Annotated in this window: 48 protein-coding genes (1 of these 48 only partly in view); 35 read left to right on the forward strand and 13 right to left on the reverse strand. The window is 48.0% G+C overall.

Annotation, left to right across the window (positions count from 1 at the left end):
* The 9 genes from BT105_RS15045 to BT105_RS09685 all read left to right on the forward strand — a co-directional run.
* On the forward strand, positions 1-2,718 hold a 2,718-nt coding region (locus BT105_RS15045; RefSeq protein ID WP_177243957.1), incomplete at its 5' end, for a prealbumin-like fold domain-containing protein.
* Between the two features lie 267 nt (positions 2,719-2,985).
* A complete protein-coding gene (locus BT105_RS09650; RefSeq protein WP_072300678.1) occupies positions 2,986-3,912 on the forward strand; it encodes a magnesium transporter CorA family protein in 927 nt (308 codons plus the stop codon).
* Positions 3,913-4,260: 348 nt separating this feature from the next.
* Positions 4,261-5,718 carry an L-aspartate oxidase gene (locus BT105_RS09655; RefSeq protein WP_028516013.1) on the forward strand — a complete coding sequence of 486 codons (1,458 nt, stop codon included), beginning with the start codon at positions 4,261-4,263 and terminating at the stop codon, positions 5,716-5,718.
* Between the two features lie 36 nt (positions 5,719-5,754).
* Positions 5,755-7,092, forward strand: coding sequence for a D-alanyl-D-alanine carboxypeptidase family protein (locus BT105_RS15050; protein ID WP_072300531.1), 1,338 nt, complete (start codon positions 5,755-5,757; stop codon positions 7,090-7,092).
* Positions 7,093-7,598: 506 nt separating this feature from the next.
* On the forward strand, positions 7,599-8,438 hold the full coding sequence (nadC, locus tag BT105_RS09665) for a carboxylating nicotinate-nucleotide diphosphorylase (RefSeq protein ID WP_072300533.1): 840 nt from the start codon (positions 7,599-7,601) through the stop codon (positions 8,436-8,438).
* Between the two features lie 61 nt (positions 8,439-8,499).
* Positions 8,500-8,967 (forward strand): immunoglobulin-like domain-containing protein, encoded by a 468-nt coding sequence (locus BT105_RS09670; RefSeq protein ID WP_072300536.1) that lies wholly within the window; start codon positions 8,500-8,502, stop codon positions 8,965-8,967.
* Between the two features lie 22 nt (positions 8,968-8,989).
* Entirely contained in the window at positions 8,990-9,313 is a 324-nt protein-coding gene (locus BT105_RS09675) for a hypothetical protein (RefSeq protein ID WP_072300537.1), read from the forward strand.
* Positions 9,314-9,542: 229 nt separating this feature from the next.
* On the forward strand, positions 9,543-10,985 hold the full coding sequence (locus tag BT105_RS09680; protein WP_072300539.1) for a spore germination protein: 1,443 nt from the start codon (positions 9,543-9,545) through the stop codon (positions 10,983-10,985).
* On the forward strand, positions 10,978-11,961 hold the full coding sequence (locus tag BT105_RS09685) for a hypothetical protein (protein ID WP_072300548.1): 984 nt from the start codon (positions 10,978-10,980) through the stop codon (positions 11,959-11,961). Before BT105_RS09680 ends, BT105_RS09685 begins: the two co-directional genes overlap by 8 nt.
* Positions 11,962-11,970: 9 nt before the next feature.
* Here BT105_RS09685 and BT105_RS09690 read toward each other — a convergent pair whose 3' ends face one another.
* Both BT105_RS09690 and BT105_RS09695 read right to left on the reverse strand, forming a co-directional pair.
* Positions 11,971-12,432: a nucleoside deaminase gene (locus BT105_RS09690; protein ID WP_072300549.1), complete on the reverse strand. Its 462-nt coding sequence runs from the start codon at positions 12,430-12,432 to the stop codon at positions 11,971-11,973.
* A 16-nt stretch (positions 12,433-12,448) separates the two neighbouring features.
* Positions 12,449-13,612, reverse strand: a complete 1,164-nt coding sequence (locus BT105_RS09695; protein ID WP_072300551.1) for a CPBP family intramembrane glutamic endopeptidase — start codon at positions 13,610-13,612, stop codon at positions 12,449-12,451.
* 122 nt (positions 13,613-13,734) lie between these two features.
* Between BT105_RS09695 and BT105_RS09700 the strand changes: the two genes are divergently transcribed.
* The gene (locus BT105_RS09700) at positions 13,735-14,262 is read left to right on the forward strand and encodes a Ger(x)C family spore germination protein (protein ID WP_072300553.1); all 528 of its coding nucleotides are present in this window, start codon (positions 13,735-13,737) and stop codon (positions 14,260-14,262) included.
* Here BT105_RS09700 and BT105_RS09705 read toward each other — a convergent pair.
* Complete coding sequence (locus BT105_RS09705) at positions 14,259-14,450, reverse strand: DUF6472 family protein (RefSeq protein ID WP_072300555.1); 192 nt, start codon at positions 14,448-14,450, stop codon at positions 14,259-14,261. The genes BT105_RS09700 and BT105_RS09705 overlap by 4 nt on opposite strands.
* A 576-nt stretch (positions 14,451-15,026) precedes the next feature.
* Here BT105_RS09705 and BT105_RS09710 point away from each other — a divergent pair.
* From BT105_RS09710 to BT105_RS09750, 9 genes are all read left to right on the forward strand, one after another.
* Positions 15,027-16,844: a phosphoenolpyruvate carboxykinase (GTP) gene (locus BT105_RS09710; protein WP_177243958.1), complete on the forward strand. Its 1,818-nt coding sequence runs from the start codon at positions 15,027-15,029 to the stop codon at positions 16,842-16,844.
* 545 nt (positions 16,845-17,389) lie between these two features.
* Positions 17,390-17,881 carry a GtrA family protein gene (locus BT105_RS09715; protein ID WP_072300557.1) on the forward strand — a complete coding sequence of 164 codons (492 nt, stop codon included), beginning with the start codon at positions 17,390-17,392 and terminating at the stop codon, positions 17,879-17,881.
* On the forward strand, positions 17,874-18,875 hold the full coding sequence (gene dusB, locus BT105_RS09720) for a tRNA dihydrouridine synthase DusB (protein WP_072300559.1): 1,002 nt from the start codon (positions 17,874-17,876) through the stop codon (positions 18,873-18,875). Before BT105_RS09715 ends, dusB begins: the two co-directional genes overlap by 8 nt.
* A 331-nt stretch (positions 18,876-19,206) precedes the next feature.
* Positions 19,207-20,466: a CapA family protein gene (locus BT105_RS09725; RefSeq protein ID WP_072300680.1), complete on the forward strand. Its 1,260-nt coding sequence runs from the start codon at positions 19,207-19,209 to the stop codon at positions 20,464-20,466.
* 532 nt (positions 20,467-20,998) lie between these two features.
* Positions 20,999-21,865: a cohesin domain-containing protein gene (locus tag BT105_RS09730; RefSeq protein ID WP_072300561.1), complete on the forward strand. Its 867-nt coding sequence runs from the start codon at positions 20,999-21,001 to the stop codon at positions 21,863-21,865.
* Positions 21,866-21,963: 98 nt separating this feature from the next.
* Positions 21,964-24,204, forward strand: coding sequence for a hypothetical protein (locus BT105_RS09735; RefSeq protein WP_072300562.1), 2,241 nt, complete (start codon positions 21,964-21,966; stop codon positions 24,202-24,204).
* A 52-nt stretch (positions 24,205-24,256) separates the two neighbouring features.
* Positions 24,257-28,450, forward strand: a complete 4,194-nt coding sequence (locus BT105_RS09740) for a cohesin domain-containing protein (protein WP_072300565.1) — start codon at positions 24,257-24,259, stop codon at positions 28,448-28,450.
* A 406-nt stretch (positions 28,451-28,856) separates the two neighbouring features.
* Complete coding sequence (locus BT105_RS09745; protein WP_072300567.1) at positions 28,857-30,995, forward strand: cellulose-binding protein CttA-related protein; 2,139 nt, start codon at positions 28,857-28,859, stop codon at positions 30,993-30,995.
* Between the two features lie 123 nt (positions 30,996-31,118).
* A complete protein-coding gene (locus BT105_RS09750) occupies positions 31,119-31,970 on the forward strand; it encodes an NPXTG-anchored protein (RefSeq protein ID WP_072300570.1) in 852 nt (283 codons plus the stop codon).
* A 57-nt stretch (positions 31,971-32,027) separates the two neighbouring features.
* On the opposite strand, the gene BT105_RS09755 is transcribed toward BT105_RS09750, so the two are convergent.
* The gene (locus tag BT105_RS09755; RefSeq protein ID WP_072300572.1) at positions 32,028-32,774 is read right to left on the reverse strand and encodes a tRNA 2-thiocytidine biosynthesis TtcA family protein; all 747 of its coding nucleotides are present in this window, start codon (positions 32,772-32,774) and stop codon (positions 32,028-32,030) included.
* Positions 32,775-33,283: 509 nt separating this feature from the next.
* On the opposite strand from BT105_RS09755, the gene BT105_RS09760 reads away from it, so the two are divergent.
* The 6 genes from BT105_RS09760 to BT105_RS09785 all read left to right on the forward strand — a co-directional run bounded on the left by BT105_RS09760 (position 33,284) and on the right by BT105_RS09785 (position 38,787).
* A complete protein-coding gene (locus tag BT105_RS09760) occupies positions 33,284-33,784 on the forward strand; it encodes a DUF2500 family protein (protein ID WP_072300574.1) in 501 nt (166 codons plus the stop codon).
* Between the two features lie 57 nt (positions 33,785-33,841).
* Entirely contained in the window at positions 33,842-34,513 is a 672-nt protein-coding gene (locus BT105_RS09765) for a uracil-DNA glycosylase (RefSeq protein WP_072300576.1), read from the forward strand.
* Positions 34,514-34,524: 11 nt separating this feature from the next.
* Positions 34,525-35,385, forward strand: coding sequence for a methylenetetrahydrofolate reductase [NAD(P)H] (gene metF, locus BT105_RS09770; protein ID WP_072300579.1), 861 nt, complete (start codon positions 34,525-34,527; stop codon positions 35,383-35,385).
* Between the two features lie 41 nt (positions 35,386-35,426).
* On the forward strand, positions 35,427-36,050 hold the full coding sequence (locus tag BT105_RS09775) for a vitamin B12 dependent-methionine synthase activation domain-containing protein (protein ID WP_242940115.1): 624 nt from the start codon (positions 35,427-35,429) through the stop codon (positions 36,048-36,050).
* 248 nt (positions 36,051-36,298) lie between these two features.
* Positions 36,299-37,690 carry an ABC transporter substrate-binding protein gene (locus BT105_RS09780; RefSeq protein ID WP_072300584.1) on the forward strand — a complete coding sequence of 464 codons (1,392 nt, stop codon included), beginning with the start codon at positions 36,299-36,301 and terminating at the stop codon, positions 37,688-37,690.
* A 137-nt stretch (positions 37,691-37,827) separates the two neighbouring features.
* On the forward strand, positions 37,828-38,787 hold the full coding sequence (locus BT105_RS09785) for an NAD-dependent epimerase/dehydratase family protein (protein ID WP_072300585.1): 960 nt from the start codon (positions 37,828-37,830) through the stop codon (positions 38,785-38,787).
* A gap of 153 nt (positions 38,788-38,940) precedes the next feature.
* Here the strand turns inward: BT105_RS09785 and BT105_RS09790 are convergent, their stop codons facing one another.
* The 6 genes from BT105_RS09790 to BT105_RS09815 form a co-directional block, all read right to left on the reverse strand.
* The gene (locus BT105_RS09790) at positions 38,941-39,183 is read right to left on the reverse strand and encodes an RNA-binding S4 domain-containing protein (RefSeq protein ID WP_028516039.1); all 243 of its coding nucleotides are present in this window, start codon (positions 39,181-39,183) and stop codon (positions 38,941-38,943) included.
* A gap of 67 nt (positions 39,184-39,250) precedes the next feature.
* Positions 39,251-39,526: an HU family DNA-binding protein gene (locus tag BT105_RS09795; protein WP_028516040.1), complete on the reverse strand. Its 276-nt coding sequence runs from the start codon at positions 39,524-39,526 to the stop codon at positions 39,251-39,253.
* Entirely contained in the window at positions 39,519-40,343 is an 825-nt protein-coding gene (gene mazG / locus BT105_RS09800; RefSeq protein ID WP_072300586.1) for a nucleoside triphosphate pyrophosphohydrolase, read from the reverse strand. The genes BT105_RS09795 and mazG overlap by 8 nt, the downstream gene beginning before the upstream one ends.
* Positions 40,344-40,531: 188 nt before the next feature.
* Entirely contained in the window at positions 40,532-41,527 is a 996-nt protein-coding gene (trpS, locus tag BT105_RS09805; RefSeq protein ID WP_072300587.1) for a tryptophan--tRNA ligase, read from the reverse strand.
* A gap of 12 nt (positions 41,528-41,539) precedes the next feature.
* Complete coding sequence (locus BT105_RS09810) at positions 41,540-42,070, reverse strand: hypothetical protein (RefSeq protein ID WP_072300588.1); 531 nt, start codon at positions 42,068-42,070, stop codon at positions 41,540-41,542.
* Positions 42,071-42,102: 32 nt separating this feature from the next.
* Positions 42,103-43,296, reverse strand: coding sequence for an aminotransferase-like domain-containing protein (locus tag BT105_RS09815; RefSeq protein ID WP_072300589.1), 1,194 nt, complete (start codon positions 43,294-43,296; stop codon positions 42,103-42,105).
* Between the two features lie 244 nt (positions 43,297-43,540).
* On the opposite strand from BT105_RS09815, the gene BT105_RS09820 reads away from it, so the two are divergent.
* Entirely contained in the window at positions 43,541-45,160 is a 1,620-nt protein-coding gene (locus BT105_RS09820) for an MATE family efflux transporter (RefSeq protein ID WP_072300590.1), read from the forward strand.
* 184 nt (positions 45,161-45,344) lie between these two features.
* Here the strand turns inward: BT105_RS09820 and BT105_RS09825 are convergent, their stop codons facing one another.
* Entirely contained in the window at positions 45,345-45,776 is a 432-nt protein-coding gene (locus BT105_RS09825) for an RrF2 family transcriptional regulator (protein ID WP_072300591.1), read from the reverse strand.
* A gap of 338 nt (positions 45,777-46,114) precedes the next feature.
* On the opposite strand from BT105_RS09825, the gene BT105_RS09830 reads away from it, so the two are divergent.
* The gene (locus tag BT105_RS09830) at positions 46,115-46,732 is read left to right on the forward strand and encodes a DUF4352 domain-containing protein (protein ID WP_072300592.1); all 618 of its coding nucleotides are present in this window, start codon (positions 46,115-46,117) and stop codon (positions 46,730-46,732) included.
* A gap of 194 nt (positions 46,733-46,926) precedes the next feature.
* Here BT105_RS09830 and cysK read toward each other — a convergent pair whose 3' ends face one another.
* Together cysK and BT105_RS09840 are read right to left on the reverse strand one after the other, a co-directional pair.
* Positions 46,927-47,853 (reverse strand): cysteine synthase A, encoded by a 927-nt coding sequence (cysK, locus tag BT105_RS09835; protein WP_072300593.1) that lies wholly within the window; start codon positions 47,851-47,853, stop codon positions 46,927-46,929.
* Positions 47,854-48,205: 352 nt separating this feature from the next.
* Positions 48,206-49,090, reverse strand: coding sequence for a hypothetical protein (locus tag BT105_RS09840; RefSeq protein ID WP_072300594.1), 885 nt, complete (start codon positions 49,088-49,090; stop codon positions 48,206-48,208).
* A gap of 399 nt (positions 49,091-49,489) precedes the next feature.
* Between BT105_RS09840 and BT105_RS09845 the strand changes: the two genes are divergently transcribed.
* From BT105_RS09845 to BT105_RS09880, 8 genes are all read left to right on the forward strand, one after another.
* Positions 49,490-51,541: a cellulase family glycosylhydrolase gene (locus BT105_RS09845; protein WP_072300595.1), complete on the forward strand. Its 2,052-nt coding sequence runs from the start codon at positions 49,490-49,492 to the stop codon at positions 51,539-51,541.
* Positions 51,542-51,649: 108 nt separating this feature from the next.
* Positions 51,650-53,212 carry a GDSL-type esterase/lipase family protein gene (locus BT105_RS09850; RefSeq protein ID WP_072300596.1) on the forward strand — a complete coding sequence of 521 codons (1,563 nt, stop codon included), beginning with the start codon at positions 51,650-51,652 and terminating at the stop codon, positions 53,210-53,212.
* A 51-nt stretch (positions 53,213-53,263) separates the two neighbouring features.
* A complete protein-coding gene (locus BT105_RS09855) occupies positions 53,264-54,178 on the forward strand; it encodes a diacylglycerol/lipid kinase family protein (RefSeq protein WP_072300597.1) in 915 nt (304 codons plus the stop codon).
* Between the two features lie 5 nt (positions 54,179-54,183).
* A complete protein-coding gene (locus tag BT105_RS09860) occupies positions 54,184-55,167 on the forward strand; it encodes a DNA polymerase III subunit (RefSeq protein WP_028516051.1) in 984 nt (327 codons plus the stop codon).
* A 22-nt stretch (positions 55,168-55,189) separates the two neighbouring features.
* The gene (locus BT105_RS09865) at positions 55,190-56,056 is read left to right on the forward strand and encodes a PSP1 domain-containing protein (protein WP_072300598.1); all 867 of its coding nucleotides are present in this window, start codon (positions 55,190-55,192) and stop codon (positions 56,054-56,056) included.
* Positions 56,056-56,664 carry an epoxyqueuosine reductase QueH gene (locus BT105_RS09870; protein ID WP_072300599.1) on the forward strand — a complete coding sequence of 203 codons (609 nt, stop codon included), beginning with the start codon at positions 56,056-56,058 and terminating at the stop codon, positions 56,662-56,664. Before BT105_RS09865 ends, BT105_RS09870 begins: the two co-directional genes overlap by 1 nt.
* Positions 56,665-56,864: 200 nt before the next feature.
* Positions 56,865-57,344, forward strand: coding sequence for a Cys-tRNA(Pro) deacylase (ybaK, locus tag BT105_RS09875; protein WP_072300600.1), 480 nt, complete (start codon positions 56,865-56,867; stop codon positions 57,342-57,344).
* Positions 57,345-57,382: 38 nt separating this feature from the next.
* On the forward strand, positions 57,383-57,671 hold the 5' portion of the coding sequence (locus BT105_RS09880) for a GGDEF domain-containing protein (protein ID WP_072300601.1). The gene runs 1,496 nt beyond the window's last position; the window shows 289 of its 1,785 coding nt (coding positions 1-289); it begins with the start codon at positions 57,383-57,385; its stop codon lies off the right edge, out of view.

The following is a 57,671-nucleotide window of genomic DNA, read 5'->3' on the forward strand; positions in this document are numbered from 1 at the left end:
GAGTCCGCAGGCAAGGCAACATTCGTGCTCACAGCTGAGGACGAGGGCAAGACTCTCGAGGGAGTAACAGTAGGCGACAAGAAGCTTACAAAGGATGACAAGTCCACAACATTCACAGGCAACAGCACAAAGTTCACAGGTCTTAAGGACGGCAAGTACTCTCTCGAAGAGACAGCTGCTCCTAACGGCTATTCAGTAGTTTCCAAGTTCACATTCACTGTTGAGAACGGCGTTGTTACAAGCGTTGACGCTGTAACAAACGGCAAGACCTCATTTGCTGAGGGCGGCGATACTCTCATTATCGAGGACGCTAACTACGTAACTATCAGCAAGAAGGATATCACAGGCGAAAACGAGATAAAGGGAGCTACACTCGAAATAACCAATCCCGACGTTGACTGGACTTCAATTGTTGCAGCTAACAGCGGCGATAAGGACTTCGTTCAGGTTTACGACAGCAGCAAGAACGTTATCGGTATCCAATGGGTATCAGGCGATACTGCAAAGATAGTTCAGGCACTCAAGGACGGTAACTACAAGCTGAAGGAAACAGGCGAACAGTTCACAAGCGGCGGCAAGGTTTATGATGTAATCACTTCCGAGCTCCAGTTCACTATCAAGAACAGCAAGATAGTTGACGCTAAGGGCAAGGATATCAAGGCAGACCACGACAAGACATCGACTGACGGCTACTACTTTGTAGACAAGGCAGGAAATGCTATCGAGGTATGCGACGCTCAGGCAACCACCACAACAACAACTTCTACAACCACCACTACAACTACAACTACTACAACTACAACTTCTACAACCACCACTACTACAACTACAACAAGCACTACAACTACAACAAGCACTACAACTACAACAAGCACTACAACTACAACAAGCACTACAACAACAACTACTACAACAACAACTACCACAACTACTACAACCACAACAACTACACCTACTACAACTTCGACAACTACAACTACACTTGCTAAGGTCAACATCAATAAGGTGGACGACCTCGGCGGCAATGTAGTCAAGAACGCTAAGCTCACTCTCGTCGGCAGAGATACAGCAGGCAATCCTATCGAATTCAAGGACGGTCAGCTTAATGTAGGCAAGGGCGGCGAGGCTATCAACAGCGTCGGCGGAGCTCTTGTATGGCTCTCAGGCGATGAAAAGACTATCATATCTGTTACAGACGGTACTTATGTGCTCGATGAGCTTGCAGCTCCTAACGGATACGAGACTGCTACAAGAATAACCTTTGTGGTCAAGGACGGCAAGGTAGTAAGCGGCGGCAAGTCCGACAACACAGTTGAAATGGTAGATAAGAGAATAGTAACTACTACTACAACTACCACCACAACTACAACAACTACTACCACGACAACAAGCACGACCACAACGACTTCAACAACTACTACCAGTGTAACAACTACAGCGACCACAACAACTACACTTGCTAAGGTAAACATCAACAAGGTCGATGACCTGAACGGCAAGGAAGTCAAGGGCGCTAAGCTTACTCTCACAGGTAAGGGTACAGACGGTAAGGCTATTACCTTCAAGGACGGTCAGCTTACAGTAGGCAAGGGCGGCGAGGCTGTCAACAGCGTCGGCAGTGCTCTTGTATGGCTCTCAGGCGACGAAAAGACTATCGTTTCAGTTGCAGACGGAACATATACCCTCGAAGAGCTTGCAGCTCCTAAGGGTTATGAGAAGGCAACAACTGTTACATTCGAGGTCAAGGACGGCAAGGTAGTCAAGGGCGGCAAGTCTGCGGATACAGTTGAAATGGTAGACGAGATAATCGTTACTACTACAACAACTACAACAACGACCACCACCACGACAACAACAACTACTACGACGACTACAACTACCACAACTACGACCTCCACAACAACTCCTACAACAACGACTACTACTTCAACAACTACATCTACAACTACAACTACAACAACCACAACCACCACAACAACTGCTGCAACTACCACAACAGTAACAACTACTGTTACTGCTCTGGTTAAGATCGACAAGCAGGATATCTACGGAGCTGAAGTTCCAGGTGCTGAGCTTAGTATCTCAGGTAAGGACAAGAGCGGCAGGGAAGTAGTCTTTGAGGAAGGCGACATCGAGCTTGGCGATGGTGCAAAGTTCGTTAAGAAGACAGGCACGGCTGCTTCATGGATCTCAGGTACATCTGCTACAGAGATAAAGCTTGATGACGGTAACTATACTCTCCACGAGGTAGCTGCTCCTACAGGCTTTGTTGTGGCAACAGATATCATATTCGAGATCATCGACGGCAAGGTAGTTTCTGTTGACGGCAAGGCAACCTCCGAGCAGACTATCGTTATGATAGACGAGGCAGTTGTAACTACTACTACAACAAACGATACAGCAAACATGAACTTCTCAAGAACAACTACAACTACTGCAACAACTACAACAACGACATTCACCACTATGGACAGTGACGAAATGTCAAGAACCACTACTACAACAGCCGAGACTACTACAACTACAGATGAGACTACAACGACCACTGCAACAACTACTAAAGCAACTACATCAAAGGTAGCTACTACTACAAAGAAAAAGGCTACATCAAATTCTCCTCAGACAGGCGTAAAGGGAATCAGCGCAGCATTTGCGATACTCGCACTTGCAGCAGGCGGTGCTTTTGCAGCCCGTTCAAGAAAGAGAAATGACGACTGATATTGAATAATATCAATTATCCAAGGCTGTCGGACGAAAGTCCGGCAGCTTTTTTTTTGAAAAGTACTTGTAATTGAGAACGATATTTGCTATAATATTACTGTATCATGAATTTTTGGAGGTGCATTATGAGTTCTGACCCTTATGGGAATTTGAAAAATATTCCACGCTTCGGCAGACGATAATGCTCTCGTCCCTTTGCCGAAGTGAATTTCGGCGAAAGGAGCAGGGAAGGTCTGCAACGGTGCAGGCTGACCCGAAATGACAATGATAAACTTTTACAGCTATATTAACGGCTCGCTGACTCAGTGCGAGGCTCCGTCTGCCGGCTGCTGGATATCGGTTATTGATCCGACTCCCGTAGAGGTGAAGGAGCTTATCGAGGACTACGGTCTGGACAGCGGCTTCGTTAAGTCTGCTCTCGATGAGGAGGAGTCGTCCCGTATCGAGCGCGAGGACGATCAGACTCTCGTTATCATAGATACTCCTGTATCTGCTGTTGACGAGGACAAGACCAAAAACTTCTATACCCTGCCAATGGGTATAATCGTTACGGAGGAGTACGTTTTCACTATCTCTATCCGCGAAACTCAGATAATAAGCGAGGCTAAGAGAGGCGGCATACGCAATCTCCGCCCCGATTTCAAGACAAGATTCGTGCTTCAGCTGCTGCTGAGGATATCGGCTCTGTTTCTTACCTACCTGAAACAGATAGACAAGATATCATCGGCTGCCGAGCAGGAGCTCCACGACGCCATGAAGAACGAGCTTCTCATGCAGCTCCTTGCATTGGAGAAGTCTCTCGTATATTTCTCTACTTCACTGAAAGCCAATGAAGCCACTATCGAGAAGATCTTCCGCGGCAGAGTTATAAAACTCTACGACGAGGATCAGGATCTACTGGAAGATGTGCTCATTGAGATGAAGCAGGCTATTGAAATGGCGAGTATCTATTCGGGAATTTTGTCCAGTATGATGGACGGCTTCTCGTCCATAATCTCAAATAACCAGAGCATAGTAATGTGGCGTTTGACTATTGTCACCATTATTCTTGAGATACCCAATATCATGTTTGCGTTCTACGGTATCAATACCGAGGATATCCCGTTCAACCATACATGGGTGGCGCTGAGCCTTACGGCTCTGCTGACGGGCGTTACAGCCTTTGTGCTGCTGAAATGGAAGAAGAAATAGCTTGTAGGGGCGGATATTATCCGCCCTTTTGTTATGCCCTGTAGGGACGCGCATTGCGCATCCGCTTGGAAAACGAACATTATTTTTGTGGACGACCAATGGTTGTCCCTACATGGTTAATTGTTTGTAGGGGCTGATGCCCACATCAGCCCGTCAAAATAAAACGAAGGCAACGGGGCGATGTGGGCATCGCCCCCTACATATGGTCATTTTAGTTTTTTTGTAATTCGCGGAACGCCGAGGGTGACTCCCTACAGAGGAAGAAATCGCAAAATTTGGATTTACTTTTCACGATTAGTGTGTTATAATAATAGTGTATATATTTTTATGTAAAGGACGGTCCATATCATGTCCAAGAATTATGATGTTATTATAGCAGGCTGCGGAGCAGCAGGTCTCTACGCGGCTATCAATCTACCTAAGGAGCTAAATATCCTTATCCTCTGCAAGCGCGACCTGCCGCTGTGCAATTCCTCACTGGCGCAGGGCGGTATCGCAGGCGTGTACAACTCCCCAAGCGACAATATCCAGTACCACCAGAACGATACCCTCATCGCAGGAAGCTTCAAGAACAACGTTGAAGCCGTTCATACCCTCGTAAGCGAGGCTGCACAGGATATCGAGCATATCATCGAGCTGGGCGTTGAGTTCGACAAGAACCCCGACGGTACATACCACCGCACCCTCGAGGGCGGTCACAGCCACCACCGTATCTTCCACCACGCTGACGCTACAGGCAAGGAGATAACATCGACTCTCCTCGAAAACGTTCAGAAGCTCAGCAATGTGACTATCATGGAGAATACTATCATGTGCGGCGTTAAGCGCACAAAGACAGGCTACTCCGCATTTCTCAAGCTGCCCGACGACAGCTACGAGACTTGCAACTGTCACTTCATGATACTGGCTACAGGCGGTATCGGACGTGTTTACCAGTTCACCACAAACTCCGCTATCGCAACAGGCGACGGTATAACCTTTGCCTATGAAATGGGCGCTAAGATAAAGAACCTCAGCTATGTGCAGTTCCACCCGACAGCCTTCAACAACCGCGCTACCCGTGAGTGCTTCCTTATTTCAGAGGCTGTACGCGGCGAGGGAGCTTACCTCCTCAACTGCAAGAAGGAGCGCTTCATGCACAACTACGACGAGCGTCTGGAGCTCGCTCCGAGAGATGTGGTTTCTCACGCTATCGTCCTTGAATCACGCAAGCAGAATTCTACAGACTTCTATCTCGACATAAGCTATAAGGACAGCGAGTTCCTGAAAAAGCGCTTCCCCATGATATACAAGAACCTTTTGGAGCAGGGCTACGACCTTACCAAGGAGCCTGTACCTATATTCCCGTGCCAGCACTATCTCATGGGCGGTATCGACGTTGACAACAACTCCGAGACCAGCCTGCCTAATCTCTATGCCTGCGGCGAATGCTCCCACACGGGAGTCCACGGCAGCAACCGTCTCGCCAGCAATTCTCTCCTTGAAGCTCTTGTTTTCTCACGCCATGCGGCTAACGATATAGCTTCAAAAATGGCAGATGCCCCCAAGGATTTTGAGGAGGCTGAGTTCGACGCTCATATGGGAGCGCCCCGTATACCAAAGGGAGTTCGTACAGAGACAAGAAAGATACTTCAGAACTGCTACTTTGTTATACCCGATAAAAAGGCTGCGGCAGAGGGCTTCAAGCGCGTAAAGGAAATACGTGACGACCTTATAAACGGCGGCTACTTCGTTGACGCAGACTTTGTTCTTGCAAAGTCTATCGTTACTGTTGCTTACATTATCCTCGGTGAGGTAATGCAGTAATTTCTTCTTTTTGACTTTATTTGTGAGGTGATATCTGTGACAAGAATAGGACGTTTTACGGCTTCGGCAGCTGCTGCGGCAGTTATCGCAGGCTATGCGCAGCCCTTTGCGGCATTAGGTGCGGCTGTACTTGTAAAAGGCGATATAAGCCGCGATGACAGGGTATCCGTCGCAGATATCGTACTCCTGAAAAACTATCTGCTGGGACGCTACGGTCTCAACGAGAATCAGTCCATAGCCGCTGATATAAACTGCGACGGCAATATCGACACCTTTGACCTTGCGGAAATGCAGGACATTATCCTCAGGAGCAGGAATAAGCTCCCGAAAGGCACATGGATAGGCGATACCGCAGGCGGCAAGCGCTATTTCAGCTTCGGCGAAGGCAATGGTACTGTTATTGATCCCACTACAGGCGGCGTAAGCGATTTCGCCATTGAGTGCGACGAGGATATGGTGGTCCTGAAAATGAAAAGCGGCGATACTGTTACCGCTTTCATCACATGGAGCGATGAAAACTCCTTTACGCTGAAATGGGAGTACGGCAGGACTGAAACATTCCGTTATTTCTGTGATAACAGCATAAAATCATCGGAGCTCCTCACGGGGCGCTGGGTGAGTACAAACGGCAGCGTTTACGAAATAAACGGGCTCAGCGGAAAGCTCACCGACAAGAATAAGAATATAAGCCGTTTTGAGTACGCTCCCAACGGTGAGGATATAGTTTTTCACTTCGGCAGCACCGATAACAATACCGAGGGAAAGATAACCCGTACCGATTCCATGCATTTTACTATCGCATGGGACGTCGGCACAAAGGAGACCTTTACCAAGCAGGAAATAGAGGTCAGGAACGGTATAACCTATGTAAACGGCATACTTATCGCAAATAAGACCTACGCTCTGCCCTCGGACTACAACCCGGGGAAGATACTTCCCGACGCGCAGGCGGCTTTCAATATCATGCAGGCTGACGCAAAAAAGGCAGGACTGAACCTTAGTATATGCTCGGGCTTCCGCTCATACGATTATCAGAATCAGCTTTACAACGGTTACGTTGCCCGTGACGGAAAGAATGCGGCTGATACGTATTCTGCAAGGGCAGGACATTCCGAGCATCAGACGGGACTTGCAATGGATATAAACTATGCGAGCTCCGCATTTACGAATACTCCCGAGGCAAAGTGGCTTGCGGCGAATTGCTATAAGTATGGCTTTATACTCCGATACCCAAAGGGCAAGGAGAATATAACAGGCTATATGTACGAGTCGTGGCACGTCCGTTATCTGGGCAAGGAGCTTGCGAAAGAGGTATATGATTCTGGACTTACCCTTGAGGAGTTCCTGTGTATCGACTCGAAGTACAAATCGTGATAAGAACTAAGAGCTAAGATCCAAGAACTAAGTAGGGGACGGCGTCCTCGACGTCCCGAAAATGGGTGCTGTAGGGGGCGATGACCACATCGCCCCGTTAAGGGACGCCCTCACTTGCAGGGCGACACTAATCGTGTCCGGCACCCTCTGTCAGCTTTGCTGACATCTCCCTACACTGTAGGGAGTCACCCTCTTGAAAAACAGTCCACTGGACTGTTTTTTGATTCACCCCTTGCGGTTACTCCCTGTAGTACAGGGAGATGCCCATAGGGCAGAGGGTACTCGCTCCTGTTAGGAGCGCCTTCGTAACTGTGGGGTTACTCCCCACAGTGTGGGGAGATGTCGCACGGCGACAAAGGGGACGGGCTTGTTAAGCTTGCCCCACACCCCACAAGGGCTGTCAGCCCTTGACCTGACCAAAGGAACACAGTCCCTTTGGAATCCCGTTCATGGGTTCCGCAAGTTACTACGCTAAATTTTGATTTACAACAGAAAGGAAGATTATTATGAAGCTTTTACAATGCTATGTTGACAATATCATAACCACTGCCCTCATGGAGGACATAAACTACATCGACGCGGCTGCAGATAACCTTATCCCTGCCGAACACAGAAGCTCCGCTTATTACGTTGCCAAGGACACAGGCGTGGTCTGCGGTATAGAGGTCGCTAAGCGCGTTTTCGACCTCGCAGGCGGCGACGTTGACTTCAAAATACTTCTTCAGGACGGCACAAAGGTCCAGAAGGGCGACATTATCGCTGAGCTTGAAGGCAGCACTCTTACTCTCCTCAAAGGCGAGAGAACAGCTCTCAACCTCTTGCAGCATATGTCGGGTATAGCTACCGCAACAAACAAGTGCGTGGAGCTTGTCAAGGGCACTAAGGCTGCCGTTACCGACACAAGAAAGACTCTCCCCGGACTTCGCGCCCTGCAAAAGTACGCGGTAACTGTAGGCGGCGGAAAGAATCACCGTTTCAATCTCTCCGATGCGGCTATGCTCAAGGACAATCACATCGACGCATACGGCGGTATAACTGCGGCTGTCAATGCTCTCCGTGAGAAGATAGGTCATACTGTCAAGATAGAAGTTGAAGTCCGCACACTGGAGGAGCTCCACGAGGCTCTTGCTACAGGCGTTGAGATTATCATGCTGGACAATATGAGCTGTGACGAGATGAAGCAGGCTGTGGAGATAGCAGGCGGCAAGGCTCTCCTTGAAGCTTCGGGCAATGTTACCGCCGAGAATATCCGCTCCGTGGCTGAGACAGGCGTGGATATAATCTCTCTCGGTGCCCTTACTCATTCCGTTAAGTGCTTCGATATCTCTATGAAGATAAAGAAATAATGTAGGGGCGGATAATATCCGCCCTTTCTGATAGAAAAATCTGAGAAAAGGACGTACTGACATGAAAAGAATCATCGCAATAGCTTTACTATCAATATTTGTACTTGCACTTGTAAGCTGCGGCAGTAATACCGACAGCGGTCAGCCCTCTGATAACGATATGCAGTATGATTGGGGCATTACGCTGACGGCGGAAAATGTGACTCCAAGCGGTCTGACTCTCGTCTGCGAACAGTCTGGTGGAGAAAATATAGCGCAGCTGGAAACAGGAGAAGAATTTGTAGTTCAGAGAAAGAAAAATTCAAAATGGAAAGACGTTAAGTACATCACAAAAGAAGAGGTCGGCTGGCTTGCAATGGCGAGAATTATTCCAAAGGGTGAAAAATCGACCTTTGATGTGGATTGGGAATGGCTTTACGGAAAGCTGTCCGTAGGCGAATACCGCATAGGCAAGGAGTTTATGAATTTCAGAGGTACGGGTGATTTCGATGAACAGGTCATCTATGCTGAGTTTTCGATTAAAGAATAGTTTTTTCTTGGGAGGTGTAGGTATGGAAAGAGTTCTGTGGCTTATCATTATGATTCCCATTGGCATTTTGTTTACCTGTCTTGGTATCTGCGCATGGAGGCGGAAAAAGCCCATGTGGTTCTGGTCGGGGAAAGAGGTCAAAGAAAGTGAGATCTCGGATATCCCTGCCTACAACAGAGCAAACGGTATCATGTGGCTTTGTTTTTCTGCAATTTTCTGGCTGGCTGCTGTTCTGGGAGCTCTGAACTCAGAGGCGGCAGGGATAGTTGTCGCTGTGGGAACTATCGTCGGGATACCTGTACTGTTTCTTACTTATAAAAGGATATATTCAAAATATAAGCGCTGAATATCGCAGCCGTCTGTATTGATATACGGGCGGCTTTTATTATTAGGGACGCCTTCTCTTGCAAGGCGGCTTAAATGGGCTGTCGAGGACGCCAGCCCCTACAGATGATACTGTATATGTACGGTTTTACACGGGCGGCGGAACGCCGCCCCCTACAAGCTAAAGGAATATCCGCCACTACAGGTATAATAATGCAAAATCAGCGCATAATACCGCTGAGGTGAGATGTATGGAAAAAGGCGGACTGCTGCCCGTTCTCGACAGCAGCATTCAGAAGATACGCTCCGTTTCGGGGGGCTCGTCGGACGTGCTCATAAACCGCTTCGTGACAGGCGGTATACACTGCGCTCTGCTGTGCTGCGAGGGTATGGTCTCCGCATCGGTCATAACGGAGCTCATATTCGAGCCCATTACCGATATACCTCAGCAAAAGGACTCCCATGGGCTGTTCCACTATATAAACGAGGAGCTTCTGCTGTCCACTGACCGCCCCGAGGTCGGGGACTACGATACCCTTTTTCAGCTGATGAATTCGGGCTTTGCGGTGCTTCTTGCGGAGGGCATGACCACGGGGCTTGCTTTCGGAGTTCAGGGCTACAATACACGGGGAGTTCAGGAGCCGCTCGGCGAGGGCAATATCATGGGAGCACATGAGGGCTTCACGGAGACAGTCCGCACTAATATGTCGCAGATACGCAGGCGGATAAAGTCTCCCGAGCTGGTCATGGAGCTGTCGAAAAAAGGGGATAAGAGCTCCACGGATATATGCCTGTGCTATATGAAAGACCGCGTACCAAAGGCGCTTATGGAAAGGATACGGCGCTCTCTTGACAGAGTGGAGCTTGAAGCTGTGCTGACCACGGGATATCTGCGCCCCTTTGTGGAGAACGGCAGCTTTGAGCTGTTTGATTCCACGGGAACTACCGAGCGTCCCGACGTGCTGTGCTCCAAGCTTATAGAAGGGCGTGTGGCTCTGCTGGTGGACGGCGTTCCCTACGCAATAGTAATTCCGCGGCTGTTCTGTGAGAGCTTTCAGACGCTGGACGACTACGCTTACAAGCCCTACTACGCCACTTTCATTCGCTGGCTGAAATACGGAGCATTTCTCATAGCGGTTCTTCTGCCGTCATTTTATGTTGCCATAGTCATGTATCACCCCGAGCTGCTGAACAGCACCCTGTTCATGCTCCTTGTAGACTCGGAGAAAAAAGCTCCGCTGTCCATAGTAACGGAGGCTTTTTTCGTGCTGATAATGTACGAGGTCATACGTGAGGCAGGGGTTCGGCTGCCTAAGCCTGTGGGCGGAGCAGTCAGTATAATCAGCGGACTTATCATCGGCGACGCTGCTGTAAATTCGGGACTGGTCAGCACTCCGCTGCTGACTATGACGGCGCTTTCGGTTCTGGGAGGACTTGTTGTTCCCGAGCTGAATCCGCAGGTGACTGTGCTGAGGTTCGCGTTTCTCATTTCAGGAGGAGCGCTGGGGCTTTTCGGTATCAGTCTCCTTGCCTGCGCGGTACTGGTGAATATCTGCGCTACGGAGGACTACGGCTTTCCGTACATGGCGCCCCTGTCGCCTTTCAGAAAGAGCGGCATGGGCGATACGGCTGTTCGCAGCGGCATAAAGAAGCTTCAGAGCCGCGGCTTCACTGTTGAGGAGTATCATGAATAGGATATCGAAATTTCAGTTTACGGCACTGCTGCTCATAACGGACCTGTTCAGCCTCTGCTGCTGCTTCGGCGGCATTTCCCTCGGGACTTTGTGGGGGATACTGGCAGGTACGGCGGTGCAGTATCTTGCGGCGATGTGCTTTGCGGTACAGGGCGGTGCGCTTAAAAAGTGGGCGCAGGTCTTTTTCCTTGTCTATGCGGTTTTTAGCGGCGGAGCTCTGTTCGTTTCACTGTGGCGTACAAGGAGCGCTGTCTATATCCCATATGAGGCGAGCCACGGTATATGGGGAAGTCTCATGACCGCAGGACTTATCGCGCTGGTGTGCCTGTATGCTTCGTCAACAGGTATAAAATCGGTGACACGGGCGGCTGTCATAGCCGCTGTAATGGCTCTGCTGAGCCTGTCCGTTGACCTTGTCAGCGCCTTGTTCAATGCGGAGTGGAGCAACGTTTCGCTGCCTGAGAAGCGAGGCTTGCTTGGAGAGATACTGAGGGGCTTCGGGCTCAGCGGCAGTCTCGGGAGCATGGCGGTGTGGCTTGACAGCGTCAAGGGAGACAAGAGCAAGGCACTGACGGCGTACTTCGCGGCAAAAGCTGCTGCTGTCACAGCAGTAATAGTAACGGTGCTGCCTGTTGTCGGCGGTATCATGGAGCTTACGGAATTTCCCGTTATCACGGCTGCGCAGCTCTCCCAGCCCTTTGAGGCGCAGCGAATAGACTCGCTGTTTCTGGTGGTTTTCTCGGTTCTGGCGATATTCTCAGTGACCTTGCAGGTCATGACGGGAGCTTATCTTTTCGGTGAGCTACTTCCGCGCTTTCAGCGCTGGCGCAGTTTTACTGTCATTGCTTTAGTTATCGGAGCGGCTTTCATTATCAACGGCAGGGAACTGCTCACGGTCCGCGCCTGCGCGGCAGCAGCCGCGCTGCTTATTGCGCCTGTAGGCGCAAAAAAATCCGCTGCCATTGGCAGCGGATAGGCGCGGACCTTAGTTGCGGCTTTTTTTCTCGCGGAGCTGTCGGAAGAATTCCGACAGTATAGCCGAGCACTCCTCCTCCATTACGCCGCCCGTTACTTCGGGACGGTAGTTGTAGGGGAGCTCGAACATCTTCTGCACAGATACGGCAGAGCCGCTTTTTACGTCGTATGCTCCGAAAATTACGTTGTCGATACGGGAGTTTATAATAGCTCCGCAGCACATGGGACAGGGTTCAAGAGTAACGTATATGGCACATTCGGGGAGCCGCCAGCCTCCAAGAGTACGGCAGGCTTCGTCTATAGCCATTATCTCGGCGTGAGCAAGAGCGTTTTTTGCTCCCTCGCGCATATTCCGTCCCTCACCGACAATTTCGCCTGTGGTCTTTTTTACCACAACTGCGCCTACGGGGACTTCTCCCTCGTCAAAGGCTTCTCTTGCCAGCTCCAGTGCCCGGGACATATATTTATCCATGGAAATGCTCCTTGTTTTATAGTATGAGCTTTATAAGCGCAGCCATTACGCATACTCCCACAACAGCGGGCACAGGGTAGCTCCTGAATGCGATGACGAGTCGCTGCCACATAGTTATCTCGGACTTATATGACGCGATCCTGTGGTGGTTCTTTTTCTTGCCGAGTATATATAACAGACTGACTCCTGCAACACCGAATATGAATACCGCGAGGATAAAGATGTTGCGTTTCAGGAAAGCGCTGTCCACTGACGTTGATTCAAGAAGTATCAGTGCCATTCGGTAGAGCTTGAAGATTATCTGCACGTATACGGCTGTGAGTATGGAGCCGCTTCTCAGCATTCCTGCGGCTGCGATAGCAGACATGAGAAGTGCGGCAGGGAACTCGCGGACGTCCTGCACAAGGAGCGCCGACATCATTGAAGTCACCACAACAGCGAACAGGTCGCCGAACTGGCGGAGAGCTCCGAATATAGCGCCTCGGAAAAACAGCTCGGACATTACCGATACAACGACTATATCAAATATCGCATAGATGATGAACTGCTGCTGGTCCCATGCGGTGGCGTCTGCGTCTATCTCTCGGAAGTAATTGAATACCTGCCTTGTTCTGTTGGTGTATATGTTGGGCAGGCTGGTCACTGCGCTTGCTGCCAGCGACATACAAAGAGTTGCTATCATATCCGAGGAATGCCGCAGTCTGGTCATATATTGAGCCTTTAACGGCATTTTGAGTTTCCAGTGAACATACCATGCAGGCAGTATCACCTTCATCAAGCCGATAAGTATGAGAGATGTGACTATCTCGACATCTCCGCCGTAAAAGCCTGTGCTGAAAAATGAGGTATGTATATCAAAGCCGAGAAAGCTGAATAATGATATAACTGCCTTGCTGATGATATTGTCGATAACTACCCACATGAGCATTGCTATACCTGCAACGTTCATTATCTTGATGACGCAGTTGCGCTCGGCAGTCGGGAGAGACTTGCTTTCAAAGCCCTTTCCGTCAACAAAAACACTTTCTCTGCGGTCCATTTTGAAGTTGAATGAATATGGATTATCCTTATTTTTCCGCCATTTGATAAAGCTTTGATTGTAGCCGTCGTCCTGCGTCGAATAGTCGAATTGTTCCACTACGTTTATAATGTTTTTCTCTGAGGTGTCAGTAAGCTGCATTGACTCACCTCCTACAATTTCTCATAATAATAGTATCATATTTCGGGGGGAACAGTGTTGATATTTTAAAGTATTTTTATGAACAATCAGTTAATTCAGTAAAAAATAAAAGGAGATGTCTCTTGAACAGAATGATTTTTGCTTCAGCTGCCGTAACGGCGCTGATATTATCCGCAGGCTGCGCATCTGGACGTATCCACGAGCGGAGCTATCTTCGCGCTGCCGCAATATCCCGAAGCGGACAGCTTACCTTTTCTTTTTTTGACGAAGATGAACCCATAGTCGGCAGCGGCAGTGATATCGACTCAGCCAAGAGCTCCGCGGAGCTCATCGGCGGCAAGCCTGTATTCACGGGCTATACCGAGCTCGTCATCGTTGACGGAGAGGATTCGCTGCCCCTTCTTAAGCATATGCTCGAGCACTGGAAGCTGTCGCCCTCCTGCACCGTGGTCTACAGCGGCAGCGGAGAGGAACTTCTCCGAGAAAACGACGCAGAGCACCTCATCGGTATCACCGAGCAGGCTGTGAAGCAGGGGATAGCTCCCGAATGTGACATCATAACCGTGCTGGGAGAGCTCTGCCATAACGGTCAGGCAGAGGTGGCGGAGCTTCACGCTGACGGCTCAGCAGGGAGCCGCGTCATATATTAATTCTGGTGGCGGACTACTCCGTATTCGTCGTCAAGCCGATAGTACGGACAGGAGTAGTTGGTGCCCTGCAAAAAGCGGTACATTTCGTCCTCGTCAAGGTTTATCATACAGACGTAGCAGTCGTAGTCCTCGTCGTAGACGTAGTTTGTACAGGTCTCGCAGTTGGTGGTTTTTTTCTTCTTTTCCATGAGCACTCCTTTCGGGAAAGCTATTTGTCTTTAGTTAGCCTGTAGGGGGCGATGCCTACATCGCCCCGTTAGGTTAATAATAAATCGGGCTGATGTGGGCATCAGCCCCTACATATTCTATTGCAGCACGGCGTCCCTTAACGGGCGGATAATATCCGCCCCTACAACGGGCTGTCGAGGACGCCAGCCCCTACATTGGAACGGCGAGGGCGCCGTTCCCTACACACAAAACTAATCAATTATAACACAAATGAGGAGAAAAAGCAATAAAAACCGCAAATTTTCGGGAGAAATTTTTGTTTCATGCATTGACAAAAATATAACAACGTTCCTTTTTTTATATATCACAAAAACGGTTTACCGCTTTTTGCAGGCCGTTAGCCTTCGTTTACAGCAATTTTTGCATTGTTTACGAGTAATATTGCTATTCCTAAAAAATACCCTCTGCCGCTATTGACACATTGACAAAAAACAGATATAATAGTATCAGAGGAACGTTTGGCTTTTGTCGGACGCTCCGTGCTGCGGTGCTTATTTCCGCACATTACATGATAATTTTTTAGGAGGTATTATACAATGTCACTGACAAAAAACCCTAACGTATTAAAGTGGGTAGACGAAATGGTAGCTCTCTGCCAGCCTGATAAGGTAGTTTGGATCGACGGCTCTCAGGAGCAGATCGACGCTCTTATCGAAGAGGTAACTTCACTTCCAGATGACAGCTGGGACAAAATGTACAAGCTGAATCAGGAAAAGTATCCGAATTGTCTCTATCACAGAACCCGTGCTAACGACGTTGCCCGTGTTGAGGACAGAACTTTCATCTGCTCAAAGGAAAAGAAGGGTGCAGGTCCTACAAACAACTGGATGGCTCCCGATGAGATGAAGGCTCTCCTTACTCCTATGTACAACGGCGTTATGAAGGGCAGAACAATGTACGTTATCCCTTATTCAATGGGACCTATCGGTTCTCCTCTTGCTAAGGTAGGCGTTGAGGTTACTGACTCTATCTACGTTGTTCTTAACATGAACATCATGACACGTATGGGTAAACAGGCTTTCGAGAACCTCGGTGATACTTCCGACGATTTCGTAAGAGGTCTCCACTCAAAGGCTGACGTTGATCCCGAGAAGAGATACATCGTTCAGTTCCCAGAGGAAAATACAATCTGGTCTATCAACTCTGCTTACGGCGGAAACGTTCTCCTCGGCAAGAAGTGCTTCGCACTCCGTATCGCTTCATTCCAGGGCAAGAACGAGGCTTGGATGGCTGAGCATATGCTTATCCTCGGCGTTAAGAAGCCTAACGGCGAAGTTAAGTACATCACAGCTGCATTCCCATCAGCTTGCGGTAAGACCAATCTGGCTATGCTTATCCCACCTGAGGGATACAAGAAGGACGGCTATGAGATATTCACAGTCGGCGACGATATCGCTTGGATGAAGCCAGGCAAGGACGGCAGACTCTACGCTATCAACCCTGAGAACGGCTTCTTCGGCGTTGCTCCCGGAACAAACGCTAAGTCAAACTACAACGCTCTTGCTTGTACAAAGAACGGCGCAATCTTCACAAACGTTGCTCTCGATAACTCTGACAATACTCCATGGTGGGAGAAGCTCACAGAGAATCCTCCCAAGGACGCTACAGAGTGGAAGGGCGAGAAGGTAGACGGCGAGGCTTATACTGCTGCAGGCAACAAGCTTGCTCATCCAAACTCAAGATTCACAGCTCCTGCTAAGAACTGCCCATGCATCTCTCCTGAGTTCAACAATCCTGAGGGCGTTCCTGTATCTGCTATCATCTTCGGCGGCAGAAGAGCTACAACTGCTCCTCTCGTATATCAGTCATTCGACTGGACACACGGTACATACATCGGTTCAGCTGTTTCTTCTGAGACAACTGCTGCTGCTACAGGTGCTGTAGGCGTACTCCGTCACGATCCTATGGCTATGAAGCCATTCATCGGCTACAACGTAGGCGACTACTGGGCACACTGGCTCGAAATGGGCGCAAGACTGGGCAGCAAGGCTCCTAAGATCTTCAACGTAAACTGGTTCAGAACAGACGATCAGGGCAACTTCCTCTGGCCTGGTTTCGGCGACAACATGAGAGTTCTCGACTGGATCATCAAGAGAGTTGACGGCGAAGTTGACGCTGTTGAGACTCCTATCGGATACCTTCCTAAGGCTGAGGATATCAACCTCAAGGGTATCGAGGACGAGGTAACTCCTGACGCACTCAAGATGCTCCTTACAGTTGATAAGGAAGAGTGGAAGAAGGAGATCGCTGAGATGAGAAGATACTATGACGAGGACATCAAGGCTAAGGGCGGAAATATCCCACAGGCACTTTACGATGAGCTCGACATGATCGAAGCAAATCTCAACAAGTAATATCAAAAGGCGTGACTTTTGTCACGCCTTTTTTAGTTGAGAACGATTAGTTAGTAGTGAGTAGTAAGTAGTGAGTAGTTTAAAGATAAAAAAAGCTCCCCTTATGGGGAGTTTTTTGACATTCCATAGCGGTTGCTGTGAAATGAAAACAGAGCTTGAATATTTTTACAATTGATTCCCGATAATACGCTGAAAAAGCCTTTTTTTAAGCTCGGCGGCGTAAAAGAATCGATCTATTTGTATTATATCACAGTTTTTAGTTATATACAATAGCAGTATTGCACAAATAAATACTGCCGACTTAGTGTAATATAGATAAATAAATATACCGTCTGTAATAAAGACTCCCGAGTTTTTTCAAAATTTGCAGTTTTTTGTGACACTTTCACGACCTACTGCGATTATTAATGTGTAAGGGAGCAAAGGGTTTGAAATTTTCAATAATTCCTACAAAATCGCATGAAATGGCTTGCAATTTCCTTCGTAAACTGCTATTATAATAACTGTTATCAAATATGGCAGTGTAAATCGAAAGGATATTTAAAATGGAGAAATTTATCAAGTGGTGCGTTTCCATACTCCCCAAGCCGTTACAGAAAATATACTATAAATATGAAGAGAAGTGGCTCTATCTCGTTTTCGGCGGACTGACTACCGTAGTGTCTATCGTTACGAAGCTCCTGCTCTTCAAGCTGGTTCCCGGCGAGCCCAAGTGGGAGAGCACCGCAGGCGTTGTATTCTCATGGATATGCGCGGTAACATTCGCGTTCTTCACCAACAAGAAGTACGTTTTCAAGAACGAGACCAAGAACGCCAAGGAGTTCTGGAAGGTGTTCGCTTCGTTCTACGGAGCAAGACTTGCAACTCTCGGCATGGAGGAGGCTATATTCCTCATCTTCTGCGACTGGCTGGGTGTGAGCAAGACCGTTATCACATTCCTCAGTCAGGTGGTAATATTTATCGCAAACTATATCCTCAGTAAGGTCTTTGTTTTCAAGAACAAGGAAAACGATACCGCGGAGCAGCATAATGACTGACACAATTAAAATAGGAAGGGTGACTATCCCCAGAACTGCCGCACTTGCTCCCATGGCAGGAGTTGCAGACAGAGCATACAGGCTCATGTGCAAGAAGTATGGCGCGGCTTACGTGGTCAGCGAAATGGTGTCCGCAAAGGGCATATGCTACAGTGACCGCAAGACTGCGGAGCTCTGCACAGTCACCGACGAGGAGCGTCCCATGGCGGTGCAGCTTTTCGGCAGCGAGCCCGACTTCATGGCGGAGGCTGTGAAGATAGTTCTGGAATACAGTCCCGACATAATCGATATAAATATGGGCTGTCCCGTGCCGAAAGTAGTGGGGACGGGGGCAGGCTCGGCGCTGATGAAGGACGTAAAGCTGGCGGCGGATATCACAGAAGCTGCGGTAAAGGCAGCAGGGGAGACTCCCGTCACTGTGAAGATACGCAGCGGCTGGAATGCCGAGAGCATAAATGCTCCCGAGATGGCTAAGGCTCTCGAAGCAGCAGGAGCTTCGGCTGTTGCAGTTCACGGGCGCACAAGGGATATGTTCTACAGCGGCGAGTCCGACAGCAGCGTGATAAAGGCTGTGAAAGAAGCTGTCAGCATTCCCGTTATCGGAAACGGCGATATCACCGACGCTGACTCCTGCGTGAAGATGTACGGCGAGACAGGCTGCGACCTTGTGATGATAGGGCGCGGCAGCTACGGAAATCCCTTTATTTTCCGTGAGATAGAAGCGAAGCTACGCGGCGGGGCATACGAGCCGCCTGCTCTGGAAACGAAAATGCAGGTCATGCTGGAGCATATCCGCCTGATACTTGAACTCAGCGAAAAGTGCGAGGAGCTCGCTATGCACGAAGCCCGCAAACACGCGGCGTGGTACATGAACGGCTATTACGGCTCGGCAAAATTCCGCGGACGCTGCTATCAGCTTTCCTCCTATTCAGAGGCGGAGGCTCTGGCAGATGAGTTCATTCAGCTTCAGCGCAGCAGACAGGCAAGCCTTTGAGCCCTGTTATACGCTGGGGAATCCGAAACTACGCATTCTGTATACAAAGTGGACAAAACAGTGGGTTATCGTCAGAGTGTACAAAAAACAGGTAAAAACTTCGTATGAATGAACAAATATAGGATAATACTAAAGTTGAACGGAAGAATTTGCCGTAAATACGTTGTTTTTTTGAGCGGAATTAAGCATATTGTGCTTAAAACGCGTTGTAAATTCATTTAAGTTTGATACAATTTGTAATTGCCAAATTAAAAATAATGTGATATAATAAAAAAGGATAAGTGGCATGATTTTTATGGATTTTATGCCATTCATCAAAAAGGAGACCTATATGAAACTCAGAAAAGGACGTGCCTTCGGCGCAGTCACTGTTCTTGCTGCACTTATCGCAGGAGTAGTAAGCTGCAATGTCGTCGGACGTACAGAAATCAATAACGGTCAGCCTGTCACAAGCGGCAGCTCTTCTGCTGAAACAACAGAAGCTACGGAGCCGATAACGGAGGAACAGCCCGATAAGGTCGTTCACGTTGTTGCGGCAGGCGATAATCTCATACATTATTCGGTATTCAAGAATGCCGAAGCGCTGGCAGGCGGCGTGGGCTATGACTTCAAGCCCATGTATTCCGAGGTGAAGTACCTCGTTGAGGGAGCCGACCTTGCCATACTGAATCAGGAGACTATCATCTCCCAGAGCAACCCTATCCGCGGTGCAGACGGCGGTCAGCTCATATTCAACTCGCCGCCCGAGGTCGCAGACGCAGTCATAGACCTTGGATTCGACGTATTCACCATGGCGAACAACCACCTGCTTGACATGGGCACCGACGGTCTTGAGGAGTCTATAAGATTCTGGAATCAGAAGGCTGAGGAGAACAATCTGACAGTCCTCGGCGCTTATCTGAATGAAGAGGACGCAAACAATATCCGCGTTCGTGAGGTCAACGGCGTCAAGATAGCATTCCTCGCTTACGCGCACCATATAAACGGCTTTGATTCGCTGCTGGACGACGTTCCGCTGAGAGTCATCAAGAATGAGGAAGAGGACGTCATCGAGAGACAGATCAAGGAAGCCGATCAGCTGGCAGACGTTGTCATCGTTTCCGCTCACTGGGGCGAAGACGATACCACTGTGGTCACTGATGACAGAATAGAGCTCGCCAACAAAATGGTGGACTGGGGCGCTGATGTGATACTCGGCTGTCATACTCATACCGCAGAGACCATGGAGTGGATAGAGCGTGACGACGGCACAAAGGGCTTCGTTTATTACTCAATGGGCAATTTCATCTGTGCTCAGACCGATAACTTCAACGTTGTGGGAGAGATGCCCGATTTCGATATCGTTATCGACGGAAACACCAACGAGCTCAGGCTCGAAAATGTGGGCTGCATACCTACTATCATTCATTACGAGAGCGAATTCTCCAACATGAAGATATACCCCTACAGCAAATATTCACCCGAGCTGGCAGAGCGTCACGGACTCCCGTATGCAGTGCCTCAGGGCAGCTATCCCGAGTTCGGCTGGGACGTCATAAACCGCATAATAGACGAGCAGATTCCTGCGGAATTCAGGAAACTCGACAAATAATTTGATAAATTCATTTCTGGTTCAAATATAGGGTTTGGCAAGACTTTTCCAGAATTTTTACCATTGTGCAAACCGTGCAAAAAACAGTTTTGCAGTTTATGTAAAATACCAAAAACGATATGAACCTATTTACTTTTTTTTAGACCTGATATATAATGAAATCATGAATAAATATAGATTTGGGATTTAGTATCCCATCACGGCAGTGTGATGCGTCTTGAGACAAAACCACTGCTGGCAGAGCACAAGCTTTTAGTCACAGGCTGACGGCAGAGGGGAGCTTCTGAGAGGCGTGTACATACGTCGCTTTAGAATCTGTTCCATGCGACCGCAGCTCGGACAGCTTAGCCTCGTCTGTATGACTGACAGCGGCTTCACAGCCACCGCTTTGCACAGCTTTCATTCGTATATCGGTGATGTGGTTTTGCAGGGAGGGCGGAACGGTGTATCCGCTGCAATTAAGACAAGATATAATAAAAGGGGCGATCGGTTCCTTTGTTATATAACATTATTGAAGAAGGAGGAAAAAATAATGAAGACAAAAAAGGTAGTCGTCGGAGCTTTAGCTGCGATGCTTTCACTTTCAGTCTGCTCACTCGCACCTGCGGTAGCTGCCGGCGAAACAGTGCAGATATCCGTTGGCAAAGTAAACGCAGAGGCAGGTGCAGCATTCTCGGTGGACGTATCGTTGGCTGATATCCCATCTTCCGGCATCCAGTGCCTTGACTTCGCTGTTTCCTATGACAGCAAGGTACTCACAATCGAATCCATAGAGGCAGGAGCACTCGTTAAAAACGGCTCTGACTCAAAGGATCTCTCAGCATCTCTTGCACCTCTCTTCGAGGGCACAGTTAACAGCTCAGAGGGCTGGGCGAGTGCGGCATGGTCTACATCTACTGATGATGCTTCATACTGGCTCAAGAGTGACGGCGTTTTCTGCACCATTAAGGGTAAAGTAGCAAGCGGCGTTGCAAACGGCACAGTTTCTGATCTCAAGATCATTCCTATCGACCGTGAACTTTATTCAAAGTCAGGCGTTAAGAATAAGGAAATCAGCTGTGGCTATGAGAAGGACAAAAAGCCCGTCAAGTATGATACAACGTTAGTTAACGGCAGCGTTACAGTAGGTACGCCGGTTACAACTACTACACAGCCACCTACAGACAAGATCACACGCGGCGACGCTAACTGCGACGGAAGCGTTGATATGTCTGACGTTGTTCTCATTATGCAGAGCCTTGCAAGCCCTAACAAGTACGGTCTTACCGGATCTGACGACAAGCACATTACTGCTCAGGGACAGGCAAACGGCGATGTTGATGACAGCGTAAAGGGCATCACCAATGGAGACGCTCTTAAGATCCAGAAGTGGCTGCTCAAGAGCATTACTGAGCTCTGATCCGAGATTATCTGATTTGTCCCCCTTACAAAGGAATACAAACCCAATTTATGTTTTTATTAATAGGCTTAAAAACCTAAAGAAAGGAATTATTACAAATGAAAAAGTTAATTTCTGCAGTCACATCACTGTGTATGGCTGCATCAATGGTATGCACAGTAGTTCCTGCAACAGTAGGCGCTGCTGACGCTTCCAAGGGATTATCTATTAAGACATATGATATCCAGAATCCTTCCGCTGATTCTGCAAAGTCAGAAATAACTATCGCTAAGGCTGATATCCCTGCCGGCGGTTACACAATCCCATCTGCTGTATACTACTCAGAGGCAACAGTTAACTCAACTGGTTCTATGCTTGCAAGTATCACAACAGATTCCAAGGATATCCAGTTCAAGATGTACGATCCTGCTCTCGATGCTTACACATCTGAGAAGAAGGCATACAAGCTTGGCGATGTAGAGTTTGAAACAAACAAGTATATCTCATTTGCTGGTTATGCAAAGTCCAAGAGAGACGGCTATAAGGCTGGCGGTGCTTACCAGATGGCTTGTGAGTCTTCACAGACAGCTGCTAAGACAGACAACTACTTCATCGGCTGCTCATGGATGAACGATGGTAGAGATTATGCTTGGGCTGGCGAAAAGTCTGATTCATATCCTTTCTATGTATTCGACACAATTATCCCTCAGGATATCAAGGCTGGTACATACAAGGTTATGTTCTGTGACTACAACACAGACGCTACAGGCAAGAACGACAATCCTTGCCCAATGGTAGAGAGCCAGGGTACAAGATATACCAAGAAGGAAGGTAACCTCAAGCTCAGCGAGCTCACAATCAAGGTTACTGATGGTCCTACAGACGAGACTACAACAACAACTAAGGCTCCTGATAAGACCACAACAACTACAACTAAGGCTCCTGACAAGGAGACAACTACAACAACTAAGCCTCCTGTATCAGATGCTGACGTTTCATTCAGCTTCGTAGAGTATGAGAGCCAGAAGAATACTATCACAGCTAAACCAGGCCAGAAGATCGATGTTGACGTAAACATCACAGCCGGCAACAAGCCTGTATCAGCTCTCGATGTTCAGTTCAAGGCTAACGGCCTCAAGATCACAAGCATCGGTGAGGGTACAGAGGCATTCGATGGTAAGACAGTTAACTCTAACCTTTCAGAGCTCCGTGCTAACTACGCTACACTTAAGGGCGACACACCTATGGTTCCTGTAGATGGCAAGTCAGCATTCATGCTCACAATTGAAGTTCCTTCAGATGCAAAGGACGGTACATACACACTCGACTTTGATACACAGTGCAAGATCTTCAAGGATAACACAAGCTTCAACTACAAGACAGCTTCAACTCCTCTTACAGTAACTGTTGGCAATCCTCCTGTAAATCAGGAAACAACAACAACTACTACTAAGAAGCCTGACGATAAGACAACAACAACAACAACAACTACAAAGCCTGTAGCTGATGCTGATATCAACTTCGCATTCGTTAAGTATGAAGAGAACAAGTCTGAGATCATAGCTAAGCCAGGCGATGAGATCGACGTTGACGTAAACATCGTTGCTAACGGCAAGCCTGTATCAGCTCTCGACGTTCAGTTCAAGGCAGACGGTCTTGAGATCACAAGCATCGGTGAGGGTACAGAGGCATTCGACGGTAAGACAGTTAACTCTAACCTTTCAGAGCTCCGTGCTAACTACGCTACACTTAAGGGCGACACACCTATGGTTCCTGTAGACGGCAAGACAGCATTCATGCTCACAATCAAGGTTCCTTCAACCGCTAAGAACGGTACTTACACTCTCGGCTTCGACAGCCAGTGCAAGATCTTCAAGGATAACACAAGCTTCAACTACACAACAGCATTTACTCCTCTTAAGGTAACTGTTGGCGATGTAGTAACAACAACTACAACTCAGAAGCCTGACGATAAGACAACAACAACAACAACTACAACTAAGGCTCCTGACGATAAGACAACAACAACTACAACTACAAAGACACCTGATGATGTTAAGACAATCAAGGTTACAATGTGGGGCGATGCTAACGTTGACGGTAAGGTAAACGTTGCTGACGTTGTTGCAATCAGAAACATGGCTGCTGACATGGATAAGTTCCTTGCAGACGCTGAGTTCAAGTTCGACAAGGCTCAGGGCAGAGTAAACGCAGACGTTGTTGATCCTCAGGATATCACAGGCGCAGCTTGCGATCCTGCTAAGGTTAAGATCACAGGTACTGATGCAGACCTTATCATCAACTATATCATTTCTAATGGTTATGATATGGCTAAGGCTGTAACTCCTAAGAAGTCCTAAGCAAGAAACATCAATTAAATAAGAGCAATTTGCTCGGAAAGGAAATGCACTGATGAAGAAACTGCTTTCAGCAGTTACATCCGTTGCCATGAGCTTCTCGCTCATGGCAGGTGCATTTGCTTCGCCAGTTAGTGCTGCGGGCAGTGATACTGCTTCGCAGCCTAAACTTAATATGGGCGGAGTACTGGATGTTTCTGCTAATAAAAATGCCGGTGAATCAGTTGAATGGAACATGGGCACAGCAATTGCTGCTCCTGGTATGTCTGTAACATTACCTGTAGTAGTAAGCAAGTCTACTCTCGAAGTGACAGGCGCTCAGTTCAAGATCAACCCCAAATCACCTATCAAGCTCACATCTGTTAAGGCAGGTGAGGCTTACGGTGCAAATGCTTCTTACGACGGTAATCTCATCGTTCTTGAGAGAAGCAGCGGTAAGGGCGTTGTTGCTGACAACGATTCAGTGGTTCTCAATCTCACATTTTCTGTTCCAAGTGATTGTGCTGAAGGCGACTATGCAGTAGAGGCTTCTGACCTCTTCGTTAGTAACGCAAAGAGCGCTGATATTACATCAAGTGTAAAGTTCGGTGCAGGTACAATTAAGGTACAGAAGGAAATCAATAACGGTAACGTTTCATGGATACTCGATAATGTAGAGGGTGCTCCCGGTGAAACAGTTACATTAAAGGCTTATGTCAGCAATACTGACGGAGTTCTTGCAGTAGCAGGCGCTCAGTTCGGTATCAAGACAGAGTCTCCTATCGAATTCAAGTCACTTAAGGAAGGCGGAGCTTATGCTTCACCTATATCTTTTGACGAGAAGGTTCAGACCTACGTATTCGATTCAGGTTCAGGTAAGGGCGTTATCGCAGGCGATAAGGCTACTATCATGAACATTTCTTATACTATCCCGTCAACTTGTCCTGAGGGAACCTACAAGGTTTCATGGAAGGACGGTTTTGTAAGTGACAGCCATACAGCAGACATTACTTCTAAGGTAAAGTTTGTTGACGGTTCTATCAAGGTCACAGGAAAAACTACTACTGATAAGATAACATGGACACTGAGCAACGAGACTGCTAAGCCAGGTGATGTCGTTACTATGACAGCCAAGGTTTCAGACAAGTCAAAGGCTGCTATCAAGGTCGGTGGTGCACAGTTCAAGGTTGACGCTGCAACTCCTATCACTTATAATGATAAGATCGCAGAGGGCAACGCTTACGGCGGCGCTATCAAGTACACAAAGGGTACAGACAGATTCATGTTTGAGCTCGACGGTGCAGGAAAGGCTGCTGCTGACGATTCAACTATCTTCAGCATCGACTTCAAGGTACCTGAGGGTTGTGCTGACGGCGTATACCCTGTAAAGTGGGCTGAGACTTTTGTTTCAGACGGCAAGGCTAACGACGTTACCAATGACATCGTTCTTGTTAACGGTTCTATCACAGTAGGCGATGTTCCTGTTGATGTAAAGGGAACAGCTACTTGGGTTATCCCAAGCGAGGTTCAGGCTGAGGCAGGTAAGACAGTTGAGCTCGTTGCTAAGGTAAAGGGCGATTCTGAGCTTTCTGTTGCAGGCGCTCAGTTCTCTATCGTAGGCACAGAGCCTCCGACACTTAAAGAAGTAGCAGGTAATCCTTACGGATTCAAGCTTGCTTCCGATCCTGAGTATAAGGCTAACTGCATTTTCGAGAATGCAACAGGCGCTACTGCTAAGGACGGCGATACACTCTTCACAATCACATTTGACGTTCCTGCAGGCACACCTGACGGTATCTATCCCGTAAAGTGGTCCAAGCAGTTCGTTACAAACGACAAGAGTGTTGATATCACAGACAAGGTTACATTTGTTGACGGTAGCATCAAGGTCGGCAATCCGACAACAACTACTACAACAGTTGGACCTACAACAACTACTACAACAGTAACAGGCACAACTACAACAATACCTGCAGGCAGTCTTATCTGGCAGATCGATACACAGCAGATCGATGTTCCTGACAAGGATAGAAAGGTCGAGCTCAAGATCTATGTAAACGATAAGAACAAGGCTAAGGTAGGCGTTGCAGGTGCTCAGTTCCGCATCAACAATGCAAAGGGAATCACATTGGATTCAGCTGTTGCTTCAGAAGCATACAATGCAGAATTCAAGACAGATACAAAGACAGACGGCGTTGACAAGAGCGCTGTATATTTCGTATCTAATGATCTCAAGAATGTAGTTGCAGAAGACGGTAAAAATGTAGCAGTTCTTACATTTAATGTTCCTGCTAACACACCAGAGGGTACTTATGCAGTTAAATTTGCAGACGGTTCACTTTCTGTAACTGATGAGAAGTGTAAGGATATCACAAAGAATATCATCGGTCTTGACGGTGCTATCATCATCAAGAAGCCCGATAGTGATACTCCTACATCTACAACTACAACTACAACAGGTACAACAACAAAGGCTCCTGACGACAAGAGCACAACAACCACAACTGTAACAGTAACAGGTACAAAGGCTCCTGACGACAAGAGCACAACAACCACAACTGTAACAGCAACAGGTACAAAGGCTCCTGACGATAAGAGCACAACAACCACAACTGTAACAGCAACAGGTACAAAGGGTCCTGATGACAAGACCACAACAACAACTGTAACCGGTACAACAACAACCATTAAGGTGCCCGAGGGCGCTATTCTCTGGAAGCTTGACACTGTTCACGCTGTTCCCGGTGAGACCGTTAAGGTTAACATGATCGTTGTTGATCCTAACAAGGTAAACCTCGGCGTTGCAGCAGCTCAGTTCTCAGTTACACCTTCTATCACAGGTAATACAGGTGCAGAGCTTGCAGCTCTTGGTGATGTATCAGCATACGGTTCAAAGGTTGTTAGAGGTACTGACAACAGCATCAGATTTGTATTTGAGGACAAGGATTCTCACTCCGCAGCTGACGGCGCTATAGTTGCTGAATTCAGCTACAAGGTTGGTGAGAATGCAGTTCCAGGAACAGATATCGATCTCGTTATAAGCGATCTCTTCGTTTCAAACGGCAAGTCAGTTGACATCTCTAAGTATGTAATCGGCGTTGACGGCAAGATCATCATTGATGAAAAGCCTGATACTACACCAGTTTCTACAACAACCACAACAAAGGGTCCTGATGACAAGAACACAACAACCACAACTGTAACAGTAACAGGTACAAAGGGTCCTGATGACAAGACCACAACAACCACAACTGTAACAGGAACAGGTACAAAGGGTCCTGATGACAAGACCACAACAACCACGACTGTAACAGGAACAGGTACAAAGGCTCCTGATGACAAGAGCACAACAACCACAACTGTAACAGTAACAGGTACAAAGGGTCCTGATGACAAGACCACAACAACTACAACTGTAACAGGCAGCAGCACATCTTCTTCTACAACATCTACAACAACTGCTACAGGTACAGTTCTTAACGTAAGCTTCACAACCACAGCTAATCCTTGGGGTACACTTCCTATCGAGGAGTGGAACAAGACAACCACAAAGACCGGCTATGACAAGTCTTATGCAACAATAAAGACTAAGGCAGGATTCTACTTCAGCCACGACAACGGTGTTCGTGCTCTTGGCGATAAGGGTGGATTCGATGCTGGTCAGGTTGAAGAGCTCGTTATCTACGATGTATACAAGGACGGCAAGATTGAAGTAAGATCAGGTCTCGACATGAGCAGAGTAAACTTCGGTCAGGCTACACCTGAAAAGGTATACAAGACTCGTACACACAACAATGCTAAGACAACTATAGACGACTTCAAGTATGAAGTATCTGTTATGTATGAGAATATGCCTCTGGTAAATACAAGCGGCGAAGCACTTACAGTTCCCGTTTATATCGGTGTTAAGGGCGATATCAACCTTGACAATAAGGTCAATGCGGTTGACGCTTCTACAGCACTCAGCTACTATGCATCATATCAGACAAACGGAAATACCAAGGAGTCTGTAATATGTCAGAATGATACGAATGGTCTCGCAGTAACATCTCCTACAGATATGCTTGATCACTTCGCAGCATTCCTCGGCGACGTTGATACCAACGAGTACGATCCGAACAACTGGAAGACAATGAAGGGCGACAGAACAGTTAACGCTGTTGACGCATCTTACATCCTTTCATTCTATGCTGAGAAGCAGACTACAGATAAGTCGGCTAACGACATCTGGAACGATGTTCTTGGCACTGTAAGATTCGGAACAAAGTAAAAAACGCTAAAAAAGCAGGTCTTTCGACCTGCTTTTTTACATTATATACCGCTTGACAAGAATACTGGTAAGATGATATAATACCAATTGTAAGAGAAATTAAGCCGAAACAACAAATGAAATAATACTAAAAGTTCATTTGAATGAAAATATTACGATTCATATAGGTCTATATTGTGAAAAAGCTACAAAAAACGGGAATATTAATCGGCAATAATTTTTTGAAAAAATGTACTGTTCTGCTTGACTTATTGGACTATGTGTGATAAAATGTAGTTATGAATTTTGGGGCGGAGTATATATATACGCATATATCACCCGAAATTTAGCCTGTTGCATAGACGCTTGTGTACAATGAGTACGTCTTGGCAAAAGGGGAATAAACATGTTAGAGAGGTATAGGACAATGAAGAATTCATTATTCAAAAGAGCTATCGCAGCAGCTGCAGCTGTTCCGCTCGCTCTTACACAGTGTCTCACATACGCAAACGCTGTAGACGGCGACACTGCGACAACAACAACTGCGAACGTTCAGGCACAGAGCCAGGAAAGCACACTTAAGGCTTTACTCGCTATCCCTGGTGACGCTAAGATTTTAGGACCTGATAAAAAGGGTGCTGCATACAATCGTCAGCAGTCAACATGGGAGCAGACAGCTCTCTTACTTCTGAACAGTCTCGGTACAAAGGACGACGGAAGAATCGACCTCACTCCTTACATCAACAAGGCTTTAGCTAATGCCGGAGACTACAGTGATGTTGCTAAGGTTTTTGCTGATCTTATTGATGGCAAGAAAGTTGATTATACTTTCGACGGCAAGAAGCTTACAGTTAAGGGCAAGATCAATGAACTTAACTATAACGAGTTTATTGGCGTTTCTGATGCGTTCAAGATCGATGCATTCGATGATATAGTTCTTGGCGGCGATTTTGTTATTGTTGTTGATGGCTCAACTATTGATGCAAATCAGACTGTAACCGCCGAGTTCAAGTATACTTGCGAAGGCAAGACATACACACTTGGCGAAGTGCCTGCACTTATCAAGGATAAGTTTACAGCTATTAAGGCAAAAGCTGAGAAGGAGATCGGCGCTGGCGTTGATGAAAAGGCAAAGGCTGATTTCTTCGATAAGTTAGATAAGATCATCAAGGTAGCTACAAAGGCTGACAACGGCGTTACAAAGGCACTTGCTTTTGACTGGAACTACACAACAGCTCAGGAGAAGAACAATGCTGCTGACGCTATCACAAAGCTGAATGCTAAGATCAAGAGCTATGGCATCAACAAGCAGCTCCCACCAACAGCAAGCGATATCGCTTCTAATTCAAAGGTTGCTGCTGCATTTGCAGAGATCTCTGAGAAGACAAACGGAAAGGTTACAATTTCTGCTGCTGAGGTTGGCAAGTTAGCTGACGAGGTTGGCGGAAGAAGCATCAAGAAGGGCGACGATGTAGTAGTTTCTACACCTCTCAGCGCAAGCATCTTCGGCGGCGTTGGTACATTCACAGCTGCATTCGATGATGATGCTGACGAAGTTGCTGATCTTAAGAAGAAGGTAGAGGCTGAAGGCCATCAGCTCGTAGGTTCTTACAAGAAGGCTTACGCAAGAGTAGACTTCAGCGACATCAAGGACACAGGTAAGGCAAGCCTTTCACTCAGCCTTGACAGAATCCTTGTAACTGATACAACAACAACTACAACATCTACTACAACTACATCTTCATCTACAACAACATCTACAACAACTAAGGTAAATCCTGACGATTCAACAACAACATCTTCTACAACAACTAAGGTAAATCCTGACGACACAACAACAACAACAACAACAACAAAGCCTATTGAATTAAAGAAGATCAAGAGACAGTATGCTAAGAACGGTTACACAAAGACTGCTGCATTCTACCTCAACACAGAGGAAGAGTTCAACAAGAAGCAGATCAGTGATGTAACACTCGTTATCGAGTATACAGACGGTTCTACAGAGGACAGAGTAGTTGCAGCTGACGATATCAACTTCGGTACAGCTAAGCCTACTAACACATACAAGAAGGATTCAACAGACTTCAAGTATGCCGTACAGGTTTATGTAAAGGATGTTGCACTTACTGACGAGCTCGGCGAGAATATCACAGTTGACGCTTACATCGGCGTAAGAGGTGACGCTGACCTCAATAGCACAGCAAACGCAGTTGACGCATCTGTAGTTCTTACATACTATGCTAAGCTTTCTACAAACGATGCTGAGGGCAACAGCAACAGACCTTCAAATACAAAGCTTTCAACAAGCAACCTTGTAACATCAGCAAGAAACATCTATGATGACTTTGCTGCTTACCTCTGTGACGTTGAGCACGATGTAACATTCGACAACCTCACAAAGAAGGTTACAAGAAACAAGACAATCAACGCAGTTGACGCTTCTTCAATCCTCCAGTTCTATGCTCAGAGACAGCTCGCAGCTAACAAGGGCAAGACAGACGCAGAGGTTTGGGCAATCGTTGACAGCAACAATAACAACACATCTGCTTCCGAGGAAGTATAATCAAAGCTGAATTATCTGCCGTCGCAAAACGGCGGCAGATATACAATTTAATATTATTGATGTTAGCCGCCGTATTTGCGACGGAAAAACATATATAAAAAAATCTGAAAGGAAATAATAACAATGAAGACGAACACTATTAAGCGTGCTTTCGCTGCACTGGCAGTTTCTGCTGTTGCACTTTCAGCATCTGCTATCACCGCTTCTGCTGAGACAGCTAAGGGCTATACCTCAACAGGTAAGGCTGCTGCTGATTTTAAGGGTGCTGCACTCGATCTCACACAGAAGACAATTTCTCTTGACGAAGCTAAGAACGTACAGACAATCGTTTTAGCTGCAAAGGGTGACGGTACACAGTTTGATTCAACTGGTATCCACATCAAGTTTGATGCAGGTCTTGAGCTTGTTCAGACAGAGTACATGGAAGAGAAGGTTTGGGCTGCTCCACAGACAGCTGTTAAGACATACGAGGCAGTTCAGGACGGTACAGACGGTCTGTTCTTAACATTTGCTAACTCAACTCCTAAGGCTGCTACAACAGCTGGCTTAAAGCTCTGGGCATTTGACGTTAAGGTTAAGAATCCAGAGGCTGGCAAGAAGTATCCAATCGAGATCGCTTACGAAGACGGCGACCTTTTCGACCTCAAGGGCAGCGCTGATACTGAGGCAATCAGAGACTATGCTTTCTCTAACGTAACTCAGGGTTACATCGAGATCGTAGCTCCTACAACTACAACAACAACAACTACAACAACAACTACAACTACAACAACAACTACTACAACAACTACAACTCCAACTTCATCAAAGTCTGGTACAACAAACACAACATCTAAGACAACTGCAAAGCCAGTTTCTACAACAAAGCCAAAGGATAACTCACCTAAGACAGGTGTTCCTGGTGCTGGCATCGCTGTAGCAGGTCTTGCTGTTGCAATCGGTACTGCATTCGTTCTCAGAAAGAAGGAAGACTAATTAATTAGTCCCATCTTAATGGAATAATTAAAGGCTCTCCAATCGGAGAGCCTTTTTTTAGTCTTTTTTAGTTGGCGGAGTCCAGTTTATCCCGCCCCAGCCGTCAACGTTGGCGCGGCACATAGCGCCGAAAAGCCTGTCCTTGAAGCCGTGGTCATTACGCTCCATATCCGCGAGGAAGTCCTTGGTTTTCTGGCGGTTTGTGTGACCGTCCGCAGGACAGGCAGATTTTACCACGGGAAGCTCATTCTTGCGAGCCGCGCGGCGTATCTCCTTTTCGGGAGCAAGCACCAGCGGACGTATTACAGTCACATTTTTGTGGCTCAGGTAGGTGCTTGGCGCAAAGCAGCCGATACGACCCTCGGTAAAGAGGTTCATCACGAATGTCTCAACTGCGTCGTCGTAGTTGTGCCCGAGAGCTACCTTGTTGCAGCCCAGCTCGTTAGCGGCGTCGTGGAGAGCTCCGCGGCGCATACGTGCACATAGGGAGCAAGGGCTGGGCTCTTTGCGGACGTCGAATACAATCTCGCCTATCTGTGTGGGGATAACGCGGTACTCCACGCCCATTTTCTCACAGCGCTCCGCAATGGGGGAGAAGTCCATCTTCTTGTCCTTGAAGCCCATATCGAGAGTGATAGCCACGACTTCGTAGTCGATACCGATGAATCGCCGCAGGAGCACAAGTCCCTCCAGCAGTACAAGACTGTCCTTGCCGCCGGAGACTCCCACGAGTATGCGGTCACCGTCGCTGATGAGCCCGTAGTTTTGAATGGCTTTTCGCATATATCCAAGAATTTTCTGCATAATATCTCTCCAAAACGTTTTTCTTGATTATAGCATATTTAAAAGTAAAATGCAACCAATGAAAGGAATTCATGTAGGGGACGGCGTCCTCGACGTCCCAGCGTAGGGGCGGATATTATCCGCCCGGTAAGGGACGCCCTCTCTTGCAGGGCCCCCTAATCGGGGCCGTCCCCTCTGTCGCATTGTGACATCTCCCCACCCCGTGGGGAGTCACCCCACCAGAGGCGCCGCCTCTGACCTTACCGGTACGTCCCCTCTGTCCTTCGGACATCTCCCCATCTTATGGGGAGTCACTCTGCCAAAGGAACACAGTCCCTTTGGAATCCCTTTCATATTCTCAATGTAAAAACTAAGCACTAATCGCAAATAACTAATCACTTTTTTGGGAAATTTGCAAATTTTTCTTGCAAAGTAAGAAAAAATATATTATAATAGAAATGGTAACTTTTCGGGACTTGTCCCGAATCCAGCAAATCAGAAAGGAGCGGCGCATTTGCGCCTTTAAAACAATGACAGAACAGCTGAAAAACCTGCTCATTTTACTGGCGGCGATAGTTGTCGTACTTATCCTTGTCATACTTCTTTTCAGCGGCAAAAGCTCGTTCAGACGTCTGCTTTCTATCTTCCTTGAAGAGCGAGAGGACTACGAGGGCGACGACGGGGACGGCGGCGAGAGAGCTATGCCTGTCAAGCAGCAGACTCCCACACAGCGCAGAAGAGCAGCAATAGAGGAAAATGTGCAGAAGAGAACCTCTGAGCCTATCGTTGAAATGGCTACACTGGTCAGAAAAAGCGATGACCGCCTCAGAGTTATAGAGAGTACAGGTCAGGTAAGGCTCGTTGACGAGTACTACGAGCTTATCTTTGTGACACGTAAGGGACAGAAGCTAAAGATAGAATGCTCTGCCGAGGCTTACGAAAAGGTGCCCTTCAATCAGCAGGGCTCGCTTACATACAAACGCAATACCCTTGTAAAGTTCAAGTACTACGAGGATACTGTATTTAATTGACATCAGGGGGACGGCTTTAATGTCGTCCCATATTTGTATACGAATGGACGTGGGCATATGGTAAACTTTAATAACGACTGGGACGGGCTTCTCAAAGGCGAATTCGATAAGGATTATTATCTGAAGCTCCGCCAGACTCTCATAAACGAATACAGAACACAGCGTATCTATCCCAATATGTACGACATCTTCAACGCTATGAAGCTGACCTCATACGACGATGTAAGGTGCGTCATCATCGGTCAGGATCCCTACCACGGTGAGGGACAGGCTCACGGACTGAGCTTTTCCGTCCGTAAGGGCGTAGCTCCGCCGCCGTCATTGGTGAATATCTTCAAGGAGATACGTGACGACGTGGGTATAGACAATCTTGGAAAGCACGGCGAGCTGACCAAATGGGCGCAGGAGGGAGTTCTCCTGCTGAACTCAGTTCTCACTGTCCGCGCAGATCAGGCAAGAAGCCACCGCGGTCTGGGCTGGGAGAACTTCACCACCGACGTTATACAGCTTCTCAACAAGCGCGAGAAGCCAATGGTGTTCATGCTCTGGGGCGGCGACGCCAAGGCGAAACAGCAGTTCATCACCAATCCCAACCACCTTATACTCAAGGCGGCTCACCCAAGTCCGCTGTCGGCGTATAACGGCTTCTTCGGGTGCAGACATTTTTCAAAGGCAAACGAGTTTCTCCGCGCACATGGCTTGGGAGAAATAGACTGGTCAATAGATTAACGGAGGAAATTATGCATATAAAGGAACTTTTCGGCAAAAAGACCGTATTTTCATTCGAGGTTTTCCCTCCCAAGAAGGACAGCCCCGTGGACATAATATATGATACCCTTGATGAGCTTCAGGGACTTTCCCCCGATTTCATCAGCGTTACATTCGGTGCAGGTGGAAGCGGCAACAGCAAGCACGCCTTGGAGATAGCTTCAAAGATAAAGGACAGCGGCACTATACCAATGCTCCACCTGCCCTGTATCAACTTCACCAAGGCTGAGATAGACGCAGCTCTCAGCGAAGCCCAGCAGCGCGGCATTGAGAATATCCTCGCCCTCCGCGGCGATATCAATCCCGATATACCGCCTGTGGACGATTTCCACCATGCCAGCGACCTTATCACTTATATAAAGTCCAAGGGCGATTTCGATATCGCAGGAGCCTGCTATCCCGAGTGTCACCCAGACGCTGCGGATATGATAGAGGACATAAAGAACCTCAAAGCCAAGGTCGACGCAGGCGCAGACCACCTTATCTCGCAGCTTTTCTTCGATAACGACAGCTTCTACGCATTCCGCGAAAAGGCTGCTATCGCAGGCATAAACGTGCCTATTGAGGCAGGTATCATGCCTGTTGTAAACAAGAATCAGATAGAGCGCATGGTAACTACCTGCGGAGCAAGTCTCCCTGCAAAGTTCGTGCGTATCATGACCAAGTACGAGCACAGTCCCGAGGCTCTCCGCGATGCAGGAATAGCCTATGCGGTAAACCAGATAGTTGACCTTGTGGCAAGCGGAGTTGACGGAATACACCTCTACACTATGAACAAGCCCTACGTGGCACGCAAGATATGCGAGGCTGTATCGGGCATAATAGGTGCGTAATGGAGCTGCTTCCCATATCGAAATCAGAGGCGGCGCGGTACATGGGCGTAAAGGGTGAGCCTGACGAAGCAGTCATGGAGCTCCTTGACCGTGCGGAGCGGCTTGTCCGCGAAAAAGTCCGCCCTAAGTACGTCTATCTCGAAACAGATGTGAGCTTCACAGACGGGGGAGTAGTCCTCGGAGCAATGTCCGAGCCCCTTACGGGAGAGGACATAAAACGCCATTTAAAGGGCTGCAACAGAGCGGTAATGCTGGCGGCTACCCTGTCTCAGGAGGCTGACAAGCTCATAAGACAGGCGGCTGTGACCAATATGGCAGAGTCGCTTGCCATTGACTGCATTTGCAGTGCGGCAATAGAGCAGGTCTGTGACCGTGCAGAGCAGGAGATATTCGCAGAGCAACCTGCACCATACAGGACATGGCGCTTCAGCGCAGGCTACGGAGACCTGCCTATAACGCTGCAAAGGAGCTTTTTGCTGGCTCTCAATGCTCAGCGGCGCATAGGTCTCACTGCAACGGACAGCTCACTGCTGATACCCTCAAAGTCGGTGACGGCTATAATAGGGGTGTCGGATACTCCTGTTGAGCGCGGTGCAAAGGGCTGTGCCATATGCTCCATGAAAGATAACTGTGAGTATAGACGTATTGGAAGAGTTTGTAAGTAAATAAAATTAATCTATATACTGGATTTGAGCAGTACATAAATGGTTCATATGTGATAAACTAACTATAAATGCCCACAAATTATATGGAATATTGACATTGACATGAACGCTGCTAAAGTGATATAATTAAGTAAAGAATAATCAAAATGTATTATTGGGGAACTTATCTCCGTATTGTTATCGAAAATATTGCAGAGTGTTTTCAAATACGGGTAAGTTTATGTGGGCGGTATTAAAGGAGTCATAAAATGAAAAAAGCAAGATATTTTATTTCGGCATTGCTGTTGACATCGATCTCAATGTCTCTTCTTGCGTGCAGCAGTAAAAAAGATGACAGCTCCAAATACAGCAAGGAGCTTGATTCCTCAGTAAGAGATGAGATCCGTCAGAACGCAGTTGGTTCAGAGCTTCTCACCGGAGACAAGCTTGAAAACGGCGTCATAAAGTGGCTTTCTGACTGGGATATCAACCCCGACGGTACAGGCAAGAACGTTCCTATCGATCTTGCAGTATTTCAGGAGCGCTATGGCGGCGAGATAAAGTATTACAGATGTAAATATGAAGAGCGCTATGATATGCTGAGTAAGTATATCGCTTCGGGCGAGGGCATAGACTTCTTCTATGGAGGAAATCTTGACGCTTTCCCAAAGGGCGCTGTAAAGGATATGTTTGCACCTGTTGACGATTATATCGACTTCGATTCCCCACTCTGGGAAGACGTAAAGGACATCAACGATCAGTTCGTTTGGAACGGCAAGCATTATATGGCGGGCATTCAGGCTACAGGCGACAAAACGGCTGTGGTATACAACCGAAAGACAGTTGCAGAGGCTGGTCTTGAGGATCCTGCTGACCTCTATGCAAGAGGCGAGTGGGACTGGAACGCTTTTGAGAATATGCTTGAGAAGTACGTTGATAACGGCAGTCAGAAATTCGGCATAGACGGCTGGTGGTTCGAGTACGGACTTATGAATACTATCGGTGTGCCTCCTGTAAGTATCGAGGACGGCAAGCTGGTAAGCAATCTCAGCGATCCGTCAATGGAGCGCGTGCAGAACTGGCTCTATGAGCTCTATCAGAAGGGCTATATTGCCATAGGCAGCGAGGACTTAGGATGGGAGAGCAAGCCTGCGTATATAGGCGAGGGCAAGGAGCTGTTCTATCCTGTGGGACTGTATGAGTTCTATAAGGAGAAGTCACAGTGGTCCACTACCTTCGGCGCTGACGCATTCTTCGTGCCAATGCCAAAGGATCCAGAGGCTGATGAGTATTACATTCCTACGGGCTTTGAATCATATATGTTCGTCAAGGGCGGCTCAAATCCGCAGGGCGTTGCCAAGTACCTCGACTGCAAGAGATTCACTCATCTTGACGAGGATACCAAGGCGGTTGCGGATAAGCAGTTCATTGACGACTATGGTTGGACTCAGGAAATGATAGATATGAAGAACAGTATGCAGGAGCTTGCAGAGGCTAACCCTGTTATCGACATATCAAACGGCGTTTCCGAGGACTGCGGAGAGCTTCTGGACAACAGTCTCAGATTGACCGCAAGAGGTACTCCGTGGAACGAGACCTATGAAGCCATTTATGCTACAGTAGATAAGTATCTTGAAAACATCAATTCCGAGGTGAAATAAAGCGAAGCGGCTTTCTCGGAGTTGCATAGTGCTAACATTAGTTTTATTTATTGCCAAGCCATTGTAATTATGCTATAATAAACATATATAAGACAAAATTTTGATAGTTTTTTAGTTTCAGAAAGGAGGCTATGATCATGGAGAAAGTACTTGTTACAGGAGGATGCGGACTTATCGGTCAGCACATTTGCTCAGGACTTCTGAAAAAGGGCTATGAGGTCATAGCTGTTGACAGAGAAGAAAGCGGATATAACGAGGGAAAGCTTCATTATTCATCAGTACAGTGCGAACCAACAGATAAAAATACAATAGCAGAACTCTTCGAGAAACACGATTTTTATGCGGTAATACACGCGGCGTGTACCGTTGATAATGACATGGGACCTATAGTTACAGAAAAGCAGGTAAAGGATTCCGCATCAGTGGATAAGTTCATTTACCGCTATGCAATGACATCAACTGTGAAGAAGTTCGTTCTTCTCAGCACAGATCAGGTATATCAGTTCCCGAAAACACGCGAACCTATCCGTGAGGACAGCGATCTTAAGCCGTCTACCAATTATGCGGCTATGAAATATGCTTCCGAAAAGGCACTCGCCAGCGAATTGCAGCATCACAACAAGGAGGATATCCTCTGTTGCCTGATACGCTTTCCTGCGGTGTATACCTTCAATTTTACGGATAATCTCATGGCAAAGATAACCGATCCCAAGGACGGCTCATATTTCGTGTTCGGTCAGGGACAGTACGGCTTCCAGCTCTGCTGCGTACATAATCTTGTGGACTTTATCCTGTGCTTCATCAAGAACGCAGATAACCACACCTATGCAGGCGTATACAACGTTGCAGACAAGGAGCTTACAACAGCTGCTGATATCATTACATTCATGAGGACGAATCACCGTCTCGGCGCTGTAATGCAGAAGCAGCCGAACAATGCTATCACCAAGCTTAAAGGACTCTTCGGAGTCAATAAGGAGGAGAAGCAGAATTACCGTTATCTTGACATGAACAGAGTCGAGAACAATAACCTGCTGGATAAGACAAAGGCTTCAAAGCTTGTTACATTCCGCTGGGACATACGTAATACAAAGTAAAAAAATGCTGTACCGAAAGGTACAGCATTTTTTGTTACTGTAGGGAGTCACCCACATCAGCCCGATGAATAAACGCAGCGATGTGAGCATCAGCCAGATGAATAAACGGGGCGATGTGGGCATCGCCCCCTACATATTATAGTCAATAATAACTTATTCGATAACGGTGTAGTTATCCGCTGCATTTTCCTTGGTAGCGTGCTCGGTAACACTGAGCACCTTTACCTTCAGCGGACGTGTACCCATATTTATCTCGATGATATCGCCCACCTTTACGTCGTAGGAGGCTCTCTGAGCCTTGCCGTTCACGACTATCTTCTCGGCGTCGCAGGCTTCGTTAGCCACAGTGCGGCGCTTTATAAGGCGCGTCACCTTGAGGTATTTGTCCAGTCGCATAATATCTTCCTTTCAAGCCCTTATATGATGATATAAAAAAGGGGACAGCGGACTGTCCCCTTTGCTATTACTTGTTTACAGCGTCCTTGAGACCTCTGCCAGCCTTGAATGCAGGTGCCTTGCAGGGAGGGCAGACCATCTTTGCCTTTGTCTTAGGATTGATGCAGGTCTTTTCGCCTCTCTCGCGTACCTCAAAAGTACCGAAGCCTGTGATGGAAACCTTCTCGCCGCTTTCGAGAGCGCCCTGGATTGCTGTGAGTGTAGCCTCGAGAGCAGAAGCAGCGTCCTTCTTAGTGCAGCTTGCCTTATCTGCGATAGAGTTGATAAGTTCAGTTTTAGTCATTTTTCTGTTCCTCCATTTTACTAATTATTGATTTTGCCTTGTCCCAATAAATGTCGAGCTCTTCAATAGGAAGATTTTTCATATCAAGCTTTTCCTCAGAGACCAAGTCCTCTGTGACTGAAAAACGCTTGATAAATTTCTCCGTAGCGGATTTGAGTGCCAGTTCCGCGTCAATGCCTAAGTGTCTTGCTGCGTTGACGCATGAAAACAGCAGGTCGCCCATTTCTTCTTCGATATCTGCCTTATTGCCGCTTGCGATAGCAGCGTCCAGCTCAGCTTTTTCGCCGCCTATACAGGCTACGGCGTCCTCGGCACAGCGGAAATCCATGCCTGCACGCATTGCTCTCTTGCCGACCTTCTGAGCTCTCATAAGAGCGGGAAGTGACTTTGCAACGCTTGTGAGGGTGTCCGTATAACGCTCCTGTCCCTTTGTCTCCATTTTAATGGCGTCCCAGTTTTTCAGCACCTGATCGGTGGTATCAGCTGTGACGTCGCCGAAAACATGAGGGTGACGGATAATGAGCTTTTTGCAGACCTCGTCGCACACATCGTCGAACTTGAAGGAGCTCTGCTCCTCCTCGATCCTGCAATGGAAAACGACCTGTAGCAGAACATCGCCAAGTTCCTCACGGAGAAGCTCTGCGTCCTCAAGGTCAATAGCCTCGATGACCTCGCAGGTCTCTTCGATGAGATCGCTTCTGATAGACTGGTGAGTCTGTTCTCTGTCCCAGGGGCAGCCGCCCTCGCTTCTGAGAAGTCTGACGATATCGAGCAGATCGTTTATTGAATAATGGTCTTTCTGCTGGTATTCAACCATAGGAAAACACTCCCTTAAAGACGGGCTATGTTATATAATACCCTAATTTTTTCTAAATTGCAACCTATTTTTTACATTTTTGTTAATTCCGTAGAATAATAATATTTGTCAAGTCGAGGTTTGTATATTTTTGACATATAATTACTCTCTGTTATATATAACTAAATGCAAAAAACATAGCTTAATGCTTATTTATCCACGAATCCGACCTTGTGGTAAACCTTGGAAACTATTCTTCCCGAGTATCTGAGAGCCTTCTGTGCGCCCTCTGTGTAGCACTGCTTCAGGTATGCCTTGTCTGCACTGAGTCTTGCGAACTCTGTGCGGACGGGCTCCAAGTGGTCTGCAACAGCCTCGCCGACAGCGAGCTTGAAGTCGCCGTAGCCCTTGCCTGCAAACTCGGACTCGATAGCCTTGAAGTCCTTGCCTGTTACGCAGGAATATATAGTCATAAGGTTGTTGATACCGTCCTTGCCCTCGCGGTAGCATATCTCAGCCTCGCTGTCAGTGACAGCTCTCTTGAACTTGCGGATAATGGTATCCTTGTCGTCAAGTATGAGTATGCAGGCGTTGACGTTTTCGTCGGACTTGGACATCTTCTTTGTAGGCTCCTGCAATGACATTATCTTAGCGCCTACCTCGGGTATATAAGGCTCGGGCAGTGTGAAGAAGTCACCGTAGCGCTGGTTGAAGCGCTGAGCGATATTTCTTGCCAGCTCCAAATGCTGCTTCTGGTCAACGCCGACGGGAACGAGGTCTGCGTTATACGCAAGGATATCCGCAGCCATAAGGGTAGGATATGTAAAGAGACCTGCGTTTATATCGTCGGGGTGCTTCTGGCTCTTGTCCTTGAACTGAGTCATACGTGAGAGCTCGCCGAACTGTGTATTGCAGCCCAGTATCCAGTTGAGCTCAGCGTGTGTCGGAGCGTGGCTCTGAATAAAGAGTATAGATCTTTCGGGATCAACTCCGCAAGCCATAAGAAGTGCATACGAGTTGAGTGTATTCTGACGCAGCTTTGCAGGATCCTGTCTTACAGTGATAGCGTGCATATCCACAACGCAGTAGATACAGTTGTACTGCTCCTGTAAAACGCCCCAGTTTCTGACAGCTCCGATGTAGTTGCCGAGGGTAAAGGTTCCTGTAGGCTGGATACCGCTGAAAATCAGCTTTTTATCGTCCATTTGCGGTGCTCCTTACTTCTGTGCGGCTTTTCTTGCTTCAGCCTCGTCCTTGAGCTGACAGCTTCTTATCTCGCTGAGAACGCGCTGATAGAGTACGTAGAATGTGCGGAGCTCCTGCTCCTCCTCGGGGATAAGACCAGCCTTTATCTCGGTCTTGTAGACGCCGCCCTTTGTGAGGATAAAGATGTTGTTTGTTCTGCCCTTAGGGAGGTCATACTGCTTTGTCTTTTCTGCCTTTGGAAGAAGCTGACCTGCGTTTGCAACGAGAGTATGAGCAGCCTGTACAAGGTTTCTGTACTTCTGTGAAGCGCCTGTGTACTCGCCGCCGTTGTTGAAGTAGATATTTGCAGCTCCGTTGATGAAGCAGACCATAGTTGTGAGTACGTCAGAGGACATAGGGATATCGATAACTACACCGAATACATCGTTTCTCTTCATCTTTGCGAAGTTGTCGAAGTACTGGGCAGGGAAGTTGATAGCCTGTCCTCTTGTCATAAGGTATTTCTGTGTGACATTATATCTGTCGGTCATTCTGTTTGGCATAATGGATTATCCTTTCGATATGTTTTTTATTCTCAATCGAGCATTTCTCTTGTCATACGGGCAAGAATCTCCATGCCCTTGTTTATCTGCTCGTTTGTAGGCGTTGAGTAATTGAGTCTGAACGAATGGCTTACCTCGTTCTCGTCAATGCAGAACGAATTGCCCGGTACTACGGCTATCTTGTACTCCTGTACAGCCTTCTTGCAGAATTCGTTCATGTTGAAGCTCTCGGGAAGGTCGCACCACACGAAAAGTCCGCCCTGAGGCTTGATGTAGTTTATCTTCTTTGAGAACTCATTGTCGATATATCCGCACATAAGGTCGCATTTTTCCTTGTATATAGCGCGGAGCTTCTTGAAATGGGCTTCTCTGTCAACAGTTGACATGAATCTGTGGGAAACTACCTGTGCCCACATATTGGAGTGAACGTCTGAGACCTGCTTGCACACTACCATTTTCTGGATTATCGGCGAAGGTGCGGAGCAGTAGCCTGTTCTGAAGCCTGATGAGATTATCTTCGAGAATGTGCTGGAGTAGATAACTCTGCCCTCGGTGTCAAAGCTCTTAATGCAGGGGATAGTCTCGCCCTCAAAGCGGAGCTCGCCGTAGGGATCGTCCTCTAAGATAATGAAATCGTATTTGCAGGCAAGGTCGTAAACAGCCTTGCGCTTTGCAAGTGACATAGTCTTGCCCGTAGGATTCTGGAAATTCGGGATAAGATAAAGGAGCTTTACGTTTTTTTCGGTCTTGAGAGCGTTTTCCAGCTTTTCGAGGTCGATTCCGTCGTCCTCCATGTCGATGCCCTTGAGGTGTACGTTGTAGGAGCGGAAAGCGTTCAGCGAACCGATGAAGCACGGCGACTCGCAGAGGAGAGTATCACCCTCGTTGAGGAGTACCTTGCAGGAGAGCTCGTTAGCCTGCTGTCCGCCCGATGTGATGATAAGGTCGTCGAATTCCTTGTGGAAGCAGCCCTTTTCGGTCATCCAGCCCTTTAAATAGTCACGGAGGGGAGTATAACCCTCGGTAACGCTGTACTGGAGAGCGAGGATAGGATCGTCTCTGAGAAGCTCAGCGGATATCTCGGCGATACGTTCCTTTGGAAAAGCTTCGGGAGCAGGATTGCCTGCTGCGAAGGAAATGACCTCGGGATCAGCAGTGAATTTCAGTATTTCTCTGATAGCAGAAGCCTGGAGCTTGCTGACTTTGTCTGAGAATTTATAATCCATGATAAAAACCAGCCTTTCATCTGTTTGTTGATACTTTGCTTTGTCTTGTCCCACATAATCTTTTTCGGGACAGTTCGGGATATATTATCAGCTTATCTTATACATAAAGATAATATGCGCCCCCTTAACTATGTTCGGGGGGATAACCGCCGAACGGCGACTATCAATAACTCATTATATTATAACACATATTTCTGGATTCTGCAACATATATTTTTGTGAAAAAGTGATTTTTCCATACATTATGTCAAATCGGAGGCGGTTTGTACTGAAAAAACAAAACTTCATAAAGGGTTCTATCATACTTATGGTGTCGGCAGCGGCGGCGAAGCTCCTTGGTGCGGTGTTCAAGATACCACTGACCAATATCCTCGGCGGCGTGGGAATGAGCTATTTCAGCTGTGCCTACAGCCTGTTCATGCCTGTTTACTCTCTGGCGGTAACGGGACTGAGCTCTGCGGTGGCAAAGATGACCGCTGAGAGCACTGCACTGGGTATGTACAGGAACGCCGCAAAGGTCAGACGGACTGCCCTTGCTCTGTTTTCGGCGGTGGGACTGGCAGGGAGCCTGCTGATACTTCTCCTTGCCAAGCCGTTCAGCGCCTATGTCATCGGACTTCCCGAGGCGACCGCGGCAGTAGCCATGATAGCTCCTGCGGTGTTTTTCGGCTGTATAACCGCCGTGGAGCGTGGCTACTACGAGGGCATGAGCAATATGTACCCTACTGCGTTCTCGCAGGTGGCAGAGGGCTTTGTAAAGGCGCTGGCAGGGCTTCTGCTGTGCGGCTTCACGGCTGCTCACCCTCGGACGATCATGGAGCTCTTTCCCTTTGTGACGGATATACGGGCGGCAGCTGCCGCCGCAGGCATACTTGGCGTTACTCTGTCAACAGCAGGAGCGGCGCTGTTTTTCGCGGTAATGCGGCTGTTTGCGAAAGCCCCCCAAGGCGGCGAAGCCTATGTGATGAGCCGCAGAGCCATTGCACGGGAGCTGTGGGCGACGGCTCTGCCTGTGGGAGCAAGCTCAGTGGTGACTAATCTTACGGCGCTGATAGATATGTGGACGGTCATAGGCTGTATATCGCGATTCGGCTGTCCGTCGGGACTTCCCGAGGGAGTCGCCGAAGCGGAACTTCCACGGTTCATATACGGCTCCTTTGCAGGCATAGCCCTGACAGTGTTCAATCTTGTGCCATCGGTCACGAATATGCTTGGCAAGGGCGCTCTCACCTGTATTGCGTCGGCAAGGGGCAGCGGAGACCGCTGTGGGCTGGAGCGCAGTACGTCGCAGGCGCTTCTCTCGGCGGCATTGATAGCCGTGCCTGCGGCAGTTGGGCTGGGAGTTCTTGCTCCTGAGGTGCTTACGTTCCTGTTTCCGCGGCAGTCCGACGAGGTGACGGTGTGCATAGGCGCTCTGCGGTATCTCATGGCTGGAATGGTATTCCTGTGCGTGTCCTTTCCGCTGTTCAGTATGCTTCAGGCGGTAGGCAAGCCTGCCGCTCCTTTGAAAATAATGCTTCTCGGCACAGCGGTAAAGCTTGCAGGGAATCTTCTTCTGATACCTGCCATGGGAGCTGACGGTGCGGCGCTGTCCACGTCCTTCTGCTATGGAGTGATACTGGGGATGTCTCTCCGCGTTTACATAAGAGCTTCAGAAGTCCGTATAAGCGCCGTGCCCTTTGGCAAGGTGCTCTACGCAGGAGCTATGTGCGGCGGAGCTGCTCTCCTTGCGGCAGAGGCTCTGCGGCGCAGGGAAGTGCCTGTTATGGCGGTGCTGGCAGTCTCGGGAGCAGTCGGCGGAGCTGTATATATCGGGCTTGTGCTTGCCCTTATCGGCAGGGCAAAAAAATTAAGCAGTATATAAAACTGCTTAGTGTTAAGAAAAAACGGGGCGATGTGGGCATCGCCCCCTACACAATGTTTTTAGGAAAATTGTTTGTAGGGGCTGATGCCTAACAGGCACCCGTACCCTCTGTCGCTTTACGACATCTCCCTACACTGTAGGGAGTCACCCGCATCAGCCCGTATTTGACAATAAAATATAAGATTCAGATACAATAATCTCCGCCGTTATGGCTGTGGTTTATTATATCGTTGAGACTTATGCTGTCGAGGTAGTCGGTTATGGACTTGTAAAGCCCCTCCCAGATAAAGAGAGTGGAACATTCGGCTGCTCTCGCACATTCATTTGGCTCGAATTCAAGGCAGGTCACGGGAGCAAGACTGCCCTCGGTAGCTCTGAGCACATCGCCTACGGTTATCTCGTCGGGATTTCCTGCAAGCATATATCCGCCCTTGTTGCCGCGGTTGGTTCTCAGAAGTCCTGTTTTATTGAGCAGGGGAACTATCTGTTCCAGATATTTCTTGGATATTCCCTGTCTGTCAGCAATATCTTTAAGCGACACATACCCCTCTTCGTGGTGCAGTGCAAGGTCATAGAGCATTCGCAGAGCGTATCTGCCTTTTGTTGATATCTTCATTGATACACGTCCTTTCGGGTTGTCGGTATTTATTATTATACCATAGGTTTAGTATGTTTTCAAGAGTAAACTAAAAAAAATATGGCTTTTTTATGCTGTTTTTTGGATTTAAGACGCTGATGACCGAAAAAAACGGAATGGAGCAGCGCAATTATTTCCGCTCGCCTGCGGACTGTAATAAGCAGCTGCGGTACTCCTGATTCTCTCGCTTCAAAAGCTTGACATACTGTCGATATTTGTGCTATACTATAATATGCTGAATATAAATAACAGCTCCCGTTTAAGCACTGAAAAGGAGCTGTATTTCAAGGCTTTAGAACGATTCGGAGGATAGAACGATGAAAAAAACAGGATTTATTGCAGTACTTATTGCAGCAGCACTTACAACAGCTGCATTTGCAGGCTGTTCAGATAGCAACGAAAGCTCGTCAACAAGCTCAAAACGTCCGCCGCGCACATCAACGAGCGCACCGTCTGTGACCGAGCCCATAGGCACAAATGTTATAGACGGAGAGCTTGGCAAGGAGGTAACCGAAAAGGATACGGCGTTTACGCTTAATTCCGTTGTCAGCGCACTTAACAGCGAGACAGGCGAGCATTTCATATACATGGATATAACTCTCAGGAACAGTATGTCCAAGGAGTACACACTCAGCACGCTCAATAACTTCTATATTGAGCTTCCTGACGGCAGTGAGGTATATTCCGATGTCCGTACACAGCTCTATGCAAAGCAGCACTTCAATGACAGCAAATACTATGCCGATCCCTTTGATATCCCGTCAAACGGACAGTTCAGCGGACTTATCGGCGGTATCGTAATAGTTGGCGACATAACTGATTTTAAGCTCTGCTTCTTCCCTACAGGCGACAACGCAAGCGCAAAGGGAACTGTTATCAAGTACGATATAAAAGCGTCTGATGTGATCGATCCGCCTGCGGAGGTTTTAAAGTAATATCATCAAGCCCGAAGTATTTCGGGCTTTTTTTAGTTGAAAGTTGAGAGTTTAGAGTTGATCGCCGCTGTATGTGATATTCATATTATCGCCGCAGGCGACACCATAACTCTCAACTCTGAACTTTCAACTCTAAACTTAAAAAAACGGAGCTTTAAGCTCCGTTTTTTTAATGTAAATGGCATAAAATGTGATTATTCAAACATAGGAGTCGAGAGATAACGCTCGCCTGTGTCGGGGAGAAGAGCAACTATAGTCTTGCCCTTGTTCTCGGGACGCTTTGCAAGCTGGATAGCAGCCCATACTGCCGCACCTGAGGAAATACCTACGAGTACGCCCTCTGTTCTTGCGATAGCTCTGCCTGTCTCGAATGCGTCTTCATTGGAAACGGGGATTATCTCGTCGTAAATATTTGTATTGAGAGTCTCTGGAACGAAGCCTGCTCCGATACCCTGGATCTTGTGAGGACCTGCTGTGCCCTCGGAGAGAACAGGCGAGCTCTTAGGCTCTACAGCAACTACCTTAACGTTGGGGTTCTTGGACTTGAGGTAAGCGCCTGTACCGCTGATAGTACCGCCTGTACCTACACCTGCAACGAAGATATCTACCTTTCCGTCGGTATCGTCCCATATCTCAACGCCTGTGGTCTTTTCGTGGATAGCAGGGTTTGCAGGGTTTGTGAACTGTGAAGGGATAAAGCTGTTTGGAATTTCCTGAGCAAGCTCGTCAGCCTTGGCGATAGCGCCCTTCATGCCCTTTGAGCCGTCTGTGAGAACAAGCTCTGCACCGTAAGCCTTCATAAGGTTGCGGCGCTCGATGCTCATGGTCTCAGGCATTGTGATGATAAGTCTGTAGCCTCTTGAAGCGGCAACGGAAGCAAGACCGATACCTGTATTACCGCTGGTAGGCTCGATGATAACGCTGCCCTCCTTGAGAAGTCCCTTAGCCTCTGCGTCGTCTATCATAGCCTTGGCGATCCTGTCCTTAACGCTTCCTGCGGGATTGAAGTATTCGAGCTTTGCGAGAAGAGTAGCGTTCAGTTCGTGAGCGCTTTCGAGATTTCCGAGTTCGAGAAGCGGAGTACCGCCGATGAGGTCTGTAATTTTCTTATAAGCTTTCATAATAAATGTTCTCCTTTACATTAGTTGTTGATAATAATACGTGTTGGCGAATGAAACAGGAGCGTCAACATCGTTTGCATTTGATTCTATACATGACATAGCACCTCTTGATATTTTCTATATCACCTATATGTTTGGTATGCTTATATTATATCAGCAAAATTTACATTTGTCAACCCTTTTTGAAAAAATAAATCAGGTGTTAGTTAATTGTAGGGGGCGATGCCTTCATCGCCCCGTGTAAATCAGGCATAATTGTTCGGGCTGATGTAGGCATCAGCCCCTACAGAACTACTCACTATTGACTAATCACTAAAAAAGGGCGTGACTCTTGTCACGCCCTTGCATAAGCTTAGTTCTTTGGCTTTTCGCCTGTAGTTGCAGTTGCTGCGAACTTCTCGAACTCACCTGACGGATAAACGCCCTCGACTTCCATAGCGTTTGAATCAAAGTAGATCCAAACCAGCATAGCTGCGAGACCTGGGTTGTTCTTGAGGTTGATGTGGTATGTTACCTCGTCGCCGGGCTTAGCGGAAACATTGTCGCCGTAAGCTACGAAGCCTGTCTCTGATGAAACGTTCTGCTCCTCGATATCGCCGCCGACTCTGATATTACCCTGAATAACCTTGTCGGGAGAAACGCTCTTGCCTGCAACGGAAGCAAAATCAGGATTGAATCTTACAGGGTAGTCCTTGTTGGGGATATTGTCCTTGAGCTTGAACACTACCTCGATGAAATCGCTGTTGAATATATAGTCGGTATCCTTTGAGATATCAAGCCACATACAGTATCTGCTGTCTGTCTTGCTTGTGTATTCGCCTGAAGCTTCGGTAGGCTTTGTAACGACCTCGGTCACAACAGCGCCGTTTGCGTCTGTTACCTTTTCGCCGTTAGCCTGTGTTACCTCAACGATCTCTGTAGCAGGCTGAGTTGTTGACTTTGTCTGCGGATCGTCGGAATCGAGGTCAACGCCCTCGGGAGCTGAAAGACCTAAGTTTGCAATGTCGGCAGGTGTACCTGTCTGGAACGGAGTAACGACTACAGCTCCGCTTGCGTTTTCAATATTTTCAAGTGTAGGCATATTGTCGGAAGCTGCCTGTACAGAAGAGCTGCTTCCTGTAGATGAAGCCTTTTTTGATGAGCTTCCTGCTTCCTTTTTTGAGCATGAAGCAGCGGAAGTAACAGCAAAGCAGGCAACAGCTGCCAGCGCGATAGCTTTTTTTCTGAAATCAGTCATAGTTTTGCGTCCTTTCATTAAAAGGGATATATTTTTTATACGTTTTGGCGGAGCAGTGCACTCCGCTGAGCTTACTTTAATTATACACAAGCGGCAATAATTTGTCAAGACAAAGACAGAATTGTAATCAATTCTTTGACAAAGAGACACATTTTTACCACGGCGATTTCACAGTTCTGTCATCTTAAAATATAAAATGTAAGCCGCTTTATCGGCAGAATAATGAAAAAAAGTCGGTATAACGGCGTATATTAGTAAAAATCATGTATTGCAAATCGCGCATTGTCATGATATAATTAGGATAAGTGTTTATAAAGTCGTTCCGCTGCAAAAAAATAAAATGGAATGACGGCTTTCTTGGTTGAATTAAACTAAACAATGGGGAAAGGACATTTGGCAATGAAGAGATCTGCAATGGCGCTGCTGACAGCCGCTGCAATGCTGCTTACGGGTGTGTCATGCGCGAAGAAAGGCGGTTCTTCCAAAGTGTCTGAGACAGAAAAAAACACAGACGCGCAGGAAACTACTGCTATTACTGAGGAGGAAACTACAGAGATGGCGACCGAGCATAAAAGCCCAGTTGAGACCGTTTCAGCCGCTCTTGGCTCACAGATATCCGTAAACAGGGTTATCGGACGTGCCGAGGGCAGCAACACGATCAAGTTCCCGCTTGCCGACCTTATCGAGGAGGGCGACAGGATAGAATCGTTCACGTTTACCGTATATGCAGGGGACGGCGGAAATATCGGTGAATTCAAAGGCGGCTGCGGTATATCCGTAGACGACAAATGCCCGGCCGCAACAACTAAGGGCTGGTATCAGTCGGGAGATTTTTCAGCTCCCACAGAGGGCAGCTACGGCGAGATAACATGGAACGTTCCCGAGGAGCTCAAGGACTATATCCACGAGGGCGGAGAGGTACTGTTCGGCTACTGGTGGGGAAACTGCGAAAGTCTCAAGATAGACAATGTTGTATGCAGGTTCGACAGGACGAGAGATGTTCCTGTTGACGGCACTGCCTCTGCCGAGGTGGGCAAGTCGGTAAGCTACTCCGACGAGGACAACAGAGTCCATATCCCTCTTGATTTCATACCCGAGGGCATGATACCCGAGGTGGTAACGTTCAATGTAAGTACAACAGGCAGCTTCGGAAAATTCACGGGCGCCTACGGAATAAGCTCTACAGCAGGCGAGTTCCAGTCGGGCGATGTGTCCATATTCACGGACAGCGATAATTTGCAGCTCACATGGTTCGTGCCCGACAAGGCAAAGGGCTGCATGGAAAAGGATAACGAGCTCCTGCTTGGCTACTGGTGGAGCGACCAGCCGACTCTTACTGTTGACAAGGTCGAGGTCAAGTACAGTGTTGGCGGCGGAGATTATCCTGCTCCTACAAAGGTAGAAGTTGCTACTATCGAGCCCACTACCGAATCGGCTGACGGAGAAAAGAATTTCCGCAGCGCTTCCGAGATAGTATCAAAGATAAAGGTGGGCTGGAACTTAGGCAACACCCTTGAAAGCTACAATACAGGCAAATCGGGAATCGACACCGAGACAGGCTGGGAGAACCCCAAGACTACCAAGGAAATGATAAAGTCCGTAAAGGCGGCAGGTTTTAATGCTGTCAGAATACCTGTAACGTGGTCCGAGCACATGAACGACACAAAGATACAGAAGGAATGGCTGGACAGAGTTCAGGAGGTCGTTGACTACGCATATAACGAGGGAATGTTCGTTATCATCAATATGCACCACGACGACTATATCTGGTTCGATCCTCAGCCAAACTCCTATAGCAGCGACAGTATGCGCCTTGAAAGCATCTGGAAGCAGGTGAGCGAGCGCTTTGCCGACTATGATGATAGACTCATATTCGAGGGCATGAACGAGCCGAGAACTGTGGGTTCATCTATGGAATGGATGGGCGGCACAAAGGAGGAGCGCAGTACCGTCAACAAGTACGCCAAGACCTTTGTTGATACAGTCCGTGCAAGCGGCGGCAACAACGCGAACAGAACCCTTATAGTTACCACATATGCGGCTTCTGCCGACAGCGTGGCGCTTAACGATATGGTAGTTCCCAGCGGAAAGAACATCGTTCTTTCGGTACATTACTACGCACCGTGGAGATTCTCAGAGGGAACAGAAACTACATTCACTCCAAGCGGCGAGAGCGAGCTTGAGGGCAAGTTCACGGAGCTGAGACAGAAGTTCATCGACAAGGGCATACCTGTTCTTATCTGCGAATTCGGCTGTGTTCACGGAGCTGACGAGGCTACAAGAAGCAGATACTACAGCTACTATATAAGCGCCGCAAAGAAGCAGGGCATAAAGTGCTTCGTATGGGACAACAGCAAGTTCAGCGGCGAATCGAGCTTTGGTATATTCAACAGAAACTCTGTTGCATGGGACGGCGCTATACTCAAGGCTATCATGGAGGGCGCCAAGTAAGGCACATTTTTCCGCTTGACATAAAAAATTTTATATTATATACTACACATAGCCGAGGACAGGAAAAATGCTCTCGGCTGTCACAGCAATTAAAAGGAGGATACTTACATGAAGAAATTACTTTCAATGATGCTTTCCGCAGCTATAGGACTTACAGCTCTTACCTCTGTTTCAGGCGGAGCTTTCAATGAAAAGGCGGCAGCTGCCGAAAAGGGCGGCATGGTCGTTTTCGGTGACAGCATAGCTGCCGGCGTTACAAGAAAGGGCGATGTCGAGCATAACTACGGCGAGATATGCGGCGATTACCTTGGCTGCAAGGTCAGCAACTACGCAGTTTCGGGAGATAACACATCTGACCTTCTCAAAGTCATAGACAAGCTCTCTGACGAGCAGAAGAAGAACGTTGCAAACGCCGAGTACATCGTTATCTCTATCGGCGGAAACGACATCATGCAGTTTGCTTCAAGAAAGCTCATAGATTATGCCGCAGATAAGAACTTCCTCAACGACGGCTACACAAAGGACAATCTTCCTGCCGAGCCCTCTGTATCTGACCTGATAAAGGTAGTCAAGTTCAAGGGCGAGGGAAGCCTTGCAGAATATGCCTCAAAGGGACTTTCTCAGGCTCTTGAAGTAAACAGCCAGATAAGCGGCGTTGCTACAGACCTGTGTTCAAGTGATAACGAGCACGACGGATATTTCGAGAAGGTAACTATCCCTAATATAAAGACTGCCGCTGCAAAGCTCAAGGCTATTTCTCCTGACGCAAGGATACTCGTACAGAATATATATCAGCCTGTTGAGCTTGACCAGACATATGTGGAGAGCACATACGGCAAGAACTCCTCACAGAATACCCTTATAAACTCTGTTGTAAGACCGAGACTTGAAGACGTTATGGCTGCATATGACCAGCAGCTCCGTACCATAGACGGTATCGAGGTGGTAGATGTAAAGACTCTCTTCACATCTTCTGATAAAGCGCTTAACGCAAGCAACCCAGGACACGCAAATTACTTCGTTGATATCCAGACAGGCAGCCTTTCTACCGCAGACGTTCACCCCAATCAGAAGGGACACGTTGCAATTGCAACAGCTATTCTTGAAAAGATAAACAAGCTTCACGACGATAACGGACTTCTCCGCAAGACATTCAACAGCTTCAGCGACAAGGACAAGTATCCTGCTATCGCGCTTGCGACTTATAACAAGGTAGCAGGCACTGATCCGACTCTGACTACTACAACTACGACCTCAACAACTACTACAACGACCACAACTACTACAGCAAAGCCAACTACAACCACCACAACAACAACTACTACAACTACTAAGGCAACGACTACAACAAAGAAGATAACCACAACAAGCACCACAGCTGCAACAGCACCTGTTACAACGACTGCTCAGCCCGTCAAGACTATCGCTCTGGGCGATGTAGACGACAACAAGACCATAAACGCAGTTGACGCTTCATATGTTCTTGAGGACTACGCAAGGACTTCAACAAATAAGGCATCAAAATTCAGCGACGCTCAGAAAAAGGCGGCAGACGTTGACAAGGATACAAAGATAAACGCAGTTGACGCTTCGTATATCCTTTCATACTACGCATACACCGCAGTTACAAAGGACGTCAAGAGCTTTGAGGAATATTTAAAGACAGCATAAATCACAGCGGACAGCTAACTCCTGTCCGCTGATTGTATAGGGAGAAAAACAATGAAAAAGATGTATTTTATAGTCAACCTCGTTGCAGGCAAGGCTGTAATCAATAAAAAGCTGGGCAAAATAGTAGACGAGTTCGTTAAGGCAGGCTATGAGGTGACTGTCCACACCACTCAGAGCGGCGGCGACGCTGTGGAGCAGGCTGTATACGCCTGTGAAAAGGGCTACGACCTCCTTGTTGTAGCAGGGGGCGACGGTACTCTCAGCCAGTGCCTGCAGGGAGTAATGGGCTGTGAAAAGCGCATACCCATAGGCTATGTGCCTGCGGGCTCTACCAATGATTTTTCCAAGAGTCTCGGCATACCTGCCGACCAGATAAAGGCTGCAAAGGTCATCACCCACGGCAAGCCCGTACTCTGCGACGTGGGCGGCTTCAATGACGGCTATTTCTCCTATGTTGCGGCTTTCGGAGCTTTTACCAACATCACCTACGAGACCTCCCAGAAGGTCAAGAACGTTTTCGGTCACGCCGCTTATATTGCAGGGGGAGCTGCTCATCTGGGCAGTATCAAGGCAAAGCCCATGCGCATAGAGTACGACGGCAGGACTATCGAGGGCGACTTCGTATACGGCATGATAACGAATACCGCTTCTGTGGCAGGCATGATAAATATGAAGAACTTTCTCCTTGACGATGGTATCTTCGAGGTAACTCTCATCAGAAAGCCCAAAAACGCCGCAGAGCTTGGCAAGACCGCTGTAGCCCTGCTGAGAAACGATATGACCGATAAAAACATCGTTTTCTTCCGCACAAATAACGTGACTATCACCAACCTCTCCGACAAGCCCTTCTCGTGGACAAGAGACGGCGAGTACGGCGGCGAGGAAGTTGTCAACCATATCTGCTGCCACAAAAAGGCAGTTCCGTTCATGGTGCGCGGCAAGAGCCGCCTGCCCTTTGAGAAGTGAGCGGCATGAAGAAAATATACGGAAACAAGCAGCTTCTTGACGCTCTTGCAGGCATGAGAGCCAGCGGCAGGACTGCTCATTCGCTGATGATATGGGGCGAAAAGGGCAGCGGAAAGAAGCTTATCGCCAAATACTACACACAGGCGCTGATGTGCGAGACTCCCGAAAACGGCAAGCCCTGCGGACGCTGCAACGCCTGCGTGAACGTGGAAAAGGATATCCACCCCGACGTTGTATATCCCGAAAGGTCGGGAAAGCTGGGCAACTACAGCGTAAAGACTGCCCGTGACATCATCGCGGACGCCTATGTAAAGCCCAACAACAGCAGCGGCTGCAAGGTGTATATCTTTGCAGATTGCAGCCATGTACAGGAGCAGACTCAGAACGCCCTGCTGAAGCTCATAGAGGAGCCCCCCGAGTATGCCTATTTCATATTCACCTGCGGCTCAAAGTCGGAGTTCCTGCCCACTATCATATCCCGATGTGTGTGCTTCTCCACAGCTCCCTGCACCGAGGAGGAGGCGGAGGCTTCACTGGCGGACAGCGGCTATGCTCCCCAGGACATACAGGCGGCAGTGAGCTGTTTCCACGGTAACATCGGTATGTGCGAGAGCTACATCAACGACGAAGCTCTCCGCAGGCAGGTGGATTTGACAAAATCCCTTGCCGATAGTATAATAAGGAAAGACGAGTACGCTCTCAGCGTAGGTCTGTTCTCTCTGGGACGAGAGAGGGACGACGTGAGAGAGGTGCTTTCAATGCTTGACAAGCTCATACGCGACGCGGCAGTTCTCGGCAAGGACGAAACTGCACGGACTATAGGCTGCTTCCGCGAGGGAGCAAGAGCGCTTTCACGCTCGCTGACGGCTTATCAGTCCGCACGTATGCACTCCCGTATCGAAAAGGCGTGGAGCGCGGTTGAGAGCAATGTTGGCATACCGTTGGCGCTTACGGCGCTGGGTGCGGAGATAATGGAAATAGTCGGATAAACGGCTTTAGATAGGAGTTTCTATGAAGGAAATAGTCGGAGTACGCTTCAAGAGCGTAGGAAAAATATACTACTTTTCACCCGGAGATATAAAGGCTAAGGTGGGTGACCGTGCCATAGTCGAGACTGTACGCGGAGTTGAGTGCGGCGAGGTGGTCATTGCCAACCGCCAGATAGACGATGAGGAGATAAATTCACCTCTCAAGCCTATAATCAGGCTTGCTGACGCCAACGACCTCAAGACAGTTGAGAAGAACAAGCAGCGCGAAAAGGACGCTTTCAGGATATGCGAGGAGAAGATAGCATTCCGTAAGCTGAACATGAAGCTGGTTGACGTTGAGTGCACCTTTGACAACAACAAGCTGCTTTTTTACTTCACAGCCGAGAACCGCGTGGACTTCCGCGAACTGGTAAAGGACCTTGCGGCTGTGTTCAGAACAAGAATAGAGCTGCGTCAGATAGGCGTCCGCGACGAGGCTAAGATACTGGGCGGACTTGGTATCTGCGGCAGAGAGTTCTGCTGTAAGAGTTACATGGGCGATTTCCAGCCCGTTTCAATAAAAATGGCAAAGGAGCAGGGACTTTCCCTGAATCCTACAAAAATATCGGGAACCTGCGGCAGGCTTATGTGCTGTCTCAAAAACGAGCAGAACGCATACGAGGCTCTGCTTAAGATAACCCCGAAGATAGGCGCTACAGTAGTTACTCCCGACGGCGACAAGGGACGTGTTGAGGACGTTAACCTCATCACAGGCAAGCTCCGCGTAAAGACCGACAAGTCCGAGGTGCCTGTAACTCTCGACAGAAGTGAGGTAAAGCTTCTCAAGGATGCTGAGATAAGAGTAAACAAGGAAGAGCTGAAGGCGCTGAAAAACCTTGAGGATAAATAATGCCCGAGCAGAAGATAAATTACGGACTGCTTCTGGATAAGAAGATAGCGGAGCTGGAAAAGAGCGGCGAAAGGCCGTCGCTGCTGCTTCATGCCTGCTGTGCGCCGTGCAGCAGCCATACCCTGACGGTGCTGTATAAGTATTTCCGTATCACGCTGTATTTCTGCAACCCCAATATAGCTCCCGAGGAGGAGTACGTATTCCGTCTCAATGAGCTGAAAAGGCTTGTTCGTGAAATGGGGCTTGATATCCCCATTATCGAGGAGGACTACGACTCTGCGCCATTTTATGAGCTGGCAAAGGGGCTTGAAGACCTGCCCGAGCGCGGAGAGCGCTGCAAAAAGTGCATAGGCTACCGTCTGCGGAAAGCAGGGGAAAAGGCTAAGGAAATGGGCTGCGACTTCTTTACGACTACGCTGACTATCAGTCCCCATAAGGACTGCGCATTTATAAACGAGTTCGGCGGCAGATTGCAGGACGAGGTGGGAGTTGCCTACCTTTTCTCTGATTTCAAGAAGCACGAGGGCTACAAGCACTCCATAGAGCTGTCAAGGCAGTATGATCTGTACCGCCAGAACTACTGCGGCTGCGTATTCAGTAAAAAGTAGGGAACGCCGCCCTCGGCGTTCCGTTTGTTGCGTAATTGAAAATCAGTAGTGCGTAGTGTAGGGGCGCCCTTTGGGCGTCCGCTAATTACGATGAAATGATAATCAACGTATTGTAGGGGACGGCGTCCTCGACGTCCCGTGTACGGGCGGATATGATCCGCCCGTTTTCGCATACGATCAATGGCTAAAAAGGTGAAATAATGGGCAAAGAACTAAAAACCAACGCAATGCGTTTTCTTGATAAGAGCAAGATAGAATATACGGTGCAGACCTACGAATGCGACGAGTTCATCGACGGCATACACACCGCCGAAAAGCTGGGACAGCCCCTCGACGAGACCTTCAAGACTCTCGTTGCGCAGGGAAAGAGCGGCAGCTATTACTGCTTTCTTATCCCCGTTGCGCTGGAGCTTGACATGAAAAAGGCTGCCAAAAGCGTAGGGGAGAAGTCCGTGGAGCTTATCCACGTCAAGGATATCACCAAGATAACAGGCTATGTCCGCGGCGGATGTACTCCTATCGGCATGAAAAAGCAGTTCATGACCGTGGTGCACGAAAGCGCGGCGGAGCTACCTATGTTCTTTATCAGCGGCGGACGCATAGGCACACAGATACATCTTTCGCCGCAGGAGCTTGTAAAGGCTATACGCGGCAAATTTGAGGATATCATAATGCAGTAAGCATTCATAAATACTGTCAGAGAGAGGGTGACGGCAATATGAACGGCGATTTTCTCAGTGAAAAGCTCTACAGCGTAGGCAGAGCCGTGGTGGACAGGAGTTTCCACACACAGAGCGGCAACGAAGGCTTTTTCGCATTTTTCGGCAACGATGTTACCTATTCCATAAGACGAACTATCAGCGACGAGGACTATCCGCGTATACTTGAATGTATGGAGAACGCCTCCGTGGGAAATATCCGCAGGACCGTTATCCGCATGAAGGGCGTCAGCGGCGATTACCGCTGGATACTGGTAACTGTTCGGCTTATCCTGTCCGAGGGCAGAG

The organism is Ruminococcus flavefaciens (assembly GCF_900119075.1).
In the GTDB taxonomy this organism is placed as follows: Bacteria; Bacillota; Clostridia; order Oscillospirales; family Ruminococcaceae; genus Ruminococcus; species Ruminococcus flavefaciens_Q.

What these genes read in the sequence shown, in the direction of transcription:
- BT105_RS09675 (WP_072300537.1), top strand. Translation starts at nt 8,990, where the DNA reads ATGGAAAGAGTTCTGTGGCTTATCATTATGATTCCCATTGGCATTTTG.
- BT105_RS09730 (WP_072300561.1), top strand. Translation starts at nt 20,999, where the DNA reads ATGAAGACAAAAAAGGTAGTCGTCGGAGCTTTAGCTGCGATGCTTTCA.
- nadC (WP_072300533.1), top strand. Translation starts at nt 7,599, where the DNA reads ATGAAGCTTTTACAATGCTATGTTGACAATATCATAACCACTGCCCTC.
- metF (WP_072300579.1), top strand. Translation starts at nt 34,525, where the DNA reads ATGCATATAAAGGAACTTTTCGGCAAAAAGACCGTATTTTCATTCGAG.
- BT105_RS09785 (WP_072300585.1), top strand. Translation starts at nt 37,828, where the DNA reads ATGGAGAAAGTACTTGTTACAGGAGGATGCGGACTTATCGGTCAGCAC.
- BT105_RS09790 (WP_028516039.1), bottom strand. Translation starts at nt 39,183, where the DNA reads ATGCGACTGGACAAATACCTCAAGGTGACGCGCCTTATAAAGCGCCGC.
- BT105_RS09760 (WP_072300574.1), top strand. Translation starts at nt 33,284, where the DNA reads ATGACAGAACAGCTGAAAAACCTGCTCATTTTACTGGCGGCGATAGTT.
- BT105_RS09810 (WP_072300588.1), bottom strand. Translation starts at nt 42,070, where the DNA reads ATGCCAAACAGAATGACCGACAGATATAATGTCACACAGAAATACCTT.
- cysK (WP_072300593.1), bottom strand. Translation starts at nt 47,853, where the DNA reads ATGAAAGCTTATAAGAAAATTACAGACCTCATCGGCGGTACTCCGCTT.
- BT105_RS09715 (WP_072300557.1), top strand. Translation starts at nt 17,390, where the DNA reads ATGGAGAAATTTATCAAGTGGTGCGTTTCCATACTCCCCAAGCCGTTA.
- BT105_RS09860 (WP_028516051.1), top strand. Translation starts at nt 54,184, where the DNA reads ATGAAGAAAATATACGGAAACAAGCAGCTTCTTGACGCTCTTGCAGGC.
- BT105_RS09775 (WP_242940115.1), top strand. Translation starts at nt 35,427, where the DNA reads ATGGGCGTAAAGGGTGAGCCTGACGAAGCAGTCATGGAGCTCCTTGAC.
- BT105_RS09780 (WP_072300584.1), top strand. Translation starts at nt 36,299, where the DNA reads ATGAAAAAAGCAAGATATTTTATTTCGGCATTGCTGTTGACATCGATC.
- BT105_RS09725 (WP_072300680.1), top strand. Translation starts at nt 19,207, where the DNA reads ATGAAACTCAGAAAAGGACGTGCCTTCGGCGCAGTCACTGTTCTTGCT.
- BT105_RS09755 (WP_072300572.1), bottom strand. Translation starts at nt 32,774, where the DNA reads ATGCAGAAAATTCTTGGATATATGCGAAAAGCCATTCAAAACTACGGG.
- BT105_RS09765 (WP_072300576.1), top strand. Translation starts at nt 33,842, where the DNA reads ATGGTAAACTTTAATAACGACTGGGACGGGCTTCTCAAAGGCGAATTC.
- BT105_RS09870 (WP_072300599.1), top strand. Translation starts at nt 56,056, where the DNA reads ATGCCCGAGCAGAAGATAAATTACGGACTGCTTCTGGATAAGAAGATA.
- BT105_RS09840 (WP_072300594.1), bottom strand. Translation starts at nt 49,090, where the DNA reads ATGACTGATTTCAGAAAAAAAGCTATCGCGCTGGCAGCTGTTGCCTGC.
- BT105_RS09705 (WP_072300555.1), bottom strand. Translation starts at nt 14,450, where the DNA reads ATGGAAAAGAAGAAAAAAACCACCAACTGCGAGACCTGTACAAACTAC.
- BT105_RS09795 (WP_028516040.1), bottom strand. Translation starts at nt 39,526, where the DNA reads ATGACTAAAACTGAACTTATCAACTCTATCGCAGATAAGGCAAGCTGC.
- BT105_RS09710 (WP_177243958.1), top strand. Translation starts at nt 15,027, where the DNA reads ATGTCACTGACAAAAAACCCTAACGTATTAAAGTGGGTAGACGAAATG.
- BT105_RS09745 (WP_072300567.1), top strand. Translation starts at nt 28,857, where the DNA reads ATGAAGAATTCATTATTCAAAAGAGCTATCGCAGCAGCTGCAGCTGTT.
- dusB (WP_072300559.1), top strand. Translation starts at nt 17,874, where the DNA reads ATGACTGACACAATTAAAATAGGAAGGGTGACTATCCCCAGAACTGCC.
- BT105_RS09820 (WP_072300590.1), top strand. Translation starts at nt 43,541, where the DNA reads ATGTCAAATCGGAGGCGGTTTGTACTGAAAAAACAAAACTTCATAAAG.
- BT105_RS09740 (WP_072300565.1), top strand. Translation starts at nt 24,257, where the DNA reads ATGAAGAAACTGCTTTCAGCAGTTACATCCGTTGCCATGAGCTTCTCG.
- trpS (WP_072300587.1), bottom strand. Translation starts at nt 41,527, where the DNA reads ATGGACGATAAAAAGCTGATTTTCAGCGGTATCCAGCCTACAGGAACC.
- BT105_RS09855 (WP_072300597.1), top strand. Translation starts at nt 53,264, where the DNA reads ATGAAAAAGATGTATTTTATAGTCAACCTCGTTGCAGGCAAGGCTGTA.
- ybaK (WP_072300600.1), top strand. Translation starts at nt 56,865, where the DNA reads ATGGGCAAAGAACTAAAAACCAACGCAATGCGTTTTCTTGATAAGAGC.
- BT105_RS09845 (WP_072300595.1), top strand. Translation starts at nt 49,490, where the DNA reads ATGAAGAGATCTGCAATGGCGCTGCTGACAGCCGCTGCAATGCTGCTT.
- BT105_RS09680 (WP_072300539.1), top strand. Translation starts at nt 9,543, where the DNA reads ATGGAAAAAGGCGGACTGCTGCCCGTTCTCGACAGCAGCATTCAGAAG.
- BT105_RS09650 (WP_072300678.1), top strand. Translation starts at nt 2,986, where the DNA reads ATGATAAACTTTTACAGCTATATTAACGGCTCGCTGACTCAGTGCGAG.
- BT105_RS09825 (WP_072300591.1), bottom strand. Translation starts at nt 45,776, where the DNA reads ATGAAGATATCAACAAAAGGCAGATACGCTCTGCGAATGCTCTATGAC.
- BT105_RS09865 (WP_072300598.1), top strand. Translation starts at nt 55,190, where the DNA reads ATGAAGGAAATAGTCGGAGTACGCTTCAAGAGCGTAGGAAAAATATAC.
- BT105_RS09685 (WP_072300548.1), top strand. Translation starts at nt 10,978, where the DNA reads ATGAATAGGATATCGAAATTTCAGTTTACGGCACTGCTGCTCATAACG.
- BT105_RS09850 (WP_072300596.1), top strand. Translation starts at nt 51,650, where the DNA reads ATGAAGAAATTACTTTCAATGATGCTTTCCGCAGCTATAGGACTTACA.
- BT105_RS09655 (WP_028516013.1), top strand. Translation starts at nt 4,261, where the DNA reads ATGTCCAAGAATTATGATGTTATTATAGCAGGCTGCGGAGCAGCAGGT.
- mazG (WP_072300586.1), bottom strand. Translation starts at nt 40,343, where the DNA reads ATGGTTGAATACCAGCAGAAAGACCATTATTCAATAAACGATCTGCTC.
- BT105_RS09695 (WP_072300551.1), bottom strand. Translation starts at nt 13,612, where the DNA reads ATGCAGCTTACTGACACCTCAGAGAAAAACATTATAAACGTAGTGGAA.
- BT105_RS09750 (WP_072300570.1), top strand. Translation starts at nt 31,119, where the DNA reads ATGAAGACGAACACTATTAAGCGTGCTTTCGCTGCACTGGCAGTTTCT.
- BT105_RS09735 (WP_072300562.1), top strand. Translation starts at nt 21,964, where the DNA reads ATGAAAAAGTTAATTTCTGCAGTCACATCACTGTGTATGGCTGCATCA.
- BT105_RS09830 (WP_072300592.1), top strand. Translation starts at nt 46,115, where the DNA reads ATGAAAAAAACAGGATTTATTGCAGTACTTATTGCAGCAGCACTTACA.
- BT105_RS09815 (WP_072300589.1), bottom strand. Translation starts at nt 43,296, where the DNA reads ATGGATTATAAATTCTCAGACAAAGTCAGCAAGCTCCAGGCTTCTGCT.
- BT105_RS09690 (WP_072300549.1), bottom strand. Translation starts at nt 12,432, where the DNA reads ATGGATAAATATATGTCCCGGGCACTGGAGCTGGCAAGAGAAGCCTTT.
- BT105_RS09670 (WP_072300536.1), top strand. Translation starts at nt 8,500, where the DNA reads ATGAAAAGAATCATCGCAATAGCTTTACTATCAATATTTGTACTTGCA.